The 56299-nt window shown below is 72.5% G+C and carries 53 protein-coding genes (2 of these 53 running past the window's edge); 29 read left to right on the plus strand and 24 right to left on the minus strand.

Annotated features, from left to right (window positions below):
• Positions 1 to 1124 carry the 3' portion of an ATP-binding protein gene (locus QSK21_RS00795; RefSeq protein ID WP_285692751.1) on the plus strand. The gene continues 4363 nt to the left of window position 1, outside the view, so the window shows 1124 of its 5487 coding nt (coding positions 4364-5487); its start codon lies beyond the left edge, outside the window; its stop codon occupies positions 1122 to 1124.
• Between the two features lie 24 nt (positions 1125 to 1148).
• Here the strand turns inward: QSK21_RS00795 and QSK21_RS00800 are convergent, their stop codons facing one another.
• A complete protein-coding gene (locus tag QSK21_RS00800; protein WP_285692753.1) occupies positions 1149 to 2102 on the minus strand; it encodes a VOC family protein in 954 nt (317 codons plus the stop codon).
• The gene (locus QSK21_RS00805) at positions 2099 to 2269 is read right to left on the minus strand and encodes a PrpF domain-containing protein (RefSeq protein WP_285692754.1); all 171 of its coding nucleotides are present in this window, start codon (positions 2267 to 2269) and stop codon (positions 2099 to 2101) included. Before QSK21_RS00805 ends, QSK21_RS00800 begins: the two co-directional genes overlap by 4 nt.
• A gap of 140 nt (positions 2270 to 2409) precedes the next feature.
• Here QSK21_RS00805 and QSK21_RS00810 point away from each other — a divergent pair, with 140 nt between their 5' ends.
• From QSK21_RS00810 to QSK21_RS00830, 5 genes are read left to right on the plus strand one after another with little or no spacing between them, the layout of a single operon-like run.
• Positions 2410 to 3756, plus strand: a complete 1347-nt coding sequence (locus tag QSK21_RS00810) for an LLM class flavin-dependent oxidoreductase (protein WP_285692756.1) — start codon at positions 2410 to 2412, stop codon at positions 3754 to 3756.
• A gap of 30 nt (positions 3757 to 3786) precedes the next feature.
• Entirely contained in the window at positions 3787 to 4863 is a 1077-nt protein-coding gene (locus QSK21_RS00815) for an ABC transporter substrate-binding protein (RefSeq protein WP_285692757.1), read from the plus strand.
• Positions 4863 to 5723, plus strand: a complete 861-nt coding sequence (locus tag QSK21_RS00820; protein ID WP_285692759.1) for an ABC transporter permease — start codon at positions 4863 to 4865, stop codon at positions 5721 to 5723. Before QSK21_RS00815 ends, QSK21_RS00820 begins: the two co-directional genes overlap by 1 nt.
• A complete protein-coding gene (locus QSK21_RS00825) occupies positions 5699 to 6466 on the plus strand; it encodes an ABC transporter ATP-binding protein (protein WP_285692761.1) in 768 nt (255 codons plus the stop codon). The genes QSK21_RS00820 and QSK21_RS00825 overlap by 25 nt, the downstream gene beginning before the upstream one ends.
• Positions 6450 to 7775 carry an LLM class flavin-dependent oxidoreductase gene (locus QSK21_RS00830; RefSeq protein WP_285692762.1) on the plus strand — a complete coding sequence of 442 codons (1326 nt, stop codon included), beginning with the start codon at positions 6450 to 6452 and terminating at the stop codon, positions 7773 to 7775. Before QSK21_RS00825 ends, QSK21_RS00830 begins: the two co-directional genes overlap by 17 nt.
• 9 nt (positions 7776 to 7784) lie before the next feature.
• Here the strand turns inward: QSK21_RS00830 and QSK21_RS00835 are convergent, their stop codons facing one another.
• Both QSK21_RS00835 and QSK21_RS00840 read right to left on the minus strand, forming a co-directional pair.
• Positions 7785 to 8114 (minus strand): DUF2795 domain-containing protein, encoded by a 330-nt coding sequence (locus tag QSK21_RS00835; protein WP_285692764.1) that lies wholly within the window; start codon positions 8112 to 8114, stop codon positions 7785 to 7787.
• 84 nt (positions 8115 to 8198) lie between these two features.
• Entirely contained in the window at positions 8199 to 8885 is a 687-nt protein-coding gene (locus QSK21_RS00840) for a rhodanese-like domain-containing protein (RefSeq protein ID WP_285692766.1), read from the minus strand.
• A 184-nt stretch (positions 8886 to 9069) separates the two neighbouring features.
• On the opposite strand from QSK21_RS00840, the gene QSK21_RS00845 reads away from it, so the two are divergent.
• The 12 genes from QSK21_RS00845 to QSK21_RS00900 all read left to right on the plus strand — a co-directional run bounded on the left by QSK21_RS00845 (position 9070) and on the right by QSK21_RS00900 (position 22573).
• Positions 9070 to 10722, plus strand: coding sequence for an amidohydrolase (locus tag QSK21_RS00845; protein WP_285692767.1), 1653 nt, complete (start codon positions 9070 to 9072; stop codon positions 10720 to 10722).
• A gap of 101 nt (positions 10723 to 10823) precedes the next feature.
• On the plus strand, positions 10824 to 12101 hold the full coding sequence (locus QSK21_RS00850; RefSeq protein WP_285692770.1) for an amino acid ABC transporter substrate-binding protein: 1278 nt from the start codon (positions 10824 to 10826) through the stop codon (positions 12099 to 12101).
• A gap of 3 nt (positions 12102 to 12104) precedes the next feature.
• On the plus strand, positions 12105 to 12974 hold the full coding sequence (locus QSK21_RS00855; protein WP_285692772.1) for a branched-chain amino acid ABC transporter permease: 870 nt from the start codon (positions 12105 to 12107) through the stop codon (positions 12972 to 12974).
• Entirely contained in the window at positions 12971 to 14917 is a 1947-nt protein-coding gene (locus QSK21_RS00860; protein WP_285692774.1) for a branched-chain amino acid ABC transporter ATP-binding protein/permease, read from the plus strand. Before QSK21_RS00855 ends, QSK21_RS00860 begins: the two co-directional genes overlap by 4 nt.
• Positions 14910 to 15614, plus strand: coding sequence for an ABC transporter ATP-binding protein (locus QSK21_RS00865; RefSeq protein ID WP_285692776.1), 705 nt, complete (start codon positions 14910 to 14912; stop codon positions 15612 to 15614). Before QSK21_RS00860 ends, QSK21_RS00865 begins: the two co-directional genes overlap by 8 nt.
• 200 nt (positions 15615 to 15814) lie before the next feature.
• On the plus strand, positions 15815 to 18724 hold the full coding sequence (locus tag QSK21_RS00870) for a Na+/H+ antiporter subunit A (protein WP_285692777.1): 2910 nt from the start codon (positions 15815 to 15817) through the stop codon (positions 18722 to 18724).
• A complete protein-coding gene (locus QSK21_RS00875; protein ID WP_285692779.1) occupies positions 18721 to 19092 on the plus strand; it encodes a Na(+)/H(+) antiporter subunit C in 372 nt (123 codons plus the stop codon). Before QSK21_RS00870 ends, QSK21_RS00875 begins: the two co-directional genes overlap by 4 nt.
• Positions 19089 to 20633 carry a Na+/H+ antiporter subunit D gene (locus QSK21_RS00880; RefSeq protein WP_285692781.1) on the plus strand — a complete coding sequence of 515 codons (1545 nt, stop codon included), beginning with the start codon at positions 19089 to 19091 and terminating at the stop codon, positions 20631 to 20633. Before QSK21_RS00875 ends, QSK21_RS00880 begins: the two co-directional genes overlap by 4 nt.
• Positions 20630 to 21181: a Na+/H+ antiporter subunit E gene (locus QSK21_RS00885; protein WP_285692782.1), complete on the plus strand. Its 552-nt coding sequence runs from the start codon at positions 20630 to 20632 to the stop codon at positions 21179 to 21181. Before QSK21_RS00880 ends, QSK21_RS00885 begins: the two co-directional genes overlap by 4 nt.
• Entirely contained in the window at positions 21178 to 21444 is a 267-nt protein-coding gene (locus QSK21_RS00890; protein WP_285692783.1) for an MrpF/PhaF family protein, read from the plus strand. Before QSK21_RS00885 ends, QSK21_RS00890 begins: the two co-directional genes overlap by 4 nt.
• On the plus strand, positions 21441 to 21773 hold the full coding sequence (gene mnhG, locus QSK21_RS00895; protein WP_285692784.1) for a monovalent cation/H(+) antiporter subunit G: 333 nt from the start codon (positions 21441 to 21443) through the stop codon (positions 21771 to 21773). Before QSK21_RS00890 ends, mnhG begins: the two co-directional genes overlap by 4 nt.
• Before the next feature lie 86 nt (positions 21774 to 21859).
• Positions 21860 to 22573 carry a DUF2267 domain-containing protein gene (locus tag QSK21_RS00900; RefSeq protein WP_285692786.1) on the plus strand — a complete coding sequence of 238 codons (714 nt, stop codon included), beginning with the start codon at positions 21860 to 21862 and terminating at the stop codon, positions 22571 to 22573.
• 41 nt (positions 22574 to 22614) lie between these two features.
• Here QSK21_RS00900 and QSK21_RS00905 read toward each other — a convergent pair whose 3' ends face one another.
• Positions 22615 to 22782, minus strand: coding sequence for an SDR family oxidoreductase (locus QSK21_RS00905; protein WP_285692787.1), 168 nt, complete (start codon positions 22780 to 22782; stop codon positions 22615 to 22617).
• Positions 22783 to 22827: 45 nt separating this feature from the next.
• Here QSK21_RS00905 and QSK21_RS00910 point away from each other — a divergent pair, with 45 nt between their 5' ends.
• Positions 22828 to 24093, plus strand: coding sequence for an aromatic acid exporter family protein (locus QSK21_RS00910; RefSeq protein ID WP_285692789.1), 1266 nt, complete (start codon positions 22828 to 22830; stop codon positions 24091 to 24093).
• A gap of 48 nt (positions 24094 to 24141) precedes the next feature.
• Here the strand turns inward: QSK21_RS00910 and QSK21_RS00915 are convergent, their stop codons facing one another.
• Positions 24142 to 25800 carry a class I adenylate-forming enzyme family protein gene (locus QSK21_RS00915; protein ID WP_285692790.1) on the minus strand — a complete coding sequence of 553 codons (1659 nt, stop codon included), beginning with the start codon at positions 25798 to 25800 and terminating at the stop codon, positions 24142 to 24144.
• A gap of 150 nt (positions 25801 to 25950) precedes the next feature.
• Between QSK21_RS00915 and QSK21_RS00920 the strand changes: the two genes are divergently transcribed.
• From QSK21_RS00920 to QSK21_RS00945, 6 genes are all read left to right on the plus strand, one after another.
• Complete coding sequence (locus QSK21_RS00920; RefSeq protein WP_285692792.1) at positions 25951 to 26694, plus strand: FadR/GntR family transcriptional regulator; 744 nt, start codon at positions 25951 to 25953, stop codon at positions 26692 to 26694.
• Positions 26695 to 26864: 170 nt separating this feature from the next.
• The gene (locus QSK21_RS00925; RefSeq protein ID WP_285692794.1) at positions 26865 to 27650 is read left to right on the plus strand and encodes an alpha/beta fold hydrolase; all 786 of its coding nucleotides are present in this window, start codon (positions 26865 to 26867) and stop codon (positions 27648 to 27650) included.
• Between the two features lie 47 nt (positions 27651 to 27697).
• Positions 27698 to 28918 carry an LLM class flavin-dependent oxidoreductase gene (locus QSK21_RS00930; protein ID WP_285692796.1) on the plus strand — a complete coding sequence of 407 codons (1221 nt, stop codon included), beginning with the start codon at positions 27698 to 27700 and terminating at the stop codon, positions 28916 to 28918.
• 17 nt (positions 28919 to 28935) lie between these two features.
• Positions 28936 to 30573, plus strand: coding sequence for a CocE/NonD family hydrolase (locus QSK21_RS00935; RefSeq protein WP_285692797.1), 1638 nt, complete (start codon positions 28936 to 28938; stop codon positions 30571 to 30573).
• Complete coding sequence (locus QSK21_RS00940; RefSeq protein WP_285692799.1) at positions 30570 to 31340, plus strand: NAD(P)-binding domain-containing protein; 771 nt, start codon at positions 30570 to 30572, stop codon at positions 31338 to 31340. Before QSK21_RS00935 ends, QSK21_RS00940 begins: the two co-directional genes overlap by 4 nt.
• 57 nt (positions 31341 to 31397) lie before the next feature.
• The gene (locus QSK21_RS00945; RefSeq protein ID WP_285692801.1) at positions 31398 to 32648 is read left to right on the plus strand and encodes an amidohydrolase family protein; all 1251 of its coding nucleotides are present in this window, start codon (positions 31398 to 31400) and stop codon (positions 32646 to 32648) included.
• Here QSK21_RS00945 and QSK21_RS00950 read toward each other — a convergent pair.
• The 9 genes from QSK21_RS00950 to QSK21_RS00990 all read right to left on the minus strand — a co-directional run bounded on the left by QSK21_RS00950 (position 32645) and on the right by QSK21_RS00990 (position 41706).
• Complete coding sequence (locus tag QSK21_RS00950) at positions 32645 to 33670, minus strand: alpha-hydroxy acid oxidase (protein ID WP_285692803.1); 1026 nt, start codon at positions 33668 to 33670, stop codon at positions 32645 to 32647. The two genes, QSK21_RS00945 and QSK21_RS00950, sit on opposite strands and share 4 nt — an antisense overlap.
• A gap of 7 nt (positions 33671 to 33677) precedes the next feature.
• Entirely contained in the window at positions 33678 to 35309 is a 1632-nt protein-coding gene (locus QSK21_RS00955; RefSeq protein WP_285692804.1) for a thiamine pyrophosphate-binding protein, read from the minus strand.
• A complete protein-coding gene (locus tag QSK21_RS00960; protein ID WP_285692807.1) occupies positions 35306 to 36031 on the minus strand; it encodes a class II aldolase/adducin family protein in 726 nt (241 codons plus the stop codon). Before QSK21_RS00960 ends, QSK21_RS00955 begins: the two co-directional genes overlap by 4 nt.
• A gap of 27 nt (positions 36032 to 36058) precedes the next feature.
• Positions 36059 to 36772 carry an ABC transporter ATP-binding protein gene (locus tag QSK21_RS00965; RefSeq protein WP_285692809.1) on the minus strand — a complete coding sequence of 238 codons (714 nt, stop codon included), beginning with the start codon at positions 36770 to 36772 and terminating at the stop codon, positions 36059 to 36061.
• Positions 36772 to 37521, minus strand: coding sequence for an ABC transporter ATP-binding protein (locus tag QSK21_RS00970; protein ID WP_285692810.1), 750 nt, complete (start codon positions 37519 to 37521; stop codon positions 36772 to 36774). Before QSK21_RS00970 ends, QSK21_RS00965 begins: the two co-directional genes overlap by 1 nt.
• Positions 37505 to 38563 carry a branched-chain amino acid ABC transporter permease gene (locus QSK21_RS00975; protein ID WP_285692811.1) on the minus strand — a complete coding sequence of 353 codons (1059 nt, stop codon included), beginning with the start codon at positions 38561 to 38563 and terminating at the stop codon, positions 37505 to 37507. The genes QSK21_RS00970 and QSK21_RS00975 overlap by 17 nt, the downstream gene beginning before the upstream one ends.
• 61 nt (positions 38564 to 38624) lie before the next feature.
• A complete protein-coding gene (locus tag QSK21_RS00980; RefSeq protein WP_285692812.1) occupies positions 38625 to 39500 on the minus strand; it encodes a branched-chain amino acid ABC transporter permease in 876 nt (291 codons plus the stop codon).
• A gap of 14 nt (positions 39501 to 39514) precedes the next feature.
• Positions 39515 to 40720, minus strand: coding sequence for an ABC transporter substrate-binding protein (locus QSK21_RS00985; RefSeq protein ID WP_285692813.1), 1206 nt, complete (start codon positions 40718 to 40720; stop codon positions 39515 to 39517).
• 167 nt (positions 40721 to 40887) lie between these two features.
• The gene (locus QSK21_RS00990) at positions 40888 to 41706 is read right to left on the minus strand and encodes a FadR/GntR family transcriptional regulator (protein WP_285692814.1); all 819 of its coding nucleotides are present in this window, start codon (positions 41704 to 41706) and stop codon (positions 40888 to 40890) included.
• Between the two features lie 103 nt (positions 41707 to 41809).
• Here QSK21_RS00990 and QSK21_RS00995 point away from each other — a divergent pair, with 103 nt between their 5' ends.
• Positions 41810 to 43183, plus strand: coding sequence for a protoporphyrinogen/coproporphyrinogen oxidase (locus tag QSK21_RS00995; RefSeq protein ID WP_285692816.1), 1374 nt, complete (start codon positions 41810 to 41812; stop codon positions 43181 to 43183).
• Here QSK21_RS00995 and QSK21_RS01000 read toward each other — a convergent pair.
• The 5 genes from QSK21_RS01000 to QSK21_RS01020 form a co-directional block, all read right to left on the minus strand.
• Positions 43180 to 44202 (minus strand): ABC transporter ATP-binding protein, encoded by a 1023-nt coding sequence (locus tag QSK21_RS01000; RefSeq protein WP_285692817.1) that lies wholly within the window; start codon positions 44200 to 44202, stop codon positions 43180 to 43182. The genes QSK21_RS00995 and QSK21_RS01000 overlap by 4 nt on opposite strands.
• Positions 44199 to 45701 carry an ABC transporter permease gene (locus QSK21_RS01005; protein WP_285692819.1) on the minus strand — a complete coding sequence of 501 codons (1503 nt, stop codon included), beginning with the start codon at positions 45699 to 45701 and terminating at the stop codon, positions 44199 to 44201. The genes QSK21_RS01000 and QSK21_RS01005 overlap by 4 nt, the downstream gene beginning before the upstream one ends.
• Before the next feature lie 38 nt (positions 45702 to 45739).
• Positions 45740 to 46750, minus strand: a complete 1011-nt coding sequence (locus QSK21_RS01010; RefSeq protein ID WP_285692820.1) for an iron ABC transporter substrate-binding protein — start codon at positions 46748 to 46750, stop codon at positions 45740 to 45742.
• A gap of 68 nt (positions 46751 to 46818) precedes the next feature.
• Positions 46819 to 48267: a hypothetical protein gene (locus QSK21_RS01015; RefSeq protein ID WP_285692822.1), complete on the minus strand. Its 1449-nt coding sequence runs from the start codon at positions 48265 to 48267 to the stop codon at positions 46819 to 46821.
• The gene (locus tag QSK21_RS01020) at positions 48264 to 49184 is read right to left on the minus strand and encodes an NAD-dependent epimerase/dehydratase family protein (protein WP_285692824.1); all 921 of its coding nucleotides are present in this window, start codon (positions 49182 to 49184) and stop codon (positions 48264 to 48266) included. Before QSK21_RS01020 ends, QSK21_RS01015 begins: the two co-directional genes overlap by 4 nt.
• Positions 49185 to 49313: 129 nt before the next feature.
• On the opposite strand from QSK21_RS01020, the gene QSK21_RS01025 reads away from it, so the two are divergent.
• The 3 genes from QSK21_RS01025 to QSK21_RS01035 all read left to right on the plus strand — a co-directional run bounded on the left by QSK21_RS01025 (position 49314) and on the right by QSK21_RS01035 (position 52634).
• Positions 49314 to 50927 carry a glycosyltransferase gene (locus tag QSK21_RS01025; RefSeq protein ID WP_285692825.1) on the plus strand — a complete coding sequence of 538 codons (1614 nt, stop codon included), beginning with the start codon at positions 49314 to 49316 and terminating at the stop codon, positions 50925 to 50927.
• Between the two features lie 112 nt (positions 50928 to 51039).
• On the plus strand, positions 51040 to 52158 hold the full coding sequence (locus QSK21_RS01030) for an acetamidase/formamidase family protein (protein WP_285692828.1): 1119 nt from the start codon (positions 51040 to 51042) through the stop codon (positions 52156 to 52158).
• A 62-nt stretch (positions 52159 to 52220) separates the two neighbouring features.
• A complete protein-coding gene (locus tag QSK21_RS01035; protein WP_285692829.1) occupies positions 52221 to 52634 on the plus strand; it encodes a VOC family protein in 414 nt (137 codons plus the stop codon).
• A gap of 267 nt (positions 52635 to 52901) precedes the next feature.
• Here the strand turns inward: QSK21_RS01035 and QSK21_RS01040 are convergent, their stop codons facing one another.
• The 4 genes from QSK21_RS01040 to QSK21_RS01055 form a co-directional block, all read right to left on the minus strand.
• Entirely contained in the window at positions 52902 to 53684 is a 783-nt protein-coding gene (locus QSK21_RS01040; RefSeq protein ID WP_285692832.1) for an acetate uptake transporter family protein, read from the minus strand.
• A 128-nt stretch (positions 53685 to 53812) separates the two neighbouring features.
• Positions 53813 to 54949 carry a lysylphosphatidylglycerol synthase transmembrane domain-containing protein gene (locus tag QSK21_RS01045; RefSeq protein WP_285692834.1) on the minus strand — a complete coding sequence of 379 codons (1137 nt, stop codon included), beginning with the start codon at positions 54947 to 54949 and terminating at the stop codon, positions 53813 to 53815.
• Positions 54950 to 55109: 160 nt separating this feature from the next.
• Entirely contained in the window at positions 55110 to 55523 is a 414-nt protein-coding gene (locus tag QSK21_RS01050) for an aconitase X swivel domain-containing protein (protein ID WP_285692836.1), read from the minus strand.
• Positions 55520 to 56299 carry the 3' portion of an aconitase X gene (locus QSK21_RS01055; RefSeq protein WP_285692838.1) on the minus strand. Its footprint extends 501 nt past the window's final position, so the window shows 780 of its 1281 coding nt (coding positions 502-1281); its start codon lies beyond the right edge, outside the window; its stop codon occupies positions 55520 to 55522. Before QSK21_RS01055 ends, QSK21_RS01050 begins: the two co-directional genes overlap by 4 nt.

The raw sequence follows: 56299 nt of genomic DNA on the forward strand, positions 1-56299 counted from the left end.
GCAAGCAGTCGCTGGACTTCTCCGGCGGCGTGTCGGCCGAGGACAACTTCGGCATCGGCGGCTACGACCGGGTGATGGGCCCGAACGGGCAGGCGCAGTACTGGGCGCCGAACCTGGCCGCGGCGCGGGACGTGCTGATGGCGCACTACGACCACACCTACGTCGTGCCCGGCGAGGACGGGCCGCGCCGCGCCCGCACGTCCGACCCCGTCGACCGCGACATCCGCGACTTCCCGCACGCCGTGGAGGGCAGCGAGTTCACCACCGTCGGCGAGATCTTCTCCGCCGAGGCCAACCCGGACCGCAAGAAGCCGTTCGACATCCGCACCGTGATGCGGGCGCTGTCCGACCAGGACCACCCGGTGCTGGAACGCTGGGCCGGGATGGCGGACGCGGAGACGGCCGTGGTGCAGGACGTGCACCTGGGCGGCATGCCGGTGTGCCTGCTCGGCATCGAGTCGCGGTCGGTGCCGCGACGCGGCTTCCCGCCCACCGACGGCCCGGACGCCTACACCGCGGGCACGCTGTTCCCGCAGTCGTCCAAGAAGGCGGCGCGGGCCATCAACGCGGCCAGCGGCAACCGGCCCCTCGTGGTGCTGGCGAACCTGTCGGGCTTCGACGGCTCGCCGGAGTCGATGCGCAAGCTGCAACTGGAGTACGGCGCCGAGATCGGCCGGGCGATCGTGAACTTCCGCGGGCCCATCGTGTTCTGCGTGATCTCCCGGTACCACGGCGGCGCGTTCGTGGTGTTCTCCAAGGCGCTGAACCCGAACATGACGGTGCTGGCGCTGGAGGGCTCGTTCGCCTCGGTGCTCGGCGGCGCCCCCGCCGCCGCGGTGGTGTTCTCCGGCGAGGTCGACGCCCGTACTGCGGCCGACCCGCGGGTGCGGGACCTGGAGGCCCGTGTCACGGCGGCGTCGGGCGCCGACCGCGCGACGCTGACCGCGGAGCTGGACGAGCTGCGCGCCTCGGTGCGTGCGGAGAAGCTCGGCGAGGTCGCCACCGAGTTCGACCGCGTCCACGACATCCGGCGCGCGGTCGAGGTCGGCTCCGTCGACGCCGTCGTCAGCGCCGCCGAGCTGCGCCCGCGCATCATCGAGGCCATCGAGTCCCGCCTGCGCTGACGGCTCCCGCCGCCGGTCGCCGCCCTACTCGCCGACCGGCGGCGTGCCGTGCGTGTGGAAGGTCTCGATGGTCTTCAGGCCCCACGCCTGGCCCTTCTTGCGCTCCTCCTCCGTCCAGGTGATGAGCTCCCAGTCGGGTGCCAGCACGAGCCGGGTCAGCGGGTTGCACAGTTCGATCCTGTTGCCGCCCGGCTCCCACACGTAGAGGAAGAACGTCTGCTGGATCGCGTGCTTGTGGGGGCCGGTCTCGATGTGGACGCCCTTGTCGAGGCACAGGTCGGCGGCGCGCAGGATCTCCTCGCGGGTGTCGGTGGCGAACGCGATGTGGTGCAGCCGCCCGTTCGACCCCGTCCAGTCCTCGGTGTAGACCACGTCGTAGGACTTGTTGGTGAAGGTCATCCAGCGCGCCGCGATCCGCCCGGAGTCCATCCTGATCTGCTCGGTGGGCTTGGCGCCGAGCAGGTTCTGCATGTACTCGGCGCACTCCAGCACGTCGGCGGCGAGGTAGTTGACGTGGTCGAGCCGGCGTACCCCGATGCCCCGGTTGGGCTTGGCCTGGGGCTGGTTCTTCAGGCCCGGCCGCAGGTCGTCGGGCGCCTGGTAGCGCTCGGTCTCGAAGTAGAGGGCCAGCTCGTGCCCGTCCGGATCCGTGGTGAGGAACGTCCGCCCGGTGCCGGCGTCGCCCTTCACCCAGGTGCCCTCGTGCCCCGCGGCGCGGATGGCCTCGGCCCGCCTTTCCAGCGCCTCGGGGCCGCCGGCGCGGAACGCGGTGCGCCGGATCCCCGAGGTGGAATGGCCCGTCACGATCAGGCTGGTCAGCTCGTAGTCGTCGAAGGTCCGCAGGTGGACCGACGACCCCTCGCGGCCGGTCTCCACCAGGCCCAGGATGTCGGTGAAGAACCAGACGGTGCCGTCCAGGTCGGGGGTGAGCAGCTCGACGTGGCCGAGGTGGGCGATGTCCCCCCAAGGTGCGGTCATGTGGGCGCTCCTGATTCGGTTCGGTCTTCGGTTCGGTGCGGACCGGGGAAGACGGTGCCCGTCGCGGCGGGCAGGTCGCCGGCCAGGAAGAAGGCGCCCTTGGACGTGCCGCCGCGCATGAGCGCGCACCGCACTCCGGCGCCACCGGGACGGCTCGTGACATCCACACCGGGACCGTACGCGAGATTGTCGACAATGTGAAGGACAATCGGGATCGTGCGAGACGCCCACCACAGACCGCAATGCTGTTTCCGATAAAAATGGTATGTATAGTCTGTTAACTAGAGATCATGGGAGGAGGATCGCGATGGCCGGTGGCGGGCGACGGCTGCACCTGAACGCCTTCATCCAGGGCGTGGGTCACCACGAGGCGGCCTGGCGACATCCGGAGACGGACCCGGCCCGCCTCACCGACGTGCGCTACTTCCAGGAGGTCGCCCGGCTCGCCGAGCGCGGCGCGCTGGACTCGGTGTTCTTCGCCGACGCGCTCTCCCTCACCGAGGACATCCGCTACCAGCCGATACGCCGTCCCGAGCCGCTGACGCTGCTGGCCGCGATCGCCGTGGCCACCGAGCGGATCGGGCTGATCGCGACCGCGTCCACCACCTACTCCGAGCCCTACAACCTGGCCCGGCAGTTCGCGTCCGTGGACCACATCAGCGGCGGGCGGGCCGGCTGGAACATCGTCACCTCCTCCGCCACCGGCGCCGCCGCCAACTTCGGGTTCGCCGAGCAGCCCGCGCACCACGACCGCTACGTGCGCGCGGACGAGTTCGTCGACGTGGTCACCAAGCTGTGGGACAGCTGGGAGGACGACGCGATCGTCGGCGACCGGGACGCGGGCGTCTACGCCGACCCGGACAAGGTCCACGCCATCGAGCACGAGGGACCGCTGCTGCGCGTGCGCGGGCCGCTGAACGTGCCGCGTTCCCCCCAAGGATGGCCCGTCCTCGTGCAGGCGGGCTCGTCGGAGGACGGGCGCGACTTCGCCGCCCGCCACGCCGAGGCCGTCTTCACCGCGCAGCAGGACCTGGACCAGGCGCTCGCGTTCGCCGCCGACGTGCGCCGCCGCGCCGCGGCGCTGGGCCGCGACCCCGGCCACCTCAGGATCCTGCCCGGCCTGAGCCCGGTGATCGGCGACACCGAGGCGGCGGCGCTGGCCCGCAAGGAGGAGCTGGACGCGCTGGCCGTCCCCGAGTACGGCCTGCTCACGTTGCGGCGGCTGGCCGGCGTCGACCTGTCCGGCGTCCCGCTGGACGACCCCGTCCCGCCCGGCCTGCTGACCGGCGACGGGGTGGAGACCAGCAAGAGCCGGCGCGCGCTGGTCGCCGACATCGTGCGGCGCGAACGGCCGACCGTGCGCAGGCTCCTGCAACGGCTCGCCGGCGCCCGCGGCCACAAGGTCGTCGCCGGGACGCCCGAGCAGATCGCCGACCACATCCAGACCTGGTTCGAGGCGGGCGCCGCGGACGGCTTCAACATCATGGCGCCCTACCTGCCGGGCGGCCTGGAGCTGTTCATCGACCAGGTCATCCCCGAGCTGCGGCGCCGGGGCCTGTTCCGGACCGGCTACACCGGCTCGACGCTTCGCGAGCACTACGGCCTGCCCCGTCCCGAGAGCCGCTACGCGTCCCGGGCCACGGCGGCCCGCTGACCACCACTGGAGAAGGAAGAGCCCCAGAAGATGTTCAACCGATCCCCTCGCGCGGTGCTCGCGCTCGTCCTCGCGTTGCCGCTGGTCCTGACCGGATGCGGTGGGGACGAGGGCGGTGAGCTCGCGGCCGACGCGCCGCTGCCCACCGCCGTCCCGGCCGGTGCGGAGATCGTCTTCGGCGACCAGAACGAACAGGACCAGGTGCTCATGCGGGCGTCGGGCGAGCTCGGCCGGATGAAGGCCAAGGTCAAGTACGCCAACTTCCTCGGCGGCCCGTCCATCCTGGAGGCGTTCCGCGGCGACGCGATCGATCTGGCGGTGGTCGCCGACACGCCGCCGATCCAGGCGCAGGCCGCGGGCGTGGACGTCCCGATCATCGCGGCCCGCCAGGAGCGGCCCTTCGACTACCACCTGGCCATCGCGCCGGGCGCGAACATCAGGACGCTCCGCGACCTCAAGGGCAAGAAGATCGCCTACGGGGAGGGCACCGGCCGCCAGCCCTACATCCTGCGCGCGCTCAAGAAGGCGGGCCTGACCAAGAAGGACGTCACGCTGGTGCCGCTGAAGGCGGCCGACTTCCCCGACGCCATCCGCAACCGGCAGGTGGACGCCGCGCCGCTCAACGAGCCGCACTACACGCGCTACATCACCGAGTACCGGAGCCGCGGCGGCACCGGGCTCCCCGAGTCGGAGACCGCGGGCCTGGCCACCGGGCTGTGGTACCTGTACGCGCGGCGCGAGGCGCTGCGGGACCCGGCGAAGGCGGCGGCCATCGCCGAGTACGTACGGCACTGGGTCCGCGCGCAGGCGTGGGTCAACAAGAACCCGGACGCCTGGATCGACGCCTACGTGGTGAAGAACCAGAAGCTGTCCCCCGCCGACGGCCAGGCCATGATCCGCAGCCAGGGCACGTTCACCTTCCCCAAGCTCGACCAGGCCCTCATCGCCCGCCAGCAGCGGACCATCGACCTCCTCTTCGAGGCCGGTGACCTGCCCAAGCGGCTCCAGGCCAAGGAGGCGATCGACACCCGCTTCGACCCGGTGATCCAGGAGGCGGCGGCGAGCGCGGGCGCGGGCCGGACACCGGACGCGGGAGGCGGATCCTGATGGCGCTGACCGCATCGGGCACCACCGCGCGGCAGGAACAGGGCGGCGCGTCCGCGCCGGACGCACGGCGGCGGCCGAAGCGCACGGTGCGGCCGGCGTCGCGCCGCCCGCTGGGCGCGGCACGGCTGCTGGGCCCGGTCGTGGTCCTGGTGGTGTGGCAGGTCGCGTCCAGCACCGGGCTGCTCGACCCGCGGCAGCTCGCGGCGCCGAGCACGGCCCTGCGCACCGGAGCCCAGATGTTCGCGGACGGCGAGCTGGTCGGGCACCTGCTGGCCTCGGCGCGCCGCGCGGGCACCGCCCTGGCCTGCGGCGTGCTGCTGGGCACGGTCCTGGCGCTGCTGTCGGGACTGTCGCGCGCCGGGGAGGCCGCGGTGGACGGACTGGTGCAGATCAAGCGGGCCATCCCGACACTGGCGCTGATCCCGCTGGCGATCCTGTGGCTCGGCATCGGCGAGACCATGAAGATCACGCTGATCACGCTCAGCGTGCTGGTGCCGGTCTACATCAACACGCACGCGGCCCTGCGCGGCATCGACTACCGGTACGTCGAGCTGGCCTTCACCGTGCACCTGTCCCGATGGCAGGTCATCCGCAGGGTGGCGCTGCCGGGGGCGCTGCCCGGCTTCTTCACCGGCCTGCGGCTGGCGGTCACGATGTCGTGGACGGCGCTGGTCGTGCTGGAGCAGATCAACGCGACCGAGGGCATCGGCTACGTGATGACCAAGGCCCGCGACTACGGCCAGACCGACATCATCGTGGTCGGCCTGGTCATCTACGCCACGATGGGTCTGCTCTCCGACGGTCTCGTGCGCCTCGCGGAGAGGAGGGCGCTGTCATGGCGGACGTCGCTGGGAGCGTGACCGGGTCCACGACGGCCGGGGCCGTCGTCACCATCTCGGGACTGACCCGCCGCTACGGGGAGCGCACGGTGCTGGACGCGATCGACCTGGAGATCGCGCCGGGCGAGTTCGTCGCGCTGATCGGGCGGAGCGGCTCGGGCAAGAGCACGCTGCTGCGCGCCCTGGCACGCCTCGACCCGGACGTCGACGGCGACGGCCGCCTCGAGGTCCCCGAGAACCGCTCGGTGATGTTCCAGGACTCGCGGCTGCTGCCGTGGGCGCGGGTGCTGGACAACGTGGTGCTGGGGCTCGACTCCCCCGACGCCGCGGCGCGCGGCCGGGCGGCGCTGGCCGACGTGGGCCTGGCGGGCCGGGAACGCGCCTGGCCCAGGATGCTGTCGGGCGGCGAGCAGCAGCGCGTCGCGCTGGCGCGTTCCCTCGTACGGGAACCGGCCCTGCTGCTGGCCGACGAGCCGTTCGGCGCGCTGGACGCGCTGACCCGGATCCGCATGCACGCCCTGCTGGCCGACCTGTGCGCGCGGCACCGTCCCGCCGTGCTGCTGGTCACGCACGACGTGGACGAGGCGATCACGCTCGCCGACCGCGTCCTGGTGCTGGACGAGGGCCGCATCCGCGTGGACCTGCCCGTCGGGCTCGCCAAACCCCGGGACCACGAGCACCCCGACTTCCTGACCATCCGAAGGACCCTGCTCGAAGGGCTGGGAATCACCAGAAAGGACGGCCGCGATGTCGCTGCACCTTAACGTCTTCGTGGTCGGTCACGGCCATCACGAGGCGGCCTGGCGGCATCCCCGCTCCACCACCGCCGCGGTCACCGACGTCGCCTACTTCCAGTCGCTGGCGCGCCGCGCCGAGGAGGGGCTGCTGGACTCGGTGTTCTTCGCCGACCAGCTCGTCCTGGGCAACGGCGACGCCGAGTTCCGCCCGCGCGGCGGGCTGGAGCCGCTGACGTTGCTGGCGGCGCTGGCCACCGTCACCGAGCGGATCGGGCTGATCGCGACCGCGTCCACCACCTACACCGAGCCGTTCAACCTGGCCCGGCAGCTCGCCTCGCTGGACCACATCAGCCATGGCCGGATCGGGTGGAACATCGTCACCTCGTGGGCGGTCGGCGCCGCCGCCAACTTCGGCCTGGACCGGCCCATCCCGCACGACGAGCGGTACGCCCGCGCGTTCGAGTACATGGAGGTCGTCACCCGGCTGTGGGACAGCTGGGCCGACGACGCGGTCGTGCACGACCAGGCCGCGGGACGCTTCGCCGACCCCGCCAAGATCAGGGAGGCCGGGTTCGAGGGGAGGTTCTACCGCGTGAAGGGCGCGGGGACCGTCCCGAGGCCGCCGCAGGGGCACCCGGTCCTCGTGCAGGCCGGATCGTCGGAGGAGGGGCGCAGGTTCGCCGCGCACCACGCCGAGGCGATCTTCACCGCGCAGCAGGACATGGCCGAGGCGGTCGAGTTCGCCGCGGACGTCCGCCGCCGCGCATCCGCCGCAGGCCGCGACCCCCGGCATCTGAGGATCCTGCCCGGGCTCAGCCCGATCATCGGCTCGACCGAGGAGGAGGCGCGGCGGCTGGAGCGCGAGCTGAACGAGCTGACCCTCCCCGAGGTCGGCCTGCGCCACCTGTCGGCCCGTTTCGACGGCGCCGACCTGTCCGGCATCCCGCTGGACGAGCCCCTCTCGGTGGACGCGCTGCCGAAGCCGTCGGACGTGCAGGGCCCGCAGAGCCGCGCCAAGCTCATCACCGACCTGGTACGGCGCGAACGTCCCACCCTGCGGGAGCTGCTGTACCGGCTGGCGGGCGCGCGCGGTCACCTGGTCGTGACCGGGACGCCCGAGCAGATCGCCGACACGATCGAGCAGTGGGCCGAGGCGGGCGCCGCCGACGGGTTCAACATCATGCCCCCGCACCTGCCGGGCGGCCTGGACGACTTCATCGACCACGTGGTGCCCGAACTCCAGCGCCGCGGCCTGTTCCGCAAGGAGTACGAGGGCACGACCCTGCGCGACCACTACAACCTGCCCCGGCCGCGCAACCGTGTCTTCGGGCCGTGACCGGTGCCGCTACCCGCGCCGGCGCGGCTCCCTGTGCAGCTCCTCCTGGACGGGTGGTTCCTCGCTGTCGCGCATGTGCTCGGCCAGCAGCGGCTTCCTGTGGTGGGTCCGCTGGTAGTCCCGCTCCGCCGGGCTGCGTCCCGGATCCGGCTCGGTGGGCACGGACCTCAGCACCTGTTCGACGTTGTCGTAGTCGCCGAGCGGAAGGGCGGCGAGCGCCCTTTCGGCGGCGGAGCCGGGCCGCCGGTAGTGCGCGTGCGCGACGATCTGCTGCTTGCTCGCCGGAAAGGCGAGATCCCCCAGCATCTCCTCGATCCGGCGGGTGTCGGAGACCCTCATCGTCCTGGTCCTCTCGGTCGCTGGATCGCCGACCGCCACGGCGCTGACCCTGCCCGCTGACCGGCCGCCGAAACGCGCGGGCGCTCAGCGGGGGCCGGAGCGGGGCGAGCGGGCGATCGCGGTGGCGACGATGCCGACCGGGGTCGCGTCCGGGCGGGTCACGACGATCTCGTGGAGACCGGCGCGGTCCGCCCGGCGCATCAGGTCGGCGGCGTCCTCGCTCGGCCGCACGGTCGGGACCGCCGGGTTCATGAACCGCTCGGCCGGCGCCTCGTCCGGCGCGCCCGCCAGCTCCCGTTCGCCGATCACGCCCTGGACGACGCCGGAGGCGTCCACCACCAGGGCCACGCCGGCGGGGTCGGCGAGGACGCGGTCGGCCACCTCCCCCATCCGGTCCTCGGGGGCCGCCACCACCGGGTCGCGGCGCACCACGCGCGAGACCAGCTCCGCGTGCCCCTCGTACGGCAGGTCGGCCGACAGCCAGTCCAGCTTCCCCGCGGCGTAGTCGTAGACCTCGGGGTGGCCGAGGCGTTCGAGCCGGTGGGCGGCGCGCGGGCTCAGGTCGCATTGCAGGTCCTGGCAGTAGACGATCACCGGGCGGGCCCGGTCCAGGCCCCACGCCTCCGGAACGTCCAGTTTCGCGAGCGAACGGTGCACCGCGCCGGGCAGATGCGCCCATTCGTACTGCCTTCTCGACAGCACCTCGACGATCTGGGCGTCCCGGTCCCGGACCAGCTCCTGCACGCCTCGCCGGTCGATGTTGCGCACCATGCCGACCCCCTACCCGCACGACCCGAGGTATGCGTGCCGTCCCTCGTCAGGCCCGGTCCCGCGACCCTTCTTTCATAGGGCGGAATACCTGTACCCACTCTGCGGAGACCGACGTACGCTCAGGGCGCCCATGGGTGACCGCGAGAGGCGGTGTCGGCTCGTGCGTTCGGACCAGCGAAGAGCGGTGTCACTGACCCGCCGGGGGATGCTCGGATCGGGGGCGGCGGCGATCGCCGGGGTCGGCGCGGCGGCCGTCCCCGCGCACGCGGCAGGAGGCCACGGCGGCCACGACCGGCCGCCCTCCGGGCGGGACGAGCCCGGGGACCTGGCCCTGGTGAACGGCAGGATCCTCACACAGGACCGCAGGGGCACCATCGCCTCGGACGTCCTGATCAGGGACGGCATGTTCGCCGAGGTGGGCCGTGGCCTGCGGGCGCGCGCCAAGGGCATGCGGGTGATCGATCTGAGGGGCCGCACGGTGGTCCCGGGGATCATCGACAACCACAACCACATCGTGCTGATGGGGCTGCGGCCCGGCTTCCACACGCCGCTGGAGAACGCGTACTCGATCGGCGAGGCGCTGGCCACGCTCAAGGCGCGCGCCACCCGCGTCCCGGCGGGACGGTTCGTCACGACGATCGGCGGGTTCCATTCCAACCAGTTCGCCGAGCGGCGGCTGCCCACGCTCGCCGAGATCGACGCCGTCCTGCCCGGCCGTCCCGTCTACCTCCAGATCGGGTTCAACGGGCCGTCGGTGACCAACGGCGCCGGCCGCGCCTTCTTCGAGTCCAGGGGCGTGACGGTCGGGCCGGACGGGTCGATCGCGGCCGGTCAGCCGTCCCAGGACGCGCTGTTCGAGCTGCGGCGCGGCCAGACGCTCGCGGAGCAGAAACGCGGCACCCTGGAGGCGATGGCCTACGCCGTGAGCCTCGGCGTGACCACGCACTTCGACCAGGGCGGCTTCCCCTCGACCGGCACTTCGGCGGACGGCGCGGCGCACTTCGACCGGTACCGCGCCTACGACGCCTTCCTGGCGCTGCGCCGCGAGGGCAGGCTGTCGATCCGGCTGCGGATCAACTTCCTGCATCTGGAGTCGGACCCCGAGCTGCCCGAGCTGACGGCGCGGCTGAACAACGCGTTCCCCGAGTTCGGGGACGACCTGATGAAGGTCGTCGGCATCGGCGAGTTCACCGCCGCGGGCCTCGGCGAGGTCTGGCTGGACGCCGGCCACCGGGTGGCACGGGCGGGCTGGATCAACCAGGTGCACTCGCTGACCAGGGACGACTTCCAGACCGAGATCGCCGGCTGGGAGACGATCAACGCCACGTACCCGATCAAGGACCTGCGCTGGACGATCGCCCATGTCCCGTTCATCACCGAGGAGTGGATCCGCCGGCTGAAGGCGCTCGGCGGCGGCCTGTCCCTCACCGGCTGGCGCTATCTGGCCGGCACCGCGGGCAACGCGGGACCGCCGTTCCGCACGATCCTCGACAGCGGCATCCACGCGGGGATGAGCTCCGACGGCATGCAGATCGCGCCGATGAACCCGTGGCTGCACATGTACTACGCGACGACCGGCAGGAACGCCCGGGGCGAGCTGATCAACGACGGGCAGCAGATCACCCGGGACGAGGTGCTGCGCCTGTACACGGCGGAGAACGGCTGGTTCACCAGGGAGGAGGACCTGACCGGGTCGATCGAGCCGGGGAGGTTCGGCGACCTGGCCGTGCTCAGCCACGACTACCGGAAGGTGCCCGACGAGGGCCTGAAACGGATCCGGTCGGTGCTGACCGTCGTGGGCGGGCGGGTCGTCCACGACGCCCTACCACACCGCTGAGGCCCGCACCGAAGATCGCAGAGAGATCACACTGAGATATTGCACACAGAAAAAATTGAAGAATACACTACCGGGACGACACGGCGGCGAGGTGGCTTGCCATGGGCGATAACGGACATCGCGGAAACCGTCTCTTCACCCTGGTCGCGGCCGGCCTGCTCCTGAGCGGAGCGGCGGCGGCCTGCGAGCAGAAGTCCGGATCCGGCGGCGGGACGGAGGACAGTGGCAAGCCGATCGTCGTCGGCTCCACCCTCTCCCTGAGCGGCGCGTTCGCCGCGACCGGCGCCATCCACAAGATCGCGGGCGAGCAGTTCGTCGCCCGGCTCAACGCCAACGGCGGGCTGCTGGGCCGGCAGGTCCGCTGGGTGGTCCGGGACGACGAGTCCGACCAGGCCAAGGTCAGCACGCTGTACGAACAGCTGATCACCCAGGACCGGGTGGACCTGATCATCGGCCCGTACGCGACGCCGAACATCCTGTCCGCGATGGCGGTGGCATCGCGGCACGGGTACACGATGCCGCAGCACACCTCCGTGATCGCGCCGCTGATGACCTACCGGTGCCAGTTCCCGGCGTGGTCGATCGGCCCCGAGCCCAACAAGGTGGTGCCGAACCAGCTGTTCGACGCGGTGGCGACGCTCCCCGACCCGCCCAAGCGGGTCGCCATCCTCACCAACCAGAACGGCTCCACCGACTTCGTGTCCTACGGCTCCGGCAACAACAAGGTCGGCATGGTGTCCATCGCCAAGCAGCGCGGCCTTGACGTCGTCCTCGAACGGCGCTACCCGCCCAACACCACGAGCTGGGCGCCGCTGGCCACCCAGATCCGCGACGCCAGGCCCGACCTGGTCATCAACGACGGCCTCGGGGTCGACCCCGTCAACCTGCTCCAGGCGATGAAGCAGCTGAACTACAAGCCCCCGCTGATGTTCAGCCTGTTCCCGGCGCCCGGCCCGCTGCTGGGGCTCGGCGACACCTCCGACGGCCTGCTGTCGGTCACCATCTTCGAGCCCAACAAGGCGACGCTGGACCGGCTCGGCCCGGACGCGACCGCCATCGTGAACGACTTCAGGACCAGGGCGACCCAGGCCAAGCTGCCGTACACGGTGTTCGAGACGCAGGCCGCCGCGTCCTGGAACGCCTGGGAGATCCTGGTCGCCGGCGTGAAGGCGGCGGGCAGGGTCGACAACAAGGCCATCTGCGACAGCCTGCACGCCAAGGGCGCCGACACCACCTTCGCCGGCCACCTCACCTTCGACCCGAAGGCCAACAACTTCTGGACGACCACCCAGGCCATCAAGCAGATCCAGAACCGCGACTGGGTCACGGTCTACCCACCGCAGCGCGCGGCGGGACGGCTGCAAGCCTCCGCGGGCTGAGGCATGGACACGGTCCAGGCGGCGCTCACCGGGGTGCTCGTCGGCGGCTTGTACGCGCTGATGGCGGCCGGTCTGTCGATCACATGGGGCGTGCTGCGCATCATCAACCTGATCCACTTCGGGCTGATCCTGCTCGGCGCCTACCTCACCTTCCAGCTCGCCTCGTCCTGGGGCATGGACCCGATCCTGACCGTGGTGGTCACGGCGCCGACCCTGTTCGCGCTGGGCGCGGCGGTGCAGTGGGGCTTCGACCGGCTGGGGATCTCCGAGCTGAACTCACTGCTGCTCAGCTTCGGGCTGCTCATCGTGATCGTGCAGGGCATCAGCAACCTGTGGAGCGCCGACTACCAGCAGATGACCGCGGCGGCCAACCCGTACGCCACCCGTTCGATCGAGGTCGGTTCGCTGGTCTTCCCGCTCAACACGCTGCTGGCGTTCGTGCTCGCGATCGTGCTGATCGGCGGCGCGCACATGGCGCTGCGACGGACGTTCACGGGGCGGGCGCTGCGCGCGTTCGCCCAGGACCGCGCCATCGCCGCCGCGTTCGGCATCGACCACCGCCGGATCGGGCTGCTGCTGGCCGGCGCGGCCGGGGCCACCGCGGCGGCGGCCGGGATGCTGTTCGCGCTGTCGAACGCGCTGACCCCGGCGACCGCGTTCGAGTGGTTCGGCACCGTGTTCGCCGTCGTCATCCTCGGCGGCATCGGCCACCTGGTGGGCACGCTCGTCGCGGGGCTGCTGGTCGGCGCGCTGGGGGCGGTCGTCACGGTGGTGGTGTCCCCGGCCGCCGAGCCGTTCGTGCTCTTCTCGGTCATCATCCTGGTGCTGCTGCTGCGCCCACAGGGGCTGTTCGCCCACGGGGGCACCCGATGATCGCGGCGGTGTTCGGCGGGGGCGCGCTCAGGCGCGGCCTGTGGGCCTTCCCGCTCGCCTTCCTCGCGCTGGCGACGCTGTCGCTCTACCGGGAGACGATCGGCTTCCCGCTGTTCTACCTCACCCTGCTGACCACGATCCTGTTCTGGACGGCCCAGGCGACGAGCTGGAACATCCTGTCCGGCTACAGCGGCTACTTCAGCTTCGGGCAGGCCGCGTACGTGGGCCTCGGCGCGTACACCACGGCGGTGCTGTACGGCCGGCACCAGGTCTCCTTCTACCTGACCCTGCTCGTCTCGGCCGTGCTGAGCGCGCTCCTCGCGCTCGTGGTCGGCGGGCTGGCGTTCCGGCTCCGCTCGCTGCGCGGTGAGATCTTCGCCCTGCTCACGCTCGCCGTGCCCTTCATCCTGGGCGCGCTGGCCCATCTGAACTCGGGCATCGACGGCGGTCAGGGCATCGTCGTCTCCGTCCCCCCGTTCCCCGCGGGGCTCGGCCTGGTCCAGGACTTCCTGTACCTGATCAGCCTTCTGGTCGCGGTCGCCGCCGTGTGGGCGGCGTTCGCCATCCAGCACTCCCGGTTCGGCTGGGCGCTGGCGGCCATCCGGGACGCGGAGGACGTGGCCGAGGGCCTGGGCGTGGCGACCTTCCGCTACAAGATGCAGGCGATCGTGGCGAGCGCGGTCATCGGCGGCGTGGCGGGGAGCATCTTCGCGTTGCAGATCGGGTTCGTCGCCGTCGCCAGCGTGTTCAACCTGACGGTGCCGCTGTTCGTGATCGTGATGAGCGTGCTCGGCGGGCGCACGCACTGGCTGGGCCCGGTGATCGGCGCCGCGTTCATCGTGCTGTTGCAGGACCGGCTCAGCGCGTCGAGGCTCACCGACTGGCGGCTCATCGTGCTGGGCGCCATCCTCGCCGTGCTCGTCGTGATCGCGCCCGAGGGGCTGTACGCGCGGTTGCGGGCACGGCCCTGGTACGCGCTCGCGGCGTTCGCGATCGTCTTCCTCCCCCTTCGCGTCACGAACCTCGTCGGCGGCACGCTGGACTGGATCCTGTACGGGGCGCTCGCCGCGGTGGTGGTCGCGGTCGCTCCCTGGCGTACCCCTGGACGCGCGCCACGGCGGGCCGAGACCGGCGCCGTGCCCCGGGCCGGGCAGATCCGGGAACCCGAGCCTCCCGCCGAGCCCTCCCCCGAGCCCTCCCCCGAGCCTTCGGACGAGGTGCTCGTCGAGTGCGAGCACGTGGCGCGGTACTTCGGCGGCGTGCGGGCGCTGGAGGACGTCACGCTCCAGATCCGGGCCGGGGAGCTGGTCGGGCTCGTCGGCCCCAACGGGTCGGGCAAGACGACGCTGGTCGGCCTGCTGGCGGGCACGCTGCGTCCCACCAAGGGGAGCATCCGGATCGCCGGGCAGGACACCGCCGGGCTGCCGCCGCACCGGGTCGCGCACGCGGGAGTGGCGCGCACGTACCAGATCCCGCGCCCGTTCGCCTCGATGACCGTGCGCGACAACGTCGCCATGGCGATCATGTTCGGCCGGGAGCCGCGGTCGCTGCGGCAGGCCCGGCTGGAGGCGGACGAGCACATCGGGTTCGTCGGGCTCGGGCCTCTGGCGGACGCGCTGCCCGCCGCGCTCAACCTGCACCAGCGGCAGCTTCTGGAGATCGCCCGCGCCCTGGCCACCCGGCCCCGGGTGCTGCTTCTGGACGAGGCGCTGGCCGGGCTCACCCCGGCGGAGATCGACAACGCGGTCGAGGTGGTGCGGCGCATCCAGCGCACCGGCACCGCGATCGTGATCGTCGAGCATCTGCTCCGGGTGGTCAACCAGCTCGCCACGCGCGTCGTCGTGCTGGACCGCGGGTCCTGCCTGGCCGACGGGGACCCCCGCACCGTCATGAACGACCCCGACGTCGTACGGGCCTACCTCGGGAAGCGCGCGCATGCTTGAGATCCGGGACCTGGACGCCTTCTACGGCGCCGCGCAGGCGCTCTGGGGAGTCTCCCTGGAGGTCGGGGACGGCGAGATCGTCGGCATCATCGGGCCCAACGGCGCGGGCAAGACGACGCTCGTCCACGCCATCGCGCGGCTGCACACCTCCACGCGCGGCCGCGTCGTCGTCAACGGCACCGACCTGGCCACGGTCCCGCCGCACCGTGTCTGCGAGCACGGCGTCGCGATCGTCCCCGAAGGGCGGCGGGTGTTCCCGCACCTGACGACGGAGGAGAACCTCTTCCTCGGCGCGTACCGGAAGACGGCCAGGGCGCGTCACCGCGAGCATCTGGCGAGCGTGTACGACCTGTTCCCGCGGCTCGCCGAGCGGTCCGGCCAGCAGGCCGGCAGCCTGAGCGGCGGCGAGCAGCAGATGCTGGCCATCGGGCGGGCGCTCATGGCCGGGCCGCGGCTGCTCCTGCTGGACGAGCCCTCGCTGGGCCTCGCGCCGGTCGTCGTCGACGAGGTCTTCGACGCGATCGAGGCGATCAACGGCGAGGGTGTGAGCATCCTGCTGGTCGAGCAGGACGTGGACCGCGCCCTCACCCTCGCCGCCCGCGGCTACCTGCTCATCGAGGGGAGGGTGCTGGCCGAGGGCCCGTCGGACAGGCTGCGGGAGAGCCAGGACGTCCAGCGCAACGTGCTGGGCATCTGACCCGGCCGCCGCGCGCCGGGACCGGTCGGCCGGGCCGGCGTGCGCCGCCGGAGCAAACGGCGCCTCCCTGGGCACGGCGAAACCACCGGCCGCGACGATTGCCCCGGCGATGCCCGGGTAGCGAGTTCTCGCGTGATCGTGACGGGTTCCGGGGCAGAGGAACGGCGCCCGCATGGCCGGGGAGGACGGCGCATTCAGAGATGTCCGCGTGGCTGCCATCGCTGGTCCTGGCACACGCCGTCGCGGCGCTCGCCGTGCCCTGGGCGCTCGGACGCCACCGGCGGGCGATGACGCTCGCCGCCGCGGTCGTGCCGGCGGTGACCGCGGTGTGGGCGGCGACCCGAGCGGGCACGGTGCGCGACGGTCAGGAGATCACAGCCCGTTTCGCGTGGGCGCCCGTCCTGGGCCTGGATGCCGAGTTCAGGCTGGACGCCCTCGCACTGGTGATGCTGCTGCTGGTGGGCGGCGTCGGCGCGCTGGTCCTGGTGTACTCGGCGTGGTACTTCGCGCCGCGCCCGTCCAGGCTGATGATCGGCTCGCTGGTGGCGTTCGCCGGCGCGATGACCGGCCTGGTTCTCGCGGACAACCTGTTCGTTTTGTACGTGTTCTGGGAGCTGACGACCGTCAGCTCGTTCATCCTCATCGGCGCGCCCGGCCCCGAGCGGGGGGAGAACCGGCGCGCCGCCACGCAGGCGCTGCTGGTGACCACGGCGTTCGGGCTGGTCATGCTGCTCGGGTTCATCGTGCTCGGGCAGGCCGCGGGGACGTACCGGATCTCCTCGCTGCTCGCCGACCCGCCGCGCGGGTCCGCGGCCACGGCGGGCCTGGTGCTGGTGCTGCTGGGGGCGTTCGCCAAGTCCGCACAGGTGCCGCTGCATTCCTGGCTGCCCGCGGCGATGGTGGCGCCCACGCCGGTGAGCGCCTACCTGCACGCGGCCGCCATGGTGAAGGCCGGGGTCTACCTGGTGGCCCGGCTGGCGCCGGCGTTCGCCGGCGCCGGCGTCTTCCGCCCGCTGGTGATCGCCGTGGGCCTGGCGAGCCTTCTGATCGGCGGTGTCGTCGCGCTGCGGCGGGACGATCTCAAGCGGCTGCTGGCCTACGGGACGGTGAGCCAGCTCGGCATGCTCATGGTCCTGTTCGGCGCCGGCACCCGTGCGGCGGCGCTGGCCGGTGGGGCGCTGCTGCTGGCCCACGGCGTGTTCAAGGCACCGCTGTTCATGGCGACCGGTGTGGTGGAGCACGAGCTGGGCACCCGCAGGGCCGGGGAGCTGAGCGGGGCGGGACGGCGCATGCCGGTGCTGGCGGTCGCCGCCGCCGCTGCCACCGCGTCCATGATCGGGCTGCCGCCGTTCCTGGGCTTCGTGGCGAAGGAGACCGCGTTCACGGCGTTCTCCGGCGACGCCCTCGCCGTCCTCGCCGGGCTGGTGGCGGGATCGGTCCTCACCGTGGCCTACGGTGTCCGCTTCCTGCTGGCCGCGTTCGGCGGAGCCACGACGGACACCGCTGACACCGCGGAACGGCGCGGATCGTCCGCCGGGCTCGTCGGGCCGGTGGTGGTGCTGTCGTGCGCGGGCTTCGGCCTGGGCCTGTTCTCCGGGCAGGTCGGCCGGATCGTCGAGCCGTATGCCGGATCGCTCAAGACCCTCCATCCCGGATACGAGCTCGCCGTGTGGCATGGACCCGGCCTGCCGCTCGCGCTGTCGGCGCTCGCCCTGGCGTCCGGTCTCGGGCTGTTCCTCACGCTCGGCCGCGCGTTCCCCGGCCGCGCGCTCCCGTCCTGGGCGCCCACCGCGCAGAGCGGTTACGACGCCGTCTACAGGGCGGTGTCGTTCACCGCCAGGGCGGTGACCGGGCGCGTCCAGGCCGGCTCGCTGCCCGCCTACCTCAAGGTGATCGGCTGGACGGTGCTGGCCGTCCCCGGGGTGGCGCTGGTGGACGGCCTGATCCGCGGGACGGAACCGTGGGAGGCCGGGCGGCTCCGGCTCTGGGACCACCCGGGCCAGCCCGTGCTGGTCGTCATCGTGATCGGCGGCGCGCTCGCCACACAGCGCGTCCGCAGAAGGCTCTCGGCGGCGTTGCTGCTGGCCGGGATCGGCTACGCCATCGGAGGGCTGTTCGTCCTGCACGGCGCCCCGGACCTGGCGCTGACGCTGCTGGTCGTGGAGACGCTGACGCTGATCATGCTGGTGCTCGCGCTGCGCAGGCTGCCCGAGCGGTTCCCGCCGCGCCGCCGCAGGCGCCTCGACCGGCTCGCCGCCGCGGTGCTCAGCGGCTGCCTCGGCGCGTTCGTCTCGCTGTTCCTGGTGGTGGCGGCGCTGAGCCGGGACGGCCGCCCCTCCGGCCCCGAGTACGCCGTTCCCGCGGCGGACGAGGGCGCCAAGAACGTGGTCAACGTGATCCTCGTGCAGTTCCGGGCCCTCGACACCCTCGGCGAGATCACGGTCCTGGCGGTGGCGTCGTTGGGAGTGGGCGGCCTGGTGCTGACCGGAGCGCGGATCAGAGGCCATCTGGACGGAACGTCGCCGCCGAACGCCACGGGCCGGTCCGGCGGGCCCGCCGGGGAACCGGACGCGGGCGGCGCCGGCTCCATGGTCGGTCCCCGGACCCGCTGGCTCGCCACGTCCGGCTCCCCTCCCCTCGGCGGGCGCTCGGTGCTGCTCGAAGCCACCGCGCGCCTGCTCTGCCCGGCGATCCTGGTGTTCTCCGCCTTCCTGCTGTTCGCCGGGCACGGCCAGCCGGGCGGCGGGTTCGTCGGCGGGCTGGTCGCCGGCATGGCGTTCGTCCTGCGCTACCTGAGCGGCGGGCGGCACGAGCTGGCCGTCGCCGACCCGGTGCGCTCGGGCCTGGTCATCGGTACCGGGCTGGCCATGGCGGTGGCCTCGGGCGCCATCGGCTGGGCGCACGGAGGGGAGTTCCTGCACGGCGAGGTCCTGCGCCTCACGGTGCCCGTGGTGGGCGGGGTCGAGGCGTCCACCGCCCTGATGTTCGACGTGGGGATCGCCATCCTGGTGCTCGGCCTGGTGCTGAGGCTGCTCAGCACGCTCGGCACCGGCCTGGAGAGCCGGTCCGGCGAGCCCGCCGGCGGCCCTCCCCAGGGGGGAGGGCCGTGACCGGCGCCGCGATCTCGCTGGTGGTCGCCGTGGGCGTGCTGTTCGCGGTCGGGTTCGACCTGCTGCTGCAACGCTCGCTCATCCGCGTCGTGGTGGGCTTCGTCCTGCTCGGGCACGGCGCCAACCTCGCGCTGCTGCTCGCCGGCGGCGCGGGCGGCAGGGCACCGCTGCTCGGCGGCGACGACGAGGCGCAGGCCGCCGATCCGCTGCCGCAGGCGATGGCGCTGACGGCGATCGTCATCACCTTCGGCGTCACCGCGTTCCTGCTGGCCCTGGCCTACCGCAGCGTGCTGATGCAGGACGACGACGAGGTCCGCGACGACCTGGAGGACCGCCGCGTCGGCAGGGACCGCGAGGACGAGGGATGAACGTCCTCGTCCCGCTCCCCTTCGTGCTGCCGCTGCTGGGCGCGGCCCTGGCCCTGGCGATGCGCAACCACGGCAGGGCGCTGCGCGTCCTGGGCACGGTGTTCCACATCGGCGTGGTCGGCTCCACCGCGGCGCTGCTGCACGCCGTGGCACGGGACGGCGTGGTCGCCGTCCAGGTCTCCGGCCTGCCCGCCCCGCTCGGCATCACCCTGGTCGCGGACCGGCTGTCGGCGCTGCTGCTGGTGGTGTCCGGCGTGGTGCTGCTGGCGATCATGCTGTACGCGGCGGGCGAGGGCGGCCTCAGCGCGGAGGAGCCGGGCGTGTTCTACCCGGCCTACCTGACGCTGACCGCCGGGGTGTGCCTGGTGTTCCTCGCCGGGGACCTGTTCAACCTGTTCGTCGCCTTCGAGGTGATGCTCGCCTCCAGCTACGTGCTGCTCACCCTGACGCCCACCTGGGAGCGGATGCGGGCCGGGATGACCTACACCGTGGTCAGCCTCACCTCGTCCATCCTGTTCCTGACCGCGGTCGGCCTGGCCTACGCGGCGACGGGGACGGTGAACCTGGCCGACCTGTCCGGGCGCACGGCCGGGCTGCCGCCGGGGACGCGCTCGGCGCTGGGCCTGCTGTTCCTGGTCGTGTTCGGGATCAAGGCGGCGGTCGTGCCGATGCACCTGTGGCTGCCCGACAGCTACCCCGCGGCCCTCACCAAGATCACGGCGGTGTTCGCGGCGCTGCTGACCAAGGCGGCCGTCTACAGCCTGATCCGCGTCCAAACCCTGCTGTTCCCCCGCGACGACGCCTCGCTGCCGATGCTGGCGCTGGCCGCCGCCACCATGATCGTCGGGACACTGGGCGCCCTGGCGCAGTACGACCTGCACCGGGCGCTGTCGTTCATCCTCGTCGCCCACATCGGGTACATGCTGTTCGGGCTGGCGCTGTTCACCGTCGCCGGGCTGGCGGGCGCGATCCTCTACCTCGTCCACCACATCGTCGTGCAGGCGACGCTGTTCCTGGTCAGCGACATCATGCAGATCGAGACCGGGGAGAAGTCCCTGCGGCGGCTCGGCGGGCTGGCCGGCGGCTCCGCGTTCACCGCGGTGCTGTTCCTGATCCCCGCGCTGAGCGTGAGCGGGATACCGCCGCTGTCCGGCTTCGTGGCCAAGCTCGCGCTGTTCCAGGCCGGGATCGGCGCCGGAGGCGCCTGGGGGCGGGCGGTCACGGGCGTCGCCGCCCTCACCGGGCTGCTCACCCTGATGGCGATGACCAGGGTCTGGACGCTGGCGTTCTGGCGTCCGCGTCCGCCCGGCTCCGGCAAGTCCCCGGAGGTGCGGGAGGTCGCCACCCGCACGGAACCCGGGCCGGGCGAGCGGCACGGGCTGCGCCCGATCCGGACGGTCACCGCGGCCATGGTCGGGGCCGGCCTGATGCTGGTGGTGCTGGCCGGGCCGCTCTCCGCGTGGAGCCGTGACGCCGCGCAGTCCCTGGCCGACCGGACGGCCTACCGGAACGCCGTCCTGCACGGCGGGGAGGCGCCGTGAACCGTGTCCTCAGAGTCATCAGAAAGGCCGGGTCCAGGCTGGCCCTGGGCGCCTGGCTGCTGGCCGTGTGGCTCCTGCTGTGGGGACGGGCCGACGGCGCCACCGTCGTGAGCGGTGTCGTCGTGGTCGCGGCCGCCTACGGCGCGGCACGGCTTCCGGCGGCGCCCGTCCTGACCCGGATCCGGCCGGTCCGGCTGGCCGAGGCGGTCCTGGAGTTCGTCGCCGACCTGGTGGTGTCGAGCGTGGTCGTCGCCTGGCACGCCATCCGGGACCCGACCCGGGTCCGGGCCGCCCTCATCGAGGTGGAGGCGCGCTCCCAGTCCGAGCTGGTGCTGCTCGCCGTCACCCTGAGCCTCACCCTGCGCCCCGGCAGCGTGATCATCGACATCGACACGCGCCGGTCGACCCTGCTCGTCCACGGCCTGCCGGTCCGTGACCGGGACGAGGCCGAGCAGGTGCGGCGCAGGGTGCTCGGCACGGAGCGCAGGCTGATGCGCGCCCTGCCGTACGCACACGACGCGTATCCCGCGAAAAAGGAGGATCGATGAACGTGGTGCATTTCGTGACCATGGTCTTGCTGAGCGCGGCGGCGCTGATGACGGCCCTGCGCCTGGTCCGCGGCCCCACCGAGTTCGACCGCATCCTGGCGGTGGACGTGCTGTCGGTCCTGCTGGTCAGCGGCATCGCGGTGGTCATGGCCGCGGGCGGCGGCCCCGCGTACGCCACGCTGACGGTGGTGATCGCGCTGCTGGGCTTCGTGGGCTCGGTCACCGCGGCACGGCTGGCGGGCAAGCGGCACGGCGCCTCATGAGGGTCGCCGACGCCGTCAGCGCCGTGCTGCTGCCGTCCGGCGCGGCCTTCTGCGCCCTGGGCGCCCTCGGCGTGCTGCGGTTCACCAACGTGCTCGCCCGGCTGCACGCGGCCACCAAGCCGCAGACGATCGGGCTGGTGCTCATCCTGATCGGCGCGGCCGTCCAGACCGGCTCGCCGTCGGCCGCGGCGACGCTGCTGCTGACGGCGGTGTTCCAGTTGCTCACCGTGCCCGTCATCGCGGAGACCATCGGGGCGGCGGCCTACCACGGCGGCGTCGTCCCGCCCGGCTCGCTGGTCCTCGACGAGGGCGGGGACGCGGGACCCTGATGCCCGCCGCACCGGGGTTGACCTTGGATTACCCGGGTATGGGTGGCATTCGTCGTCCCCGGGGGCGGACGGAGGAGAAGCAGATCATGACGGTGAGATATCAGGAACTGCTGGAATCGGTCTCCCGCAAGGCGGATCTGGACACCGCCGACGCGCGCGAGGCGGCGGAGGCGACGGTGACCACGCTGGCCCGTACGCTTCCGCACCCCGAGCGCGACCAGTTCATGGACGTGCTGCCCGGCGAGCTGAGGAGCGACGTGCCGGAGCGCGATCCGGTGCGGCGCCTCGACCAGCGCGAGTTCGTCCAGGAGGTGTCCGCGATCGAGGACCGCCCGCCGGAACAGGCCAGGGTGCGCGCGCAGGCCGTGCTGTCCACGCTGGCCGACCAGGAACCCGGCCTGATCGAGGACCTGCGCGTACCGGAGGACCTGCGCGAGCTGTTCGACCCTCCGCCCGCGGGCGGAGGGCTGACCGCCCCGGGAGGCGGCATGGCGCCGCTCACCGCGGACGAGGTACGGGAGGCGCTACGAGACCTTCCGCAGTGGACGGGGGACACCCGGGAGCTCAGGCGCACCATCGTGCTGCCACCGGGCGACCTCGATCGGGTCCTGGAGCGCATCCGCCTCCTCAAGGAGGAGACCCTGCACGGGCCACAGGTCCGCCGGGGCGCCGACGGCGTGCAGCTCGCGCTCAGCACCTCCTCGGTCGGCCGCGTCACCGCCCTGGACGTCGACATGGCCGCCCGGCTCGACGAGCTCATCGACGAGGTCGCGCCGGGCATGGCCGCGCCGCCCTCATAGCGGACCGCTCTGGGCCTGCCGGCCGGCCGTGGATCAGGCGTTCAGGGCCCGTCGATGAGGTGGGTCGCGCCGGAGAGGTACGACGCCTCGTCCGACAGCAGCCACACGACGAGGTTCGCGACCTCCTCCGCCGTTCCGTACCGGCCCAGCGGGACATCGGAGGCCATCTGCCGATACGCGCGGCCGGCATCCTCCGGGTCAAAAACCACCGGCCTCCAGGTGTGGCCCGCCCCGCCGTCGGCATAACCGTGAGCATGAGCGGCAACGAGGGTCTCCGTACCGCGATCCGCAACGTCGGCTTCCCCGTCCCGGTCCTGCTGAGACGGTGGCGGGCGCAGCCGGTCGCCCTCACGATCCTCAGGCTGGTCGTGACGTCGGTGCTGGCCTACCAGTTGGCGAGGTGGCTTCCCGGCTCCAGTTCCCAGCCGCTGCTCGCCCCGCTGACCGCGCTGCTGGTCTTGCAGGTCACGCTCTACCAGACCTTCCGCTACGCCTGGCAGCGCGTGGGCAGCGTGGTGGCCGGCGTGCTGGTCGCCGTCCTGCTGACGCACTCGGTGGGGTTCAGCTGGTGGAGCCTCGGCGTGGCCATCACCGTCTCCCTGGCCGCCGGGTACGCGCTGCGGCTCGGGGACTCGATCCTCGAAGTGCCGATCAGCGCCATGCTCGTCCTCTCCCTCGACACCGACGTCGCCGCGATCCAGCGGGTCATCGAGACGCTCATCGGCACGGCCGCCGGGCTGACCGCCGGGTTCGTCCACGCGCCGGTGCGGGTGGAGCCCGCGGAGTCGGCCATCGAGGAGCTCGGCACGACGATGGCGGACCTGCTCGACGACATCGCCGCGGGCATGGGCGACGAGGAGCCTTCCCAGGAGGTGATCGGCGACTGGCTCACCCGCAGCCGCTCGCTCGACCAGGAGATCCACCGCGTGGACGAGGCCCTGGCCCACGCCGAGGAGAGCGTGCGGCTCAACCCGAGGGGCGCGGGGCTGCTGCACAGCGTGGTGGTGATGCACGAGCGGCTGGAGGCGCTGGAGCACTGCTCGATCACCATCCGCGGGCTGGCGCGCTCGCTGGCCGACCATGTCAACGAGGTCGGGCGCGAGTACGAGGTGGATCCGTCGGAGCGCGCGGCCCACGCGTCGCTGAGCGCGGCGATCCGGCGGCTCGCCTGGGCCATCCTCACCTACGGGCGGATGAGCCGGCAGCAGATCGCCACGGGGTCGAGCGACCTGGAAGGGGTCCTGGAACAGCAGCTCGCCGACGCCCGGGAGGACCGGGGCGAGCTGTCCGACCGGCTGCGGACCGACACCGCCCACTGGCAGCTCCACGGCGAGCTGCTCGTCCACCTCGACCGGTTGCGGGACGAGTTGCAACTCTCGCAGCGGACGACGCCGGAACGCAGGCGGCGCAGGCGCAGGCCGAAGCTCCCCCGGCCACGCCGCCCTCCCCGCTTCGGCGAGTTCGGCATGGCCCTGCGGCGGTTCGCCCGAATGTGGGGCCGCCCCGACGACGAGTACTGACGGCCATCCCTCATCGCGGCGGGCCGACACGGACCGTGCGGTCCGTCGTCACAAGGGGGCCGTGCCCTCACCGCTCAGGCGGCGGGCGATGTCCTCCCGCAGACGCGCCTTGGCGACCTTCCCTCCGGACGACCGGGGCAGGCTGTCCACGACGACAAGGTGCTCGGGGAACCATTCCTTGGACGTGCCGCGCGCGCCGAGGTGTTCGGTCAGGTCCTCCAGCGTCAGCGTGTGCCCCGGCCGCAGGGTCACGTACACGCACACACGCTCGCCGAACGTCGGGTCGGGCGCGGGCACGGCGGCCGCCATGGCGACGGCCGGATGGGTCCCGACCTCCTCCTCGACGGCCGGTGCGCTGATGTTCTTGCCGCCGCGGATGATGAGGTCGGACAGCCGGCCGACCACCCGGACGTAGCCGGCGTCGTCGATCTCCACCTCGTCCGCCATCAGCATCCAGCCGTCCTCGGTGAACAGCCGCCCGTTGGCCTCGGGATCGTCCAGGTACCCCAGGCAGGTCGCCGGCCCGCGGCACCCCGGCCGCCCGCGCCGGCCGGTGCCGGTGATGTCGGCCCCGGCGGCGTCGAACAGCCGCACCCGCATCTCGGGGATGATCCGCCCGGCGGTGCGCAGCCGCCGCTCCCTGTCGTCGGTCATGCTGGTGTGGCTGAGCGCCCCGGTCTCGTTCGAGCCATAGAACTGGAGCACCCTCGCCCCGGTGCGGTCCTCGAACTCGGCCGCCCTGTGGTACGGCACGGCCTCGCCGCCGGTGAACATGCAGCGCAGCGAGGACAGGTCGCGCATCCGCCGTTCCTGCTCGTCCAGCATCATGATGAACTGGGTGCTCACGCAGCACAGCACGCTCACCCGCTCCCGCTCGACGAGGTCCAGCGCGGCGCCCGCGTCGAAGCGCTCGGTCACCACGGCCGGCACGCCGAGGATCGTGGGCGTGAAATGGGAGGTCCAGAGCCCGAACCCGAACGGCGCCGGGATGACCGACATGACGACGTCGGCCGCGCTCAGCTCGCCCGCCACCCGGGCCAGCAGGTGGAAGTAGAACCACCGGTTCTGCGTGTGCATGACGCATTTGGGCAGGCCGGTCGTCCCGGACGTGGAATTGATCATGAACAGGTCGTTGGGCCCGAGCCGCCGCGCCGCGACGAGCGCCTCCACCGCGGCGTCGCTCGCCACGGGCACCGGCACGCCGTCGGCCCGGGGCACGGCCTCCGGTTCCGCCGCGTAGTCGGGGACCACGACGTGATGGTCGAGGGGCAGTCCCGCCGCGCGCAGGTCGTGGACGAGGTCCGCGGTCTCCCTGCCGCGGTGCCGGGCGTGGGTCACCAGCGCCTTGGCCCCCGTACGGCCGAGGATGTGGCGGACCTCCCGCTCTCCGGCGCGGGCGCCGACGCCGACCGCGGTCAGGCCCGCCTTCTCGGCCGCGATGAACGCGACGTGCACGGTGGGGCCGTCGGGAAGGAGCGTCGCGACCCTGTCGCCGGGGGCGAGGCCAAGCCCCGCGAGCGCGCCCGCGAGCGAGGACGAGGCCCGGTCATAGTCGTGCCAGCTCAGCCGCGTGTCCGCGGTCACGTAGGCCGCGGCGTCCGGACGGGCGGCCGCGTGCCGGGCGATGTGGTCGGCCAGCGTCGTCCTGCCCCACCAGCCGGCCTTCTCGTACTCCTCGATCAGGGCCGGGTCAACGGTCGTGGTCATGCGGAGTCCTCGCAATGGGCTCTGTTGTTGCTTTGATAGATATGATGCTTGTCGATCCGCGGCCTAAACAGCTCGTCCGGCTCGCACAGCACGTTCGGGAAGGGGCCCACCACGGCCAGTAACCAGCTCCGCCAGCCACGACTGGCACAGGTGATCGCGTCCGTGCTGCGCAGCCGCATCGTCAAGGGCCAGCTCGCCGACGGTGACGCGCTGCCCCGCCAGGAGGACCTGCTGCGCGAGTTCGGCGTCGGCAAGCCCGCGCTGCGCGAGGCGCTGCGGATCCTGGAGTCCGAGGGGCTGATCTCCGTGCGCCGGGGGAACCGTGGCGGCGCGATCGTCCACGTTCCACGGGTGGCCAACGCCGCGTACACCTTCGGCCTGGTGTTGCAGTCGCAGTCGGTACGGCTGGCCGACCTCAGCGAGGCGCTCAAGCGGATCGAGCCGGTGTGCGCCGGGCTGTGCGCGGCCCGCGACGACCGCCACACGGCGGTGCTGCCGCGCCTGCGCGAGCTCCACGAGCAGATCATCGACAACCTGGACGACGAGGTGGCCTTCACCCGGCTGTCCCGCCACTTCCATGAGGAGCTGGTCGCCTCCTGCGGCAACCAGACGATGATCCTGGTCATCGGCGCGCTGGAGTCGCTGTGGTCGCGGCAGGAGGTGGACTGGGCGTCCCGGGCGAGGGCGGCCAAGGTCTTCCCCGAGCGCGGGCAGCGCCGCGCCGGCGTGCGCGCGCACGAGCGGATCCTGCAGCTCATCGATCGCGGGGACGTCGCCGGTGTGGAGCGGCAGGTCCGCGTCCACCTGGAGGCCAGCCTGCTGTACGCGCTCGACCCCGACGAGCAGGAGATCGTCAGGCCGGGCGACCTGCCGGACGGGGCGCCGCCGGCGTAGCGCGCCCATTCCGCCCCCTCTTCCACCGATCCCAGACCACCGCGTACACCCCTACGCCCGGCGCTCCCTGGACTTTCACTTTCGCCATGCCCGAACTCCGACCCTTTTAGCTCCATCGTTTAAATGATAGATTGCATGAGCCCGCTCATCCACACCTCCCGGGAGGGGCCGTGAGCGAATCCGAGGACATCGTCGTGATAGCGGGAGCCGAGCTGGAGCGGCGCACGCTGGGATGTGGGCCGCCGCTGCTGTTCCTCCACGGCGAGGACGGCCACCTGTTCACCGAGCCCGTGCTGCGGGAGCTCGCCGGTCACTTCGAAGTGACCGCGCCCTCGCATCCGGGGTGGGGCCGCTCGCCGCGTTCGCAGCGCTACCGGGACATCGACGATGTCGCCTACACCTACCTCGACCTGCTGGAGTCCATGGAGGGGCCGGTCACGCTCGTGGGCGTGTCCCTCGGCGGCTGGCTGGCCTGTGAGATCGCCACGAAGTGCGAGCACAACATCGCGGCCCTGGTGCTGGTGGCACCGGTCGGCCTGCGCGTCGGCGAGCCGCGCACCCGCACCTTCCTCGACATCTACGCGGCCCCGCCACAGGCCCTCAGCGCATCGCTGTACGGGGACGAGGCCCGCCGTCCCGACCTGACCGCGCTCACCGACGAGCAGTTCGGCTACCTGGCGCGCGCCCAGGAGGCGGTCGCCCACTACGCCTGGGAGCCGTACTTCCACAGCCCCACGCTGGCCGACCGGCTGCGCCGCATCACCGTCCCGACCCTGGTGGTGGGCGGCGGGCGTGACCGGTTCCTGCTGGTGGAGGGCTACCTGGAGGAGTTCGCCTCCCGGCTGGGCGGCGAAGCGCGGGTCCTGACGATCCCGGACGCCGGGCACCGCGTCGAGGAGGAGGCGCCGGCCGAGCTGGCACGGGCGATCGCGGGCTTCGCGCGCCGGACCGCCTGAGCACCCGCCCGATGGATCCGAAGGGGAAGACTCCGAAGGAGAAGCCGATGTTCCGTGCCTGGGCGTTCACCGAGATGCCCTACCCCTACCTGCCGCCAGAGGACTCCTTCGAGTCGGTCCGGGTCACCCTGCCCAGCCGCCTGTACGACCCCGAGACCGGCTATCAGCTCTACCGCAAGTACCTGGACATCTACGCCGCGGCCGACGAGCTCGGGCTCGACGTGATGCTGAACGAGCATCATGCCACCGCCACCTGCGTGGAACCCGCCGTGCCCCTCACGATGGCGATCCTCGCGAGGGAGACCCGGCGGGCCCGGCTGCTGGCGCTCGGCAACCCCATCGCCAACCGGCGCGATCCGGTGCGGGTCGCGGAGGAGATGGCGATGGTGGACGTCATCTCCCAGGGCCGGGCCGAGGTCGGCTTCGTCCGCGGCGTACCGCAGGAGATCTCCGCGGGCAATGTCAGCCCGGTGGACATGAAGGCCCGTTTCTGGGAGGCCGCCGAGCTGATCCGCACGGCGTGGACCAGCCACGACGGCCCGTTCAACTGGGAGGGCCGGCATTTCCACCACCGGCAGGTCAACGTGTGGCCGCGGGTCTACCAGGAACCGCACCCGCCGATCTGGGTGCCGACGCAGAGCACCTCGACCGCGGTGGAGGTGGCCGAGCGCGGCTTCACGCTCGCCACGATCCTGAACGGGCGGCGGGGCGCGCGCAAGATCTTCGACGCGTACCGGAGCCGCAGCGCCGAATGCGGCCTCGGCGACCCGCCGCCGGGACGGTTCGCCTATCTCGGCCTGGTGTACGTCGGGGAGACCGACGAGGAGGGGTACGCCGGGGCGCGCAAGCTCCAGTGGTACCTGCGGCACAACAAGGTGCCGTCACAGTTCACCAACGTGCCGGGCTACCACGACCCCGCGCTGCGGGCCTCCCTGCTGCGCAAGCAGGCGAACGGGGAGGCGATCGACAGCCCTGTCGCGCACCTGGCGGACGCGCCCGTCGAGGAGCTCACCGCGGGTGGCTACTTCTTCGCCGGCGGCCCCGACACCGTCGCCGCCCAGGTCGCCGACTTCTACGGGGCGGTCGGCGGCTTCGGCCACCTGCTGATGATGGTGCAGGCGGGGACGATGGGATACGACATGGCGACGCGGTCGATGCGGCTGTTCGCGCGGGAGGTGCTGCCGCGGCTGCGCGAAGAGCTCGACACGGACACCGCCCCGGCGTCGTCCGGCGGCTCGAACGCCCGCGTGCCCGCCGGTCGTTCGTGACGATGGCGTCCCCCCGGATGCCCCTGGCGCCTCGTATGGAGGTCCGCTACGACCTGATGGTCCCCATGCGGGACGGCACGGCGCTGGCCACCGACGTCTACCTGCCGGGCGACGGGGCCTTTCCCGCGCTGTTGCAACGTGTCCCGTACGGCCGGTCCAACCCCGCGATCCTGAACGGCGCGCTGGACGTGAGCCGGGCCGTGCGCCGCGGCTACGCGGTGGTGGTCCAGGACTGCCGCGGACGGTTCGGGTCGGAGGGCACGTTCACCCCGTTCGCGCATGAGGGGGAGGACGGAGCCGACACCATCCGGTGGATCACCGCGCAGGACTGGTGCGCGGGCGAGGTCGGCATGTTCGGCCGTTCCTACTCCGGCCTGCTGCAATGGCACACCGCCGCGGAGGGCCCGCCGGGACTCGCCGCCATCGCGCCGATGTTCTCGGGCGCCGACGTCCTCCGCGGGTGGCTGGCGCCGCAGGGGGTGCTCGAATGGGGCTTCGCGGTTCTGTGGAGCGTGCGCCACCTGGCCCCCGACCTGCTGGCGCGCGCCGGACGACCGCCGCACGACCTGCTGGACGTGATCGACGACATCGACGAGGTGCTCTTCGAGCGTCCCGGCGACGACAGGATCGACCGGATGCGGGAGCTCCTGCCGTTCCTGGACGACTGGCTGGATCCGCGGCGGCGGGACGCCGTGCTCGCCGCGCATGCGCCCGACCCGGCGCGGATCGACGTTCCGGTGCTGCTCATCGCGGGCTGGTTCGACCTGTTCCTGAGCGGCTGCCTGGACTCGTACGCCAGGCTCGGACGCGGGACCGCGCGGGAGCTCGTGATCGGCCCGTGGGCGCACGGCGGCACCGGGCCGGGGGTGTTCCCCGAACGCGACTTCGGCGTACGTGCGAGCGCCGATGCCGCGCGGCTGACCGACCGGCAGCTCGACTGGTTCGACCGGTGGCTGCGCGAGGAGGACGAGCCGCCGCGGCCCGCACCCGCGGTCACCTACTTCCAGACCGGCGCCGACCGGTGGCGCCACGACGAGACCTGGCCTCCCCGCCAGGCGTCCGCCCTCGACCTGTATCTGGTGCCGGGCGCGCTGGAGGACCGTCCGCCGGAGGCCACCGGTACCGTCCGGCTGCGCTACGACGAGGCGGATCCGGTGCCCACGGTCGGCGGCCCGACGTTCCTGCCCGGACTGGAGATCGGGGCGAACGCCGGACCGCGGGACCAGTCGCGGCTGCTCGGCCGGGACGATGTGTGCCACTTCGTCACCGAGCCGCTGGAGCGGGAGCTTGACGTGGCGGGCGGGGTCGTCCTGACCGTGTGCGCCCGCCCGCCCCTGCCCGGCATGTCCGTCTGCGCGCGCCTGGTCGAGATGAGCGCCTCGGGCCGGGCCATGGTGCTCACCGAGGCCGCCGCGCGTCTCCCCGGCGCCGGCGGGCCGCGGCTCGTGCGGCTCGACCTGGGGGCGCTGGCGCACCGGTTCGCCGCCCACAGCCGGATCGGGGTGATCCTCGCGGCCACCGGCCATCCAAGGTACCGGCGCTGGGTCACCGAGGACGTGCCGAAGGCGCCGCGCACCGGGGAGATCGAGATCGTCTGCGGCGACGAGCGGGCACCGTCACGGCTCGTCCTCCCTGTTCTGAAGGAGGCGGAATGATCGTCATGGTGGGGCTCGGCAATCTGGGCCTGGCCCTGGGCGGACGGCTCGTCGAGTGCGGGCACGACGTGTGCGGGGTCGACCTCGCCGAGGCCCGGCGCTCCGCGTGGGCGGAGCTGACCGGGCGCACCGCCGCGCCGTCCCTGGACGAGGTGGACTGGGCGCAGGCCGAGCGGGTCTTCGTCGTCGTCCGGCTCACCGAGCAGGCGGCGGCGGTGCTCGACAGGCTGGCGGCCGAGCCGGGCGAACGCACCTGCTTCGTGGTGACGACGCTCGACCCGTCGTTCGCCGGCGCTCTCGGCGACCGCGCGCGGCCGGGTCTGCGGGTCGTGGAGCTGCCGGTGTCGGGCGGGGCCGCCGGCGCCTCCGGCGGCACGCTCACCGCGATGGCGGCGGGGCCGCTGTCCGACGCCGACGCGCGCCTGCTGACCACCACGCTCGCCGCGCACCTGGTGACCTTCGACGCCTACGGCGAGCCGACGCTGGCCAAGCTGTTCAACAACGTGACCGGCGCGTACAACGCGCTGGTGCTCGCCGAGATGCTGCTGCTCGCCGAGCGCGCCGGGGTGGATCCGCGCCGCCTGCACCAGGTGCTGCTCACCTCGTCCGGCGGCAGTTGGATGGCGGCGGGCTTCGCCGATCTGCTCGACGACCTGCTGGACAAGGACGTCCGGCTGCTCCGCGCCCATCTCGGCGGGCTGCCCGACCTCTCGCTCGGCACCGGCCTGCCGGAACGGCTGGCGGCCGCGCGCCGCCTGCTGGCCTGACCCTGGACCGCAAACGTATCTATTGTTTAACTGATAAGCGAGGAGAGGAGCCCTTCCATGCCCAGCCTTGACGAACTGGAGAAGAACACCGGGTTCACCACCGCGGTGAAGGGCAAGGTCACCTTCCTGCCCGAGCCGGACCGGCAGGAGCGCGCCTACACCGTCATCTCCGTCGACGACCACATCGTCGAGCCGCCGGACACCTTCGAGGGCCGGCTGCCCGCCAAGTTCGCCGACCGCGCGCCCCGCATCGTCGACAAGGACGGCGCGCACGTCTGGGTGTACGACGGGCAGGACATCCCCAACGTCGGGTTCAACGCCGTGGTCGGCCGTCCCGTCGAGGAGTACAGCTTCGAGCCCGCCCGCTTCGAGCACATGCGGCGGGGCGCCTGGGACATCCATCACCGGATCAAGGACATGGACCTTTCGGGCGTCTACGCCTCGCTGTGCTTCCCCTCGTTCCTGCCGGGCTTCGCCGGGCAGCGCCTCCAACTCACGACGAAGGACCCGGAGCTGGCGCTGGCCGCGGTACGGGCATGGAACGACTGGCACCTGGAGGAGTGGTGCGGCGCCTACCCGGACCGCATGATCCCGTGCCAGCTTCCCTACCTCCTGGATCCGGAGGTCGGCGCGCAGGAGATCTACCGCAACGCCGAGCGCGGATTCAAGGCGGTCACGTTCTCCGAGGGACCGCACGCGCTCGGCCTGCCGACCCTGCACTCCGGCCACTGGGACCCCATCATGCGGGCGTGCGCGGAGACGCAGACCGTCGTCAACCTCCACATCGGATCGTCCGGCACGTCCCCCGGCACCTCCGACGACGCCCCACCCGACGTGGTCGGCGTGCTGTTCTTCGCGTACGCGATGTACGCCGCCGTCGACTGGCTGTACTCGCTGATCCCGGTGCGCTACCCCGACATCAGGATCTGCCTGTCGGAGGGCGGCATCGGCTGGGTTCCCGGGCTGCTCGACCGGCTCGACCACATGCTCGGCTACCACCGCATGTACGGGACGTGGGAGGGCATCGAGCTCACACCGGCGGAGGTGCTCAAGCGCAACTTCTGGTTCTGCGCCGTGGAGGACCCGACGACGTTCGCGCTGCGCGACCGGATCGGCGTCGACCACATCCTCGTCGAGCAGGACTACCCCCACTGCGACTCCACCTGGCCGCACACCCAGCGGGTGCTGGCCGAGGAGATCGGCGCCCTCCCGCCCGCCGACATCCGCAAGATCACCTGGGAGAACGCCGCGAACCTCTACCGGCACCTAGTCCCGCCCGAGGTCGCCGCCGACCCGAACGCGTACTAGAGAAGGTCCGGGGTGATCTCGCCCGGCGAGGTCACCCCGCACAACCGCATCGCGCGGACCAGTTCGCTCGTCAGGTCGTCCAGCAGGGCGCGCACGCCGTCCGCGCCGCCGGTCGCCAGCGCCCACAGGACCGGCCGCCCGACGAGCACGGCCCGCGCCCCGAGCGCGAGCGCCTTGAGCACGTCGGTTCCCGACCGGACACCGCCGTCGACCAGCACCTCCGCCCTGCCCTGGACGGCGTCCACCACCTCGCGCAGCGCGTCCGCCGAGGCCACCGCGGTGTCGAGCTGGCGTCCCCCGTGGTTGGAGACGATCACGCCGCGCGCGCCGGCGTCCACGCACGCGACCGCGTCGTCGCCCCGCAGCACGCCCTTGACGGCGATCGGCAGGCCGCCCGTCTCCGCCACCCAGGCCAGGTCGCCGGGGGTCACGGTGTCGTCGAGGTCGGTCGAGTAGGCCGACAGCGAGGCGTCCGCCAGGTTGGCGGCCCGCAGGTCGCCGGCCGGCAGCCAGTAGCCGTTGCGCCTGTCCCGTGGACGGTCGCCGACCGCCGCGGCGTCGACGGTGACCACGACGCCCTGGTAACCGGACGCGGCCGCGCGCCGTACCAGCTCGGCGGTCAGCCCGCGGTCACGGAGCACGTAGAGCTGGAACCAGCGCGGCGCCGGTGGCGTGAGCGCGGCGATCTCCTCCAGGGAGACGGTGGAGTACGTCGACACCATCATGCCCGCCCCGGCGGCGGCCGCGCCCACGGCGGTGGCCAGCTCGCCCTCGGGATGCGCGAGGCGCTGCATGCCCGCGGGCGCGACCAGCACCGGCGTGCGGACCCGGTGCCCGAGCACGTCGGTGGCCGACGACACCGACGACACGTCGCGCATCGTCCTGGGGCGCAGCCGGAGCCGGCGCCACGCCCGCAGGTTGTCCTCCACCGTGCGTTCCTCGCCCGCGCCGCCCGCGTAGTAGTCGTAGACCGCCGGATGCAGCGCGAAGGCCGCCCGGCGCTCCAGGTCCCGCAGATCCATCGGCCGCTCAACCCCGCGTGAACCGGGTGAACCAGTCCGTCCGCACCCGCCGGGTGAGGCGCACGTCGACCAGCACGGGACGCTCCGGGCGCCGCAGCCGCGGAGCCAGCTCCTCCAGTTCCCGGACGGAGCCGATCGAGTATCCGTCGCCGCCCATCGCCCGCGCCACGCTTGCGAAATCGGGCCGGTCGAACTCGGCCAGCCCCGTCGGGATACCCTGCCGGATCATGTTGTGGTACTCGAAGCCGTACGCGCCGTCGTTCATCGCGATCACGATGACCGCGAGCCCGTACCGCACCGCGGTGTCGAACTCGGCCAGCGACATCATCAGCCCGCCGTCCCCGACGACGGCCGCGACCACCCGGCCGGGACGGGCGTGCGCGGCGCCGATCGCGGCGGCCAGGCCGAGCCCGATCGAGCCGAACCCGAGCGGGTAGACCAGGTGCGAGGGCTCGGGTACCCGGATCATCCGGACCGGCTCGGACAGCGCGGCGTGCCCGCCGTCCACGACGAGGATCCGTTCCTTCGGCAGCACCCGGTCCAGGGCCAGCGCCACCGATCGCGGGTCGGCGCCGGTCTCGTCGCTCTCGTCGGTGAACCCATCCTCAGGGGAGCGGGACGCGAGCCGGCCGGCGAGTTCAGGTGAGCGCCAGCCCTCGCGGTGCACGCCGTCCGCGCGCAGCCTGGCGAGGAGGCGTTCGGCGACCCTCCTCGCATCGCCGACCAGTGCCACCTCGGCGGGCCGGTGCGTTCCGATCGCCGCCGCGTCGGTGTCGCAGTGGACGACCTGCGCCTTGCCGTACAGGGCCCCGTTGTCGGTGGTGAACGGATTGAACGACGCGCCGAACACCAGCACGCAATCGGCCCGTGCCAGCAGGTCGCGGGCGAGGCCGTCGGCGAAGCCGCCGCTGATGCCCACCGCATACGGCTCTCCCGCGAAGTACTCGGTCGCGAGCAAGGTGGTGGCGAGCAGCGCCCCGAGCCGGTCGGCCAGCTCGACGAGGGCCTCGCGGGCGCCCGAGCGGACCGCGCCGCGCCCGGCGAGCACGACCACCCGCCGCGCCGACAGCGCCGACGCGACGGCCGCGCCGATCTCCGCTTCGCCGCACTCCGCCGCTTCCTCCCCTCGGACGCCGTCCCGTGAGGGAGCCTCCGCGGGAAGGCGTACGGGCACGTCGAGCACGACGGGGTGGCGCTCGGACCGGGCGCGGGCGAACGCCTCGGCCGTGTCCGCCCGAGCGGTCGCGGTGGAACGCACGGAGACGAACGCCGCCTCCGCCGCGCCGGCCAGCCGCGCCTGGTCGAGCGCCTGCGGATGCCAGGGAACGGCGGGATCGGTGTCGGCGGTCACGAGCACGAGCGGGGTCCGGCTGCGCGCGGCCTCCACCAGCGGTGTCACGGTGTTGGTCAGTCCCGGGCCGTGGGTCGCCGTGGCCACGCCGACCTCACCGGACACCCGCGCGTACCCGTCGGCGGCGAGCACGCCGCCGTCCTCCCGCGCGGTCGCGACGTGGCGGCCGCCGTGGCGGCGGGTCAGGGCGTCCAGGAACGCCAGGTTGCCGTCGCCCAGCACGCCGAACACCGGCCCGCCCGTCTCCGCCGCGACCACCCTGGCCACGGCGTCCGACGCGTCGGTCACGCCGTGCGCTCCGCGTCGTCCTCGTCCAGCCAGGCGAACAGGTCGGGGTCCGAGACCCGCAGCCGCCGTAGCTGGGCGGCCCAGGTGTTGCGGCGGAAGTACTGCTCATAAAGCGACTTGGCCTGCATCACCTGGGGAAGCGGGATCTCCTGCCCGCCCGCCGCAACGGCGTCCAGGTGGATCTTCGCCGCCTTCTCCAGCGTCATCGCGTCCACCGTGGCCTCTTCAAGGTCGGGCGCGGCGATGAGGATCCCGTGGTTGCGCATGTGCAGCACCCGCTTGTCGCCCAGCGCCGCCGCCATCCGCTTGCCCTCCACCTGGGGCTGGACGCCGTCGTCGGCGTACCACGCCTGCTCGTTGTGGAACAGCGTGCTGACCTCGTTGTACATGCCGACCGGACGTCCCGTCGTGGTGACGACGGCCGCGTAGTGGGAGTGGGTATGGATGATCGAGCCGACGTCCGGCCGCTCCCGGTAGATCGCCGCGTGGAACTGCACCGCGGGGGACGCCTCCCAGTCCCCTTCGAGCACGTCCAGGTCGAAGGACAGCTTGATGACGCGGTCGGGCGTGGTCTCGTCGAAGTACTCGAAGGGGGTGATCCAGAACGCGTCCGCGCCGGGCGCCCGGGCGCTCACATGACCCGCGACGCCGCTGTCGCAGCCCTCGCGGTAGAGCATCCGCCGAGCCGCGGCGATCTTGAATCTGGGGTCGTCCACACGCATGTCGCTGCCTCCCTGCCGATCCTCCGGCTAGTCCTCCACCGCCTCCAGCGAGCGATGGCCGAGGTAGGAGTCGATCAGTGCCTCCCGGTCGCCCAGCTCGGCGGAGTCGCCGCGCAGCACGATCTCGCCCTGGACGAGCACGCACGCCGAGTCGCAGATCTCCAGCGCGGCGGTGGAGTTCTGCTCGACGAGCAGCATCGGGACGTCGATCTCGCGCAGCGCCGCGAAGACCTCCTGCGTCACTCGTGGGGCCAGGCCCAGGGAGGGCTCGTCGAGCAGCAGCAGCCGGGGCGCCGCGACCAGGGCGCGGCCGAGGGCGACCATCTGCTGCTCGCCCCCGGACAGCGCCCAGCCCGGACGGCGGCGGAGCGGGGCCAGGGCGGGCAGCAGGTCGTAGACGTCCAGGAGCGAGTAACCGCCGGTGCGGCCGGCCCGTGCCGTCAGCCCCACCTGGAGGTTCTCGTGGACGGTGAGCGTGCCGAACACGCGCCGGCCCTCGGGTATGTGGATCAGGCCCGACTTGGCGACCTTGTCGGGCGGGACGGTGCGCAGGTCCCGGCCGTCGAACACGATCGACCCCTCGTACGGGACCAGGCTGGAGATCGCCCACAGGGTGGAGGTCTTGCCCGCGCCGTTCGGGCCGAGCAGCGCCAGCGACCCGCCGTCGCCGAGCGACAGGTCGATGCCGTCGACCACCCGGGTGCCCTCGTAGGCGATGACGAGCGAGGTGACTTCGAGCATCAGGCGCTCCCCAGATATGCCTCGACGACGGCCTGGTCGGCGAACACCTCGTCGGGCGCGCCGTCGGCGATGACCCGGCCGAGCCGGAGGACGATGATCCGGCCGCACAGCCGGCGCAGGAAGTCGATCTTGTGGTCCACCACCAGCAGCGTCATCCCGTCCTCGCGCAGGCCGCGCAGCAGCCGCAGCAGGTTCTCGGTCTCGGCCTGGTTGAGCCCGGCGGACGGCTCGTCCATCACCAGGATGCGCGGCTCGCCCGCGATCGCCCGTGCGATCTCCAGATACCGGTGCTGGCCGTAGGACAGCCCGGCGGCCGGACGGGTGGCGAGCGCTTCGAGCCCCACCCGCTGGAGCGCCGCATAGCCGCGCTCGATGCGGCGCAGGTCGGCCCGCCACATGCGGGGCCGCGCGAACAGCGCGCCGAGCATGCCACCGGCCGCCCGCGAGGAGGTCGAGAGCAGGACGTTCTCGATGCAGGACAGCTCCAGAAACGTCTGCGGGGTCTGGAAGGTGCGCAGCAGGCCCGCCGCCCGTACCCGGTCGGGACGGCCAAGCCGCAGCGGCCGGTCCTCGATCCACAGAGCACCGCCGGCGCGGTTCAGCCCGCAGATCGCGTTGAGCAGCGTGCTCTTCCCCGAGCCGTTCGGGCCGACGACGCCGACCGTCTCGCCCGACCGCACGGCGAACGAGACGCCGTCGACGGCGACGACTCCGCCGAACCTGACCGAGACCTCACTCGCGCGGAGCACGCCGCAGCACCCCCTTCGGCAGCCTCTCCCACAGCGCGGAGGCCGCCCCGACGATCCCCTGCGGGAGGACGACGATCGTGGCCAGCAGCAGCATCGAGAAGACCACGTCCTCATAGGTCTTGACCGGCCGCAGCAGCTCGGGCAGCCAGGTGATGAAGAACGCCCCGACGACCGCGCCCCACATCGAGCCGAGCCCGCCCAGCAGGATCATCAGGTACAGGTTGATGGCCACCCCCACGCCGAACGTGTCCGGCGCGATGAAGCCGAGCGTGTGCGCCTGTAGCGAGCCCGCCGCCCCGGCCAGCGCCGAGCCGAACGCGAAGATCGTGACGGCGATGGTCCGCACCCGGACGCCGTTGGCCCTGGCGACCTCGGGGTTCTCCTTGGCGGCCAGCGCGTCCCGGCGCAGCGGCGAACGCTCGATCAGCGCGCCCATCACCAGCACGGCGCACATGACGGCGAGCAGCAGCCAGAAGAGCGCGCCCTCGGTCTCGAAGTACCTGCCGAAGAGGTTTGGCCGGTCCATTCCGGAGACCAGGCCGGCCTCCTCGCCGGCGAAGAACTTCACGTTCCTGAACACCAGGATCATCAGCTCGGCGAAGGCCAGCGCGCCGATCGCGAAGTACAGGTGGCGGGCGCGGCTCAGCAGCGCGCCCAGCACGGCCGCGGACAGGAACGCGACCGCCACGCCCACCACGAAGCCCAGCAGGAACCCGTTCTCACCCGCCACCTTCGCCGAGGTGTACGCGCCGATCCCCATGAACGCGGCCTGCGAGAACGCGAACAGCCCGCCCACCGAGTACGCGAAGTAGAGCCCGACCGCCGCGATCGCGTAGATGAGCGTCGTGTTGAGCACGGCGACGCGGGCGATGTTCCCCGACCACAGCATCGCGGCACCGGCCGCCATCACCGCGAACACCAGGATCGGGACGAACGGGCGCCGCTGGTAGATCGGCGGCGCGTACCCGGGCAGCACGATCCGGCTCCGCGCCGCCAGCCCGCGGGCGGGCGACCCCCCGGGCGCCGGCCGCTCGGGCTTCACCTCCACGGCTCCGTCTCCGGCGGCGGACCCCTGGACCTCCGTGGCTTCGCCCGAAGGGCGGTCAAAGCCGGGCACGGGTGGCACCTCCCAGCAGTCCCTCCGGGCGCAGCGCGATGACCAGCAGGATCGCGATGAACGGGAACGCGGCCCGCATGTTGCCCGAGATGTAGCCGCCGCCCAGTTGCTCGACCAGGCCGAGCGTCAGGGCGCCCGCCACGACACCGCTCAACCGGCCGAAGCCGCCGATGATCGCGGCGCCGAACGCGAACAGCATCGGCGTGAACCCGATGTCGGGGGTCAGCGCGGAGAACGGCGCGAGCAGCACCCCGGCGAGCCCCGCCATGGCGCTGGCCAGCGCGAAGGTGATCATGGAAAGCCGGTTGACGGCGATGCCCTGCAGCAGCGCCGCGTTCCGGTCGGCCGCCAGCGCCCTGACCTGCCGGCCGAACTGGGTGCGGCCGAACAGCAGCGCGAGCGCGGCGACGGCGACCCCGGTGGTCACCACCGAGAACAGCGCGTGGTGGGAGATCACCGCGCCGAACACCTCGGTGGAGCCGTACCCGAAGGGGCTGGGCAGCCTGCGCGCGTCCGGACCGTACCAGAGCAGGATGAGCCCCTGGATCGCGAAGCCGCCCGCCAGCGTGGAGAGCAGGACGACATCAGGTGATCGTTCGCGCAGCGGCGCGTACGCGACACGTTCGAGCGCAAGCCCCGCCACCGCCAGCGCGGCGACCGCCAGCAGATAGCTGAGGACGAGGGGGAGGCCCACGTCGGAGACGCTCCAGTAGCACACGTACCCGGCCAGCGCGACCAGCCCGAACTGCGCCACGCTGACGATCCCGGTCGCCTTGTAGATGATGAGGATGCCGAGCGAGACGAGCGTGTAGATCGCGCCGAGCGCGAGCCCGCTGAAGACGAGCGCGATGAACCGGTCCATCGGGAGTCCGCGGCCTAACCCTTGCCGACCAGATCGCCGGCGCCGAACTTGCGCACGCTCTTCTGCTGGCCACCTGCGAAGGAGACGATGACCGCTTCGTTCATCATCTCGTGGTCGGCGTCGGACTTGTAGGCCAGCGCGCACATGCCCTTGGTGTGGTTGATCGTGCCCAGCGCCTTGCCGACCGCGTCGGGCTCGGTCGACTTGGCCTGCTCCATGGCGGCCTTGAGCATGAAGATCGCGTCGTAGACGCCGGCGGCGCCGTAGTCGGCCACGTCGCCGTACTTCTTCTGGTAGCGCTGCGCCCAGTCCCTGACGTACTGCCGCTCGTCGGCCGGCGGGTTGCACAACTGGACGCCGTAGACCTTCTCCATCGCCGCGGGCGGGACGAGCTTGCGGGTGTCGAGGATGCTCGTGGCCGGGCCGCCCAGGTACGGCACCCTGATGCCGTTCTGGAACGACTGCCGCACGCCCACCGCCATCTGGTTCGGGTAGGACCAGTCGACGATGGCGTCGGCCGACCTCATCGACAGCACTTCCCCGGTGAGGTCCTTGACGTCGTACGGGTAGAGCTTGGGCGGCAGCGTGGTCACGCCCGCGCCCTTGAGGTGCCGCTCGAACCGCGGCATCGCGGTGATCCCGTAGTCGATCTTGAGGCCCATCAGCCCGACGGTCTTCGGCTTGAGGTCCTGGGCCACGAACATGGAGCCGGCGTAGATGAGCTTCTCCATCCGGGTCATCACCCGGTAGGTGTTGGGGTGCCCACCCTCCTCGTTCAGGCTGGTGGCGGTGGACACGCCCATGCTCATGAACGGGATGTCGGCCCGCTGCAGGATCTTCGCGGCCGCCTTGAACTCGATCGAGGACGGCAGGCCGATGGCGGCGTCCACCTTGTCGGCGACCGCGAGCCTGGCGGCCTGCGCGGACTTGGCCGGGTCGATGGCGGTGTCGTACTCCTTCAGCACCACCTTGCGGCCCATGATCCCGCCGGCGGCGTTGACCTCCTCGACCGCCATCCGGGTGCCGTCGATGTAGTTCTTCAGCACATTGCCGCCGGTCATCGGCTCCAGCGACGCGATCACGATGGGGTCGTCGGCGCCGCCCGTGCCGCCGCCTTCCCCGCACCCGGTGGCCAGCAGCGCGATCCCGCCCACGAGGGCGATCAGCGAGCGGGCGCCGCGTGCACGTGCGAACCCTTGACCTGGACGGGTGGGGCGCATGGCCGCCTCCAAGGGATCAATTGAAGCTATCGTATATACATTAGAGCTAAAAGTAGGACCGCCAAGGGCATGGGTCAAGGGATCATCGGCCGGGATCGCGAGTCGAGGCGATGTGCCGCGTGATGTTCCGTCGCGCCGCAACCCGCCACCGGATCGCGGGCCGCCCGCTACAGTCCGCCGCGGTCGCGTCTGGACGCCATCGCGCGTCCCGGAGCCTTCAGGACCGACGCGTCGATCGTGCGACCGGCGTCCTGAGGGTCCGAGTAGAACTGGTCCGGGTCGAAATGGGCGTGCGCCAGCCGACCGGCCTCCTCGACCGCGCCAGCGGCGATCAGGTCGGTGATGCGCTCGTGCGTCTCAAGGCCGCGCAGCCGGTAGTCACGGTCGGGAAAGGTCCCGGCCCGCGTCGACATCGTCGCCCAGTCCTGGACGTGGGCGAGCCACAGCGCCTCCACCGACCCGGAGATCAATCGCAGCGTCGTGTTCCCGCAGCGGTCGACCAGACCCCGATGGAAGTCGGCCATCGCGTCGACGTACACCAGCACGTCGTCGAGCGTCTCGCGGGCACGCTCGTTGGCCTCGCGCAGATAAGGCACGACCTCCGTCGCACGGTCGTCCCTTCGCGCGCACAACTCGGCGCAGGTGCCCTCAAGGTTCTTCAACGCGCCGCCCACGTCGGCCAGGGTGGCCTGCTGCGCCTGCAACACAAGGCTGAGGCTGTAGGCGGCATGCCTGGCCTGCGGACGGTGGACGTAGGCGCCGCCGACGTTCCCCCTGCGGACGGTGATCAGGCCCTCGGCCTCCAGGATCCGCAGCGCCTCCCGCAGCGACGGCTTGCTGATCTTGAATTCCGCCAGCAGGCTGTCCTGGTTGGGCAGCAGCGCACCGTCGGGCAGCCGCCCGGTGAGGATGCGCCGCCGCAGCTTGTCGGCGATCAGCTCGGCAAGCCGCGGCTGGTGCAGCGGGGTCGATGGCTCGGTGGACATGGCGCTCCGTCGCGCTCGGAGGTGGACCCTCCGACCGTACTCGGTACGAAGGCCGGATCAGCATGAGGTCTGCGGGCCGCCGTCCGTCTAGGCTGGCGGTGTCATGGCTGGTGCGGAGCTTGTGGTGCTCGGGGCGGGGCCGGCGGGACTCGCCGCGGCGTGGCGGGCCGCTCGGCGCGGCGCCTCCGTCATGGTGCTCGAACGCGCCGATCGGGTCGGCGGCATGGCCGGGAGCTTCGAGGTGGCCGGGGTACGGGTCGACCACGGCAGCCATCGGCTGCATCCGGCCACGCCCCCATCGCTGCTGGCCGAGTTACGCGGGCTGCTCGGGGACGACTTGCAGCTCAGGCCGCGCAACGGGAGGCTGCGGCTCGGTGGTCGGTGGGTCGGGTTCCCGCTGCGGTTCGGGGAGCTGGCGGCGGCGCTGCCGCGAGGGATGGTCGTCCGGGCCGGGATGGAAGCGGTGCTGGCGCCGTTGCGGCGGCCGCGTTCCGACACCTACGCCGAAGTGCTGCGTGCGGGGCTCGGGCGCACGCTCTACGAGTCCATGTACGCGCCTTATGCGCTGAAGCTGTGGGGTCTGGACGGCGACGACATCGACGGCGATCAGGCGCGTAAGAGGGTCACCGCCGACACCGCCTGGAAGGTGGCCCGCCGGGTGCTCTCCCGCCCGTCCGACGGGCGGGGCCGGGTCTTCTACTATCCGCGTCGCGGGTTCGGCCAGATCGTGGAGGCGCTGGCGGACGCCGCGGCCGGCGCGGGCGCGGACGTCCGTCTCGGTACGGAGGTCACGGAGGTCGCGCCGGGCCGGGTGCGGACCGGGTCCGGGGACGAGTTCGAGGCGGGACAGGTGTTCTCCACGATCCCGCTGCCGGTGCTGGCGCGGGTGAGCCGTCCCGAGCCGTCCGAGGCGCTGGCGGACGCCGCGCGGCTGCGGTTCCGTGCCATGGTCCTGGTGTACGCGGTCCACGAAGGGGGCCGGTGGACGGGTTTCGACGCCCACTACCTGCCCGGACCCGAGACGCCGGTGACGCGGGTGTCGGAACCCGCCAACTATCGCGTGAGCGCCGATGACCCCTCCGACCACAGCGTGCTGTGCTTCGAGATCCCTTGCGAGGCGGGCGACGCCCTTTGGAACGCCGGTGAGGACGAGCTGGCGACGCTGGTCCACGAGCTGACGGCCCGGCACGGCCTGCCGCCGGTGCGGCTCGGCGGGTTGGAGGTGCGGCGTCTCCCGCACGTCTATCCCGTGTACGAGCGGGGCTATCGCGCGTACCTGGAGGGCCTGGACCGCTGGGCCTCCGGGCTGGACGGGGTGACGACCTTCGGGCGCCTGGGGTTGTTCGCCCACGACAACACCCACCACGCCCTGACCATGGGATTCGACGCCGCCGACGCGCTGGGACCCGCGGGCTTCGACACCGCGGCATGGTCGCGGGCCAAGAAACGGTTCGCCGCCCACGTCGTCGAGGATTAGCGCTCCGAGGGGTAGAAAAGGGGCTCGCCGGTGACGGTGATGCCCACGCGGTCGCCCGGGCGGTGCCTGACGTGCCCGTACGAGCGGGAGCGGATGCGGGTGGACAGGTCCTCGACGGCGACCGTCACCACGGCGTCGTGACCGAAGTACTCGACCCGTTCGACCCGGCCGGACAGGGCGGCGCCGTCGCCGTCGAGCACGATCTGCTCGGGACGCAGCGCGACGCGCCCGCTGCGGGCGCCGGTGTCGCGGACGGCACGGGCGGGCAGCCGTCCCAGCGGGCAGGTCACCATGCCGTCGTCGATCTCGGCGTCGAGCACCACGGTCTCGCCGACGAAGGCCGCCACCTCCAGGTCCACGGGTGACTCGTACACCTCGAGCGGCGGCCCGGCCTGCGGGATGCGGCCGTCGCGCATGACGGCCACGACATCGGCCACGGACAGCGCCTCCTCCTGGTCGTGCGTGACCAGGACCGCGGTCGCGCCGACCCGTTGGAGCGCGTCGCGCACGTCGTCGCGCACGCTTCCGCGCAGGGCGCGGTCGAGGGCGTTGAACGGCTCGTCCAGCAGCACGAGCTCGGGTTCGGGGGCGAGCGCGCGGGCGAGGGCGACCCGCTGCCGCTGACCTCCGGAGAGTTCGGCGGGCATCCGGTCCTGGAACCCGTCCAGGCCCACCAGGGCGAGCATGGCGGCGACACGGTCGGCACGGCCCGCGCGGGGCAGGCCGAAGCCGACGTTGCCCGCGACCGTGCGGTGCGGGAACAGCGCGCCCTCCTGCGGGACGATGCCGACCCGCCGGCGCTCGGGCGGTTCGGCCACCACCTCGCGTCCGGCGAGGGTGACCGTGCCGGCGTCGGGGGACTCGAAGCCGGCGATGATGCGCAGGAGCGTCGTCTTCCCGCAGCCGGAGGGGCCGAGGAGCGCGGCGATCTGCCCTCGTTCCACCGTGAGGTCGATGCCGCGCAGCACGTGGGTCTTCCCGAACGCCTTGGTCACACCGTGGACGCCGAGCTGGATCACAGGGTCACCCCGTTCTTGCCGAGCCGTTGGGCGAGCAGATAACCGGGCAGGGCCGCGAGCAGCATGAGCAGGGCGGCGTAGGGTGCGGCGGCCGCGTACGCACCCGAGCCGGTCTCCGTCCACAACTGCGTCGCCAGGGTCTCCGTGCCCGTGGGACGCAACAGGAGGGTGGCCGGGAGTTCTTTCATGCAGGTCAGGAACACCAGTGCGGCACCGGCCCCGATTCCGGGGACGGCCAGCGGCAGCGTCACCTCGCGCAGCACCCCGAGCGGGCGGCGACCGAGCGACCTGGCGATGTCCTCCAGGATCGGCGGCGATTGCAGCACCGACGCCCGTACCGCGCCGACGACCGCGGGCAGGAACAGCACCGCGTACGCGAGCAGCAGCAGGGGCGTGCGCTGGTAGAGCGGGTAGGCGAAGCGGACCGCGAAGAACACGAAGGCGAGCGCGATGACGATGCCGGGCAGCGCGTGCCCGACGTACGTGGCCTGTTCCAGCATCCGTACCGGACGGCTGCGCCTGCGGGCGACGAGGATCCCGACCGGGATGGCCAGGACGGTCGCGAGCGCCGCTCCGCCCGCCGACACGTACAGCGTCGTCCACCCGGCCGCCCCGAGGGTTGCGACGTCCAGGGACGCCGAGGAGCCGCGCACCAGCCAGTATCCGATGCCGGCCACGGGGAACCCGGCGGCCAGCCCCAGCACCACGGCGCACCAGCCCAGCGCGGGCCACCGCCAGCCGCCCAGCCGGTCGGGCGCGCGGGTCCGCGGGGCGCCGCCGCCGAGCGCGTAGGCGGCCCGTCCCCTGCTGCGCGCCTCGGCCCACACGATCACGAAGGCGATCGCCACGAGCACCATGCCCAGCACGGCGGCCGGGGTACGGTCGAACGCCGCCCGGTAGGAGGTGTAGATCGCGGTGGTGAACACCTGGTACCGCATGATCGACACGGCGCCGAACTCGCCGAGCACGTACAGCGCCACCAGCAGCCCGCCCGCGGCCACGGCGGGGCGGAGCTGCGGCACGACCAGGGTCAGGAACGTGCGCGCCCGCCCGTGGCCGAGGGACCGGGCGACCTCCTCCATCGCCGGGTCGAGCCGGCTCAGCACGGCGACCGCGGGCAGGTACACGTAGGGGTAGCTGACCAGGACGAGCACCAGAGCGGAGCCGGTGAAGCCGTTGACGCGGGGCACCGCGGCGATCCACGTGTAGGCGGCGACGTAACTGGGCACCGCCAACGGGAGCGCCGCCAAGACCCCGACGAGGCGGCGTCCCGGCAGGTCGGTGCGCACCACCAGCCAGGCCAGGGAGACGCCGACGGCGACGCAGCCCGCCGTCACCACGGCCGCCAGCGTCAGGCTGCGCGCGACCAGCTCGGCCGTGCGGGGACGGCCCAGCACGTCGGCGACCGCGCCGCCGCCGCTCTCCAGCACGCGCACGCCGAGGTAGGCCACGGGCAGCAGCGCCAGCGCGGCCGTGACCATCGCCGGGACGAGCAGCACCAGCGGTGCCCGCCCGGCGCGTGAGCGGACGGCGATGCTCAGACCAGTCCCACCTCCTTGAGCAGGTCGAGGGTCCGCTCCAGCGAGTCCAGGCTGCTGAGGTCGATGTCGGGCCCGTGGAGCGAGTCGAGCGGCGGCAGGCCCCTCTCGGCGGGCACGCCGGCGACCAGCGGGTACTCCTTGGTCTCCGTGGCGAAATGGGCCTGCGCCGTGCGGCTCAGCAGGAAGTCGACGGCCTTCTCCGCGGCGGCGCGCCGCTCGGTGCCCTTGAGGACGCCGATCCCCGCGACGTTGATGAGGCCGCCGGGGTCGCCGCCGGTGACGAACGCGATGCGGGCGTGCACGGCGGCCTGCCCCTTCTCCGCCACCTCCTCGTACCAGTAGTAGTGGTTGATCAGCGCGAGGGCGATCTCGCCGCGGTCGACGGCCTCCAGCGCCAGGACGTTGTTGTCGTAGCTCCTGGTGCCGGCCGCCTTCATGGCGGTCAGCCACTGGCGCGCCCTGGCCTCGCCCTCGGTCACCCGCATGCCGGTGACGAACGCCTGGAACGAGGCGTTGGTCGGCGCCCACCCGACGCGGCCCCGCCAGGCGGGCCCGGTCAGCTCGAAGACGCTCTTGGGCGGCCGTGGCACCTGGCGCGGATCGTAGGCGAACACGCGGGCGCGGCCGGACAGGCCCACCCAGGTGCCGTCCTTGGCACGGAACTCGGCCGGTACGCGGCCCAGCAGCGGCTGGGGCAGCGCCTGGAGCCGCCCCGCCTTGGTGAGGGCGCCGAGGGCCCCGGCGTCCTGGGAGAAGAACAGGTCGGCGCGGGTCCGGTCGCCCTCCTCCTGGATCTGCGCGGCCAGTTCGGCGCTGTCGCCGTACCGCACCTGCACGTTGAGCCCGGTCGTGCGCTCCATGTCGTCCAGCAGCGGCCCGACCAGGTTCTTGTTCCGTCCCGAGTAGATGACCAGGGCGTCGTCGTCGAAGCCGTCCCCGCCGCAGGCGGCGAGGACGAGCGGCGTCAACAGCGCCCACAAGGCCAGCAGGGCCAGTCGGGGACGCATCACGTCATTCCGACGAGGAGGCGGAGCCCGAGCCCGACCCGGAGCCCGATCCTCCGTCGCCGTCGCCGTCAGAGCACCCGGCCAGGGCGAACGTCAGCGCGCTGGTCAGGGCCAGGGTCAGGGCGGCGAGACGGGTGGTGAGGCGTTTCATGGGGATTCCCTTTCGTGTTGATGGACGAGTACCGGATGAACAGGACGAACACCGCGATCCACACCAGATGCGGCACGACGAACCCCGTGAAGGGCTCGTGGTAGGGCGGCAGCAGGGGGCGTAGCAGCCGGTATCCCGGGTAGCCGACCGACTGGAACCCCGACACCCAGGTGAGCGTCCGCGCGTAGCCCTCGGCGAGCAGCCAGCCATACGCCAGGACGCCCGAACAGCCCGCGACCAGCGCCACCCGCCGGACGACCGGGGGCGCGCAGCGCGCGAGCCACCAGAGGATCAGCAGCAGGGCCAGCGGCAGCACCACGACCGTCTGGCGGCCGGGCCACCAGTTGCCCCGCATCGTCAGCGCCACGAACGTTGCGGTCAGCCACCCCGCCGTCAGCGGCAGGACAAGCGCCGCGGCGCCCCGCGGACGCAGCCGTACGGCCGCCGCCACGGCCGGGACGAGCAGGAGCCAGCCCGGCTGCCAGGCGGCCAGGCCGTAGCCGCGGTCGATCAGCAGTCCGGTGAGCCGCAGCGCCCGGTCGGCGTAGTCGGGGTCGAACCCCATGACGCCGAACTCCCCGGACTTCTGGAAATGGTCGCCGGTGGCGTAGACCGTCCAGCCGCCCCACACCACGCGGTGCACCCACAGGTAGAGGACACCCATGAGCGTGAGGCCGACGGTCAGCGCCCAGAGCTCGCGGCGCATCCCGGCCCGCCAAAGCCTCCACAGCGTGAGGACGGCGAGCACGGCGGCGACCGGCGCGTACTTCACCGAGAGCCAGGGCAGGGCGGTGAGCACGACGCCGATGACGAGCGGTGACGGGCGCTCGGCCGTCAGCGCCGCGACGGCGGTCGCCACGGCCAGAGCGGCGGGCACCTCGGGATAGACCTGCTGGCCGTACACGGCGAACGGGGCGGAGACGGCGGCCAGCACCACACCGGGAACCGCGATCCTCGGCGGCACCTCGAACCTGCGGATCGCCGTCCACAGCACCACGGCGGCGAGGGCACCGGCGAACAGGCTCAGCGCCACCTTGGCGCCCACCCAGCCGAACAGCCCCATCGGCACGGCCAGCAGCACCGGGAGCAACGGGTCGTGCGGGCTGATCTGGCGCCCGCCCGGCAGCACCTCGGTCTGCACGGGCAGTTCCCGGTCGTAGTAGACCCGCCAGCGGCGCTCGGCGAGCTCGTCGGCGATGTCCAGATCGCCGTCCTCGTACAGGGACAGCGCGGTGAGCAGGTACTGCGGCTCGTCGACCGCGACGTGTCCCGCGTAGGTCGCGCGCACGCCGATGCCGAGGATCGCGGCGATCGTTCCGGCGCAGAACGCCAGGGCGAGCGCGGCCCGCATCGGGGCGCCGGTCACGGCACGGCTCCGGTGGCGCCGAGAGTGCCGGCCGGAACGGTGGCGCGGACCTGGCGGGCCACGACGTCGACCAGGTCGGTGCGTGGGACGAACCCGGTGAGCTCCACGAGCCTGCTGATGTCGGCCAGGGAGTGGCGCACCTCGGCGGGTCCCGCCGGTTCCACGGTGTAGGAGACCGGCGTGCCGAGTACGGCGGCGACGGCCTCGACCATGCTGCGCAGCGTGTGGCCCGTCCCGGTGCCGACGTTCACCACGCCTTGGGCGCGCACCTCCGCGAGCGCGAGGATCGCGTGGACGGCGTCCCGCACGTCGGTGATGTCGCGGGTACGGTCCGGCGAGCCGAGCAGGCGCAGCGGACGGCCCTCGCGGGCCGCCTCGATCCACAGCGAGAACGCCATGTCGGGCCGCTGGCCCTCACCGGCCACGGTGAACGGGCGGACGATCGTCAGCGCGCCGCCCTCCGCCAGCCGCCCGGCGCACAGCCGTTCCATCGCCACCTTGCTCCGGGCGTAGCCGCCGCGGGGGCGCGGCCGGTCGTCCTCGCGGCACGCCCGCCCGTCCACCGCTCCGCCGTAGACGGCCGAGGAGGAGGCGACGACCAAGGGGACGTGGAGGGGAACGGCGTCCAGCACGGCTGCGGTGGCCAGCACGTTGTCGCGGTGCCGACGCCGGTCGGCGTCCGCCGCCCGGTCGCGGACTCCGGGGCATCCGGCCAGGTGGTACACCACGTCGGCGCTTTCGAGCGCGATCCGCACCATGGGGTCGCCGGAGGTGAGGTCGGCGGTGAGGACGGTGAGCCCCGGAGCGGCGGCCGACGGCACGCGGTCGATGCCGATGACGCGCTCGCCACGGCGCAGCAGCTCCCGGGTCAGTGCGCGGCCGATGAATCCCGCCGCTCCGGTCACGATCGCCGTCATGGTGTCTCCGCGTAGCGCCTGCCGACGACGCCACGGCATCCCGGGGCCGGATGATGCCATGGCACATCGTTCAACAATCAATTAAAGATAGCCTAACCTTAGTACGCTGCCCTGAGGAGGGGTTCGCCCATGCCGAACCTGGTCAGAGCCCTTCGCATCGGCGCCGGCTGCGCCGTCCTCGGCGTGGCGGCGGTGTACCTCACGCGGGTCGTCTCCGGACCGGCGCTGTCGGATGCGGCCCGCGCGGTCGCCGCCGACCCCGCCGGCCTGTCGATCGGGCTGGCCTGCTACGCCGCCGCGTTCGCCCTGCGCGCCGCTTTATGGACGCGCGTCCTCCCTGGATTGCCGAACGGTCACTCCTGGGCGGCGCTGCACGTCTCCCTGCTCGGCAACCACGTGCTGCCGCTGCGGCTCGGCGAGGCGCTCAGGGTGACCAGCGTGACCCGCCGCACGGGACGGGAGACCGCCCCGGTCGTCGCGTCCACGGTCTTCCTGCGCGCCGCCGACCTGCTCGCCGTGCTGGCCCTCGCCGCCGCGGCCGCCCCCGGGCTGGTGCTGACGCTGACCGGCGCCTGGATCTGGCCCGCCGGGCTGCTGCTCGTCGCGGTCACGGCGGCCGGTTTCGCCTGGCTGAGGCGCACGCGGAGCACAGGGACCGATGCGCCCATCGCTCCCGCGCTGCTCGCCCTGCCGGTCGCGGCGGCGGCGTGGGCGCTGGAGTCCGCGGTGCTGTTCCAGCTCGCGGACGCGGCCGGAGTGCCGCTGACACCGTACGAGGCGGTCGCGGTCACCGCCGTCACCATCGCCGCGCAGACGGTCGCGATCACACCGGGCGGCATCGGGTCGTACGAGGCGGCGGCCACGGCGGCGCTCACCGCGCTCGGCACCCCGGCGGGCCCCGCCTTCGCGCTGGCCCTGCTGACCCACGCGGTGAAGACCGCCTACGCGCTGGTGACCGGCGCGGTCGCGCTGTGGGTCCCCGCTCCGTCCTACTTCGGGCGGCTGCGGCTCCCCCGCGTCCTGCCGCCCCGCCCGGAGCCGCGGCCGGTGGACGGCGGGGCGCCCGTCGTCGTCTTCATCCCCGCCTTCAACGAGGAGGAGTCGGTCGGCCAGGTCGTCGCCAGGCTGCCCGCCACCGTGGACGGGCGGGACGTGGTCACCATCGTGGTGAACGACGGCTCCACCGACGCGACCGCCGAACGCGCCGCACGGGCCGGCGCACGCGTCGTCCACCAGCCCCGCAACCTGGGGCTCGGCGCGGCGGTGCGCCGGGGCCTGGCCGAGGCCGTCGCGCTCGGACCGGCCGCCGTGGTCTACCTCGACGCGGACGGCGAGTACTTCCCCGAGGACATCGCGACCGTGGTCGAGCCCGTGCTCAAGGGCGCCGCCGACTACGTCGTCGGCTCGCGCTTCACCGGGGACATCCGGCGGATGCTGCCGCACCGCCGCCTGGGCAACCTCGTCCTGACCCGCTGGGTGCGGTGGCTCACCCGGCGCCGCGACCTCACCGACGGGCAGAGCGGCTACCGCGCGTTCTCCCCCGCCGCGGCCGCCACGGCCGAGGTGATCCACGACTACAACTACGCGCAGGTCCTCACCCTCGACCTCCTCGCCAAGGGCTACCGCTACCAGGAGGTGCCGATCCGCTACACCTTCCGCGAGACCGGCACCTCCTTCATCAAGCTCGGCCGTTACCTCCGCAAGGTCGTCCCGGCCGTGCACCGGGAGCTGAACACGCCCTGACCGTCCCGTCGTTCCCCCCGGAAACGACCCGTCACGGACATCTCATTGACAGCCGGGACATGAGGCGAAAGCCTCACGATCATCTCTATGCCAAGGTGAGGAGAGTGGCGGGATGGCCGTTCACGAGATCCGCATCGACCCGGCCAAGACCCTGACGGACGAGCCCGGCACGGGCCACAACCGGTGGCACCCCGGCATCCCGCCGGTGGTGCGCTGCGCGCCGGGCGACGAGGTCGTCATGGAGACGCGGGACGCGTTCGACGGGCAGATCGGACCCTCCAGCACCGCGGAGGCGGTGGCCTCGGCCAGCCTGGACGTGGTGCACCCGCTGACCGGCCCGGTGTACGTCGAGGGCGCCCAGCCCGGCGACCTGCTCGAAGTGGAGATCCTTGAGATCGTGCCGGACACGTTCGGGTTCACCGTGCAGGCACCGGGGTTCGGGTTCCTGCGGGACGAGTTCCCCGACCCCTTCATCGTCCACTGGGACATCGCCGACGGCTGGGCGACCTCGGCCGACCTGCCCGGCGTCCGCATCCCCGGAGCCCCGTTCATGGGAACGATCGGACTGTCGCCGGGGCACGACGCGCTGCGCCGGATCACCGAACGGGAGCAGGCGTCCCTGGACGCCGGCGGCTTCGTGCTCCCGCCGTCGGCCGCGGGCGCGGTGCCGTCCGACCCGGAGATCGCGGCCACGGCGCTGCGCACCGTCCCGCCCCGGGAGCAGGGCGGCAACGTGGACATCAAGCAGCTCACCGCGGGGACCCGGCTGTTCCTCCCGGTCGACACCCCCGGCGGCCTGTTCAGCGCCGGCGACGCGCACTTCGCGCAGGGTGACAGCGAGACGTGCGGCACGGCCATCGAGATGAGGTCGACGCTGCGGGTGCGGTTCACCGTGCACGAGGGGGAGGCGCGGGAGAAGGGCATCACCGACCCCAGGTTCTCGCGCACGGACTACTGGGTGGCGCCGGAGTTCGCGGCGCCGCGCCGGTTCTTCGCCACCACCGGCATGTCCGTCGCCAGGGACGGCGGCGGGGTCGTCGCCGAGGACCTGACGCTGGCCGCCCGCAACGCCCTGCTGAACATGATCGACCATCTCGGCGAGCGGGGGTGGAGCCGCCAGCAGGCGTACGCCCTGTGCAGCGTCGCCGTCGACCTCAAGATCAGCCAGCTTGTGGACGTGCCGAGCTTCCTGGTTTCGGCGTTCCTGCCGCTGGACATCTTCACCGACTGACCGTCTCCCTACTGACCGTGTTCACCTGACCGCATTCGACCGCCCTGTTGTGCGAGGACGCCGTGACGAGCAGGCTCACCGAGATCGTCGTCGACTGCCGCGACCCCGGCGCGCTGGCGGCGTTCTGGGCCGCCGTCCTGGACTACCACGTGGTGCGCGCCGACGACGGCCAGGTCGAGATCGCGCCTTGGCGGCGCGAACCCTCCGACCTGGCCGAGCGGCTGCGGCGGGCGCCGGGTGCCCCGGCGCTGGTGTTCGTGGCCGTCCCCGAGGGCAAGGCGGTCAAGAACCGCCTGCATCTGGACGTCCGTCCGCTGGACGGCGACCTGGAGGCGGAGGTGGACAGGCTGATCGGCCTGGGTGCGAGCAGGGTGGACATCGGTCAGGGTGAGCGGCCGTGGACGGTGCTCGCCGACCCGGAGGGCAACGAGTTCTGCGTCCTGGGCTCTCTGGAATGGCTCGCCACCCAGGCATGAGGAAGGTCTTCTCGTCCGCGGCCGGGCGCGCCCGTTCAGTGAGGGAAATCCACGCAGGTAGGCGTCCGAAGACCGCGCGCCGCGGCATCGTCGCGGGCGCACGCGAGATGGTACGCGCGGAGCACGCGCCGCCAGAGCCGGGCTGCGAAAGACATGACCCCTCCATCCTGCGTGACGCTGTGAGCGAAATCCCAGCGTACGACAGGATGGAGAGGTCTTGACCAGGACCCTCGGCCGGTCGGCCCACCGGCCGGCCCGCCGACCGGCCTACTGGCCGACCCGGACGCCCGGCTCGCCGTAGCGGTACTCGAGCGGCCGGCTGGCCCTGCGGCCCGGGACGTTGGCCGCCTGGCGGTACTTGCCGAGCGGCAGGATCGTCCGGCCGTAGGTCTCCTCCAGCATCATGGACGCCGCCACGTAGACGGCGAGACCGGCCGCGATCACGAAGAGCCAGCCGCCGGTGCGCAGCGGCCAGGTGGACCCCGTCCAGAAGCCCGCCGCGGTGAACCCGGCCCCCGCCGCGAGCACCAGCAGCAAGGCGGCCTGCGCCAGGTTCCGGCCGAGCGCGGCCAGGGCGCCCAGCGCCGTGATCACGCACAGCGGGATGAACCAGAACGCGAACGCCGTGTTGGTCACGCCGATCGACGGCGCCACCACCAGCGGGAACGAGCCGATCGCGATCAGCAGGAACAGCAGGCCCCAGGCCAGCCAGAACGCGCCCCACATGCCGTGGATGGCGGTGGCCAGCCCGTCCCGGGCCCGGTAGGACCACATGCCCGCCAGGAACTGCGCCAGACCGCCGAAGGTCAGCGCGAACGGGAACAGGACCAGCGGCGTGGCGGCACCTCCGTACCAGCCCGCCTGCCAGGCGCCCACCATCATGGTGGCGCCGGCGAAGCCGAACAGCCCGAGAATCGACGGAGCCGCGACCGGCTGGAGGAACACGCGGGTGCGCCCCTCCCAGGCGGCGTGGTCGTCGGTGAACGTCCCGGGTGCCGGGTGTTGCCCGACCGTCCCGCCCCTTTCCGTGTGCTCTCTAGGTTCGCTCATGGGTTCCCCCCGAGTGATAGAGCGGCTATCTGCATCCACCTATCCGGACGAAGCACACCTAAACTGGATCTTCATGATCGAAACGCCCCTGACCAGGGACGGCTCACTCAGGGAAACGCTCCGATCGCCTACGGGCGCTGGGTTTCGGGCTTGACGAGGAAGGCGTACCGCTTCGCCAGAGGGCCGAAGAATTCCTCCGCGATCACCCTGACGGGCACCCGGCCGGGAAGGGCGCGCGTCCCGGCGGCGCGCTCCTCCCGTCGCCTGCGGAGGGTACCCGCGAAGAGCAGGCCGATCGGGACCGGGGCCCAGTGCGTCACGGCACGGAAGATCAGGACGCCCGACAGCGCGAGCGCGGTCTGCGTGCCGGTGAGGGCGAGCAGGCCGACCAGCGCCGCCTCCGTGGAGCCGAGCCCGCCGGGACCGGGGACGAGGCCGCCCGCGGCGGCGGCGAGCATGTAGATGGCGACCAGCGTGCCGACCTCGCCGGGCGTTGCCGCGCCGGGGACCGCCAGCATGCTGATCGCGAAGGCCAGGCCCATGACCAGGGTGGTGGCGGCGGAGGCGGCCGTCATGACCAGCAGGTCACGCGGCCTGCGCAGGATCTGCGCGCAGGCGGCCAGGGTGTCCCGCAGCCGGTCGCGCAGCAGCAGGAACGCCACGCAGGCGGCCACGGCCGCGACGGCCGCGACGATGATCAGCGGGACCGCGAGCCCGGCGAGGTACCGGCCCAGCTCCGGCAGCAGGGCCCCGCCGCCGGTCGCCAGCGCGACCGGGATGACGACCGCGAACAGCAGCAGGTCGGAGATCGCGCCGAAGACCTGGAGCAGCCCCGCCAGGGCCACCGCCCGCGACGGCGAGGTCCCGCCACCGGCGAGATAGCGCGCGTTGACCGCGACGGTGCCGAGGCCACCGCCGGTGACCCGGTTCGCCGTCGCCGCGGTGAACTGGGCCATCGTCGCGTGCAGCAGCGGCAGCCGCCGCCCGGCCGCGCCGCTCAGCGCCACCGCGGAGAACCAGAAGTGGGCGACCACCAGGGCCACCAGGACGGGGAGGACGACCCAGTGCGCCTCACCGACCGCGCGCAGGGCGCCCGACACCGTCGCGGCCGCCTCGCCACGGGACAGCGCAAGAGCCGAGCCCGCGAGCAGCGCGGCGCCGCCCAGGACCAGCGCGAGCGAACGCATCGGCGGCACGCGCCGCGGCCCGCGGCGCCGGACCGCGGGCCGGGCCGCGTTCCTGGCCGGGACGGTGTGCACGGACATCGGGAACCTCCGCTGAGACCGGTAGGCGGACCCCGAACCCTCTCGTTCCGCCTGATCCCAGCCAACCGCGCGGCGGCCCGAAGATCATTGGTGATATCTCACCGATCCATGGTGGGGTCAGCACCACCCGGCCCGTGGCGCCTACCCGAGAGGCCCCACGTCAGCGCGCGGGCTTCACCGTGACGACGCCGCGATGCGCGTCGACGGTGACGAGATCGCCCGTCCTGATGACCTCCACGGGGTCCTCGTCCAGCTCGGACACCGTCGGGACCCGGGTGACCACCGCACCCAGCGCCGACTTGGCGGACAGGGTGGTGATCACCATCGCCAGCGGGGCCGTGCCGAGCAGCCGGGTGCTCTGGAAGAAGCCCGACCAGCCCGAGGAGCCCTTGGCGCCGGGGAAGACCAGGACCTTCCCGGTGAAGCAGACCCCGGACAGCTCGTGCCTGCGCTCGATGATCGTGCCCGTCGCGGGGTCGATGCCGCCCCAGCCGGAGATGGTCTCGCGCGTGACCAGGGCCTCGCCCTCGGCGTACCCGGGGACGATGCCGCGGCCTCGGATCTCGATGGTCATCGCAGGTCTCCTCGCCAGGTTCCGGTGACGGCGGCGTCCACGCATTCCTCCAGGGTTCCGAACCACGCCTCGATGCCCAGGATCGCGGGCAGGTAGTGCGCCTGCTTGGCCGAGTCGGTGGCGAACACGCGGGTGCCCTCGGGCGCCACCCTGGACATCGCCGGGCAGGAGTCGGTCAGCACCCGGCCGCCCGCGCGCTGGATGGTCTCGGTGTAGCCGCTGCGGTCGGCCATGGCGCGCAGCGCCCGCGGAGCCATGATCCACAACTCGGTGCCCGGGCTGAGCCTCCGCCCGTCGAGCGCGCGCGCCGTCCTGGCGATCTGGTCGAGGGACGCGTGCGGGCAGCCGAGCAGGACGAAGTCGACGTCCGTGGACCGGCCCTGGTCGTTCAGCCGCTCGTAGATCCCGCGGCGCTCGCGCTCCCCGTACACGACCTTCTCGGGCAGCGCCCGCCCGCCGAAGGCGGCCTCCACGGTCGGCGCCTCCGGGGTGATGCCGGGGATGTGGTACAGCTCCACGCCCCCCGACGAGGCCGCCGCCGCGCCGAAGTGCTTGAGGTCGGTCAGGTCGGGACGGTGCAGGTCGCCGATCACGACCGGGCGGTTCTCCTGGACGACCTCACCCACGAAATAGCCGAACATCCCCCAGTCGAGGAACCCGTCGACGGGCACGGCCGCCTCGATCAGGTGGGTGCCGTGGCGGTTCTCCTCATGGTGGTTGCCCCAGCAGGGGATCTTGCCCGTCAGGCTCGCCGCGCCCGTGGACGCCGTGCCCTC

Origin of the sequence: Actinomadura sp. NBRC 104412, assembly GCF_030269515.1 — a bacterium.
Taxonomy (GTDB): domain Bacteria; phylum Actinomycetota; class Actinomycetes; order Streptosporangiales; family Streptosporangiaceae; genus Spirillospora.

Bases quoted from the DNA above. Each gene is read 5' to 3' on its own strand.
- QSK21_RS00800 (WP_285692753.1), bottom strand. From the start codon at position 2,102: ATGACCGCACCTTGGGGGGACATCGCCCACCTCGGCCACGTCGAGCTG.
- QSK21_RS00810 (WP_285692756.1), top strand. From the start codon at position 2,410: ATGGCCGGTGGCGGGCGACGGCTGCACCTGAACGCCTTCATCCAGGGC.
- QSK21_RS00815 (WP_285692757.1), top strand. From the start codon at position 3,787: ATGTTCAACCGATCCCCTCGCGCGGTGCTCGCGCTCGTCCTCGCGTTG.
- QSK21_RS00820 (WP_285692759.1), top strand. From the start codon at position 4,863: ATGGCGCTGACCGCATCGGGCACCACCGCGCGGCAGGAACAGGGCGGC.
- QSK21_RS00825 (WP_285692761.1), top strand. From the start codon at position 5,699: ATGGCGGACGTCGCTGGGAGCGTGACCGGGTCCACGACGGCCGGGGCC.
- QSK21_RS00830 (WP_285692762.1), top strand. From the start codon at position 6,450: ATGTCGCTGCACCTTAACGTCTTCGTGGTCGGTCACGGCCATCACGAG.
- QSK21_RS00835 (WP_285692764.1), bottom strand. From the start codon at position 8,114: ATGAGGGTCTCCGACACCCGCCGGATCGAGGAGATGCTGGGGGATCTC.
- QSK21_RS00840 (WP_285692766.1), bottom strand. From the start codon at position 8,885: ATGGTGCGCAACATCGACCGGCGAGGCGTGCAGGAGCTGGTCCGGGAC.
- QSK21_RS00850 (WP_285692770.1), top strand. From the start codon at position 10,824: ATGGGCGATAACGGACATCGCGGAAACCGTCTCTTCACCCTGGTCGCG.
- QSK21_RS00855 (WP_285692772.1), top strand. From the start codon at position 12,105: ATGGACACGGTCCAGGCGGCGCTCACCGGGGTGCTCGTCGGCGGCTTG.
- QSK21_RS00860 (WP_285692774.1), top strand. From the start codon at position 12,971: ATGATCGCGGCGGTGTTCGGCGGGGGCGCGCTCAGGCGCGGCCTGTGG.
- QSK21_RS00865 (WP_285692776.1), top strand. From the start codon at position 14,910: ATGCTTGAGATCCGGGACCTGGACGCCTTCTACGGCGCCGCGCAGGCG.
- QSK21_RS00870 (WP_285692777.1), top strand. From the start codon at position 15,815: ATGTCCGCGTGGCTGCCATCGCTGGTCCTGGCACACGCCGTCGCGGCG.
- QSK21_RS00880 (WP_285692781.1), top strand. From the start codon at position 19,089: ATGAACGTCCTCGTCCCGCTCCCCTTCGTGCTGCCGCTGCTGGGCGCG.
- QSK21_RS00890 (WP_285692783.1), top strand. From the start codon at position 21,178: ATGAACGTGGTGCATTTCGTGACCATGGTCTTGCTGAGCGCGGCGGCG.
- mnhG (WP_285692784.1), top strand. From the start codon at position 21,441: ATGAGGGTCGCCGACGCCGTCAGCGCCGTGCTGCTGCCGTCCGGCGCG.
- QSK21_RS00900 (WP_285692786.1), top strand. From the start codon at position 21,860: ATGACGGTGAGATATCAGGAACTGCTGGAATCGGTCTCCCGCAAGGCG.
- QSK21_RS00910 (WP_285692789.1), top strand. From the start codon at position 22,828: ATGAGCGGCAACGAGGGTCTCCGTACCGCGATCCGCAACGTCGGCTTC.
- QSK21_RS00915 (WP_285692790.1), bottom strand. From the start codon at position 25,800: ATGACCACGACCGTTGACCCGGCCCTGATCGAGGAGTACGAGAAGGCC.
- QSK21_RS00930 (WP_285692796.1), top strand. From the start codon at position 27,698: ATGTTCCGTGCCTGGGCGTTCACCGAGATGCCCTACCCCTACCTGCCG.
- QSK21_RS00935 (WP_285692797.1), top strand. From the start codon at position 28,936: ATGCCCCTGGCGCCTCGTATGGAGGTCCGCTACGACCTGATGGTCCCC.
- QSK21_RS00940 (WP_285692799.1), top strand. From the start codon at position 30,570: ATGATCGTCATGGTGGGGCTCGGCAATCTGGGCCTGGCCCTGGGCGGA.
- QSK21_RS00945 (WP_285692801.1), top strand. From the start codon at position 31,398: ATGCCCAGCCTTGACGAACTGGAGAAGAACACCGGGTTCACCACCGCG.
- QSK21_RS00950 (WP_285692803.1), bottom strand. From the start codon at position 33,670: ATGGATCTGCGGGACCTGGAGCGCCGGGCGGCCTTCGCGCTGCATCCG.
- QSK21_RS00960 (WP_285692807.1), bottom strand. From the start codon at position 36,031: ATGCGTGTGGACGACCCCAGATTCAAGATCGCCGCGGCTCGGCGGATG.
- QSK21_RS00965 (WP_285692809.1), bottom strand. From the start codon at position 36,772: ATGCTCGAAGTCACCTCGCTCGTCATCGCCTACGAGGGCACCCGGGTG.
- QSK21_RS00980 (WP_285692812.1), bottom strand. From the start codon at position 39,500: ATGGACCGGTTCATCGCGCTCGTCTTCAGCGGGCTCGCGCTCGGCGCG.
- QSK21_RS00985 (WP_285692813.1), bottom strand. From the start codon at position 40,720: ATGCGCCCCACCCGTCCAGGTCAAGGGTTCGCACGTGCACGCGGCGCC.
- QSK21_RS00990 (WP_285692814.1), bottom strand. From the start codon at position 41,706: ATGTCCACCGAGCCATCGACCCCGCTGCACCAGCCGCGGCTTGCCGAG.
- QSK21_RS00995 (WP_285692816.1), top strand. From the start codon at position 41,810: ATGGCTGGTGCGGAGCTTGTGGTGCTCGGGGCGGGGCCGGCGGGACTC.
- QSK21_RS01010 (WP_285692820.1), bottom strand. From the start codon at position 46,750: ATGCGTCCCCGACTGGCCCTGCTGGCCTTGTGGGCGCTGTTGACGCCG.
- QSK21_RS01020 (WP_285692824.1), bottom strand. From the start codon at position 49,184: ATGACGGCGATCGTGACCGGAGCGGCGGGATTCATCGGCCGCGCACTG.
- QSK21_RS01025 (WP_285692825.1), top strand. From the start codon at position 49,314: ATGCCGAACCTGGTCAGAGCCCTTCGCATCGGCGCCGGCTGCGCCGTC.
- QSK21_RS01030 (WP_285692828.1), top strand. From the start codon at position 51,040: ATGGCCGTTCACGAGATCCGCATCGACCCGGCCAAGACCCTGACGGAC.
- QSK21_RS01040 (WP_285692832.1), bottom strand. From the start codon at position 53,684: ATGAGCGAACCTAGAGAGCACACGGAAAGGGGCGGGACGGTCGGGCAA.
- QSK21_RS01045 (WP_285692834.1), bottom strand. From the start codon at position 54,949: ATGTCCGTGCACACCGTCCCGGCCAGGAACGCGGCCCGGCCCGCGGTC.
- QSK21_RS01050 (WP_285692836.1), bottom strand. From the start codon at position 55,523: ATGACCATCGAGATCCGAGGCCGCGGCATCGTCCCCGGGTACGCCGAG.